We start from the raw sequence: 52815 nt of genomic DNA, 5'->3' as shown, positions 1-52815 counted from the left end.
CGGGACTGGTGACGATTCCGGCTAAATGGTTCGGCGGTTAGTCGCCGCGTCGGCAAAGGATACGAGGAGCGAAGATGGCCGCCAAAATCATGATCCTCAACGGACCCAACCTCAACTTTCTCGGCATCAGAGAGCCGCACATCTACGGCCGGACGACGCTGAAGGAGATCGAGGACAGCTGCCAGATGCTGGCCGCCCAACTCGGCGTCTCCATCTCTTTCCATCAGTCCAACATGGAGGGCGAGCTCGTCAACCTGATCCAGTCAGCCCATGGCAAGGCGGACGCGATCATCATCAACCCGGCGGCCTATTCGTTCACGTCGATCGCGCTGATCGATGCGCTCAAGATCTTCGAAGGCGTGAAGATCGAGCTGCACATATCGAATATCCACGCGCGAGATGAGCTTCATCGTCACTCCATCACCTCCAGCGCTTGCACGGCGGTCATTTGCGGCTTGGGTCCGCACGGCTATCTCGTCGCGATCCTCGCGGCTGTTCAGCGGCTCGGACAATTGCCCGAAACGATTCCGTCGGCGCTGCGCGGGCTTGCAGCTGCCGGCAAGGCTTGAGGAGAGTGGAATGCTCGGAGCAGGTTTTCTTGCGATTTGGAGCGACGTCGAGGCGCAGGATCTGACTGATTACCGACACTGGCTGACCCGCGAGCATACAACCGAACGCGTCACGACCAGAGGCTTTCTGGCGTCACGGGTCTTCCGCGCAGCACGCGACGATATCAACCGCTTCTTCATCCTGTATGAGCTTGAGGCACCCGAGGTCCTCGATGGGGAGGCCTATCTCGCGCGTCTCAACGCCCCGACGCCGTGGTCTCGGCGCATCATGCCAAAGCTCGGTAACTTCATGCGGGGCGGGGGCACCATGGTGGCGCGGGCCGGGCGCGGGGAGGGGGCCACGATCGCGGCGTTGCGGATCGAGAAGTTGCCCGCGAGCCCGCAAGAACTGGCCGAGGCGCTCGTCGCATGCGACGGGGTCGCCGCCGTACAGATCGGTGCAACCGACGAGGCCCGGACATCGGTACCGACGACTGAAAAGGGCATGCGCAAGACTGAGGGTTTCTTCTCAGGCCTGCTGTTGATCGAGGCACTCGACTTGACCTCGTTGCAAATCGCCCTGCAGCGGGCCCGCACGACCATCCCGGATGTCCTCGGCGGGGCGAGCGAACCGGAAGTCTATCAAACCGTGTTTACGCTCGATGTCCGCATCGCCGATTTCGGCTGACAATCATCTTCTCTCTGCGCCGAACGTGCTCGACCGAGTGGACGCTATGCCCTTGGAGGCGCTTCGGGCGCGGCGCGGGCAGCGTGCTGCAGCCAACGGATCAGACCGGAGGGAGCCAATTGCAGGGGGCCGGCATGTCTGGCGGTGAGAAATCCGTACCCCGCCGGGCTTCCCCTCAGCGCCGGCATGGCCTATGACGCTGCAACGCAAAAATCCCCCCAAAAAGACCCCATGATCCGCCTCGATAACGTCAGCAAGCAAGCCGGCCACCAGATCCTGTTCATCGAAGCCTCGGCCGCCCTCAACAAGGGCGAGAAGATCGGCCTCGTTGGCCCGAACGGCGCTGGAAAAACCACCCTGTTCCGGATGATCGCCGGTGAGGAACTGCCCGACGAGGGGCAGGTCTCCACCGATCGCGGCATCACCATCGGCTATTTCAGCCAGGATGTCGGCGAGATGTCCGGGCGCAGCGCCGTGGCCGAGGTGATGAATGGCGCCGGTCCCGTCAGCGAGGTCGCGGCCGAGCTCCGCGAGCTCGAGGCCGCGATGGCCGATCCCGACAAGGCCGATCAGATGGACGAGATCATCGCGCGCTATGGCGAGGTGCAGCACGCGTTCGAGGAGCTCGACGGCTACGCGCTCGACGGCCGCGCGCGCGAGGCGCTGTCGGGCCTCGGCTTCAGCCAGGAGATGATGGACGGCGACGTCGGCAAGCTCTCGGGCGGCTGGAAGATGCGCGTGGCGCTTGCGCGCATCCTGCTGATGCGTCCCGATGTCATGCTGCTCGACGAGCCGAGCAACCATCTCGATCTCGAAAGCCTGATCTGGCTTGAAAAATTCCTGCACGATTTCGAAGGCACGCTGCTGATGACCTCGCACGACCGCGAGTTCATCAACCGCGTGATCTCGAAAGTGATCGAGATCGATTCCGGCTCGCTGACGACCTACACCGGCGACTACGAGTTCTATGAGCAGCAGCGCGCGCAGAACGAGAAGCAGCAGCAGGCGCAGTTCGAGCGCCAGCAGGCCATGCTCGCCAAGGAGATCAAGTTCATCGAGCGCTTCAAGGCGCGCGCCTCGCACGCCGCGCAGGTGCAGAGCCGGGTGAAGAAGCTCGACAAGATCGAGCGGGTCGAGCCGCCGCGGCGCCGCCAGAGCATCGCGTTCGATTTTCCGCCGGCCCCGCGCTCGGGAGAAGACGTCGTCGCCCTGAAGAACGTTCACAAGGGCTATGGCAGCAAGCGGATCTATGACGGACTCGATTTCATGATCCGCCGCAGGGAGCGCTGGTGCGTGATGGGCGTCAACGGCGCCGGCAAGTCGACGCTGCTCAAGCTCATTGCCGGCGCGAGCGAGCCGGACGAGGGAACGGTATCGGTCGGCGGCAGCGTCAAGATGGGCTATTTCGCCCAGCATGCGATGGACCTGCTCGACGGCGAGCGCACCGTGTTCCAGTCGCTGGAGGACCAGTTTCCGACCGCGGGGCAGGGCTCATTGCGCGCGCTCGCCGGCTGCTTCGGCTTCTCCGGCGACGACGTCGAGAAGCGCTGCCGCGTGCTCTCGGGCGGGGAGAAGGCGCGCCTTGTGATGGCCAAGATGCTGTTCGATCCGCCGAACTTCCTGGTGCTGGACGAGCCGACCAACCATCTCGATCTCGCCACCAAGGAAATGCTGATCAATGCGCTGTCGGATTTCGAGGGCACCATGCTGTTCGTCTCGCATGACCGCCACTTCCTGGCGACGCTGTCGAACCGCGTGCTGGAGCTGACGCCGGAGGGCATCCACCAGTTCGGCGGCGGCTACACGGAATACGTCGCGCGTACCGGGCAGGAGGCGCCGGGGTTGCGGAGCTAGTTCTTGCTCTTGCCCGCGATCCTGGCGATGGTCTCGATCTCGTTGGTCCAGATGCCGCCGGAATAGCCTTGCGGGAGCCGGGCGAGCAATTCGGGCGTATCAATGCCGGTGGAGAATTCGCCGCCGCTATAAGGGCCGAGCACGAAGACCGCGCTGTTGGCGTCGGCCATTCGATTGAGGAAGCGATCGGGCCAGCCCCAGAGCCAGGGTGCGACATTGATGGGCACCAGCACCAGGGCGCTTCGACAGGCGGCCGGGATCAAGCCGGTCCAGCCATAGCCGAAATAGCGAAGCAGGCAGCGCCGTATGGTCGTGCGCGAAATGGTGCGAACATCAGGAGCCAGGCGACGGATCGTGTCGATCGGCTCGTCACCGCCATAGACCATGATCTTCCGCCGCCGCTCGGCCGACAGCGCGTTCAGCACGGCGGCGAGTTTCTCGCCTTCGCCGGCGTCGCGGCTTTTCACGTTAATGAGGAGTTGCTTGTCCGGGAAGGTGGCTAGCACCTCAGATAGCGTCGGCATCATCCCGATCGCCTTGCCGCGAAACGGAAAGGTCTCGCCGCCGTCGGCGGTGTAGCCGTGGCCGATGTCGAGCATTTTCAGTTTCGCCATGCTCTGCTCGCGCGTGACGCCCTGGCCGTCGGTGCGGCAGCCGAGCGTCCAGTCGTGGAAGACGGCGAACTCGCCTTCGGTGGTCGGATGCACGTCGAGCTCGACCACGTCGGCGCCGGCCTCGAAGCTGGCGCGCATCGAGCGCAAGGTGTTCTCCAGATAATCGTGCGACGGCGGCAACATCCTCGCGGCGGTGCAGGTGTCGTTCTTCACATCGCGCTCATCGAAGCGTTGCGCGATGCCGCGATGGGCCAGCAGCACCGGCTTGCCGCCCCGATGCTGCGCGAGCAGATTGGTGTTGTTGATGTAGATGCTAGCCGCGGCGGCCATCACGATGGCCGCGCTCGCCTTCAACTTCCTGCCCACCACACCTTCCTCATTCCGCGATCAACATCGCCAGTGTTTGAGGTCGATTTGCGGCGCGCCGCGCATGGGAGGCCCAACGCCCGGCGTCTTGAATGCTCCGATTCCGTTCGCTACGCTTTCGCAAAAAGGGAGCGAACGCCATGAAGCAGATCCGGATCGGCGACATCACCATCGATGCGGTGATCGAGCGGGAGGGGCCGTGGCGGCGGCCGCGGGATTTCTTCCCGGCCTATGACGAAGACGTTTTCAAGCGCCACCTGCCGACGATGGAGCCGGAGGTGTTCGACGCCGCGCGCGGCATGATGGTGATCACCTACCAGACGTTTGTCGTGCGCACGCCGCGTTTCACGATCCTCATAGATACTTGCACGGGCGAGGACAAGGGCCATCCGCCGCCGTTCGATTTCCCCGGCAAGGAGCGCTGGCGCAACGAATTGTTCGCGCTCGGCGTCTCTTTCGAAGCGATCGACTACGTGTTCTGCACCCATCTGCATATCGACCACACCGGCTGGAATACGACCCTGCGAGACGGTCGCTGGGTGCCAACGTTTCCCAACGCGAAATACGTCTTCCACAAGGGCGAGTACACCGCCTGGGAGGTCGAGAATGCCAAGGGCCACAATCCGCCGGGCACCGTGTTTCGCGACAATTGCCTGCCGATCGTCGAGGCTGGACAGGCGCTCTTGGTCGACGACGATTACGCGCTCGACGACACCGTCACGCTGACGCCGACGCCGGGGCATTCGCCCTGCCATTGCTGCGTGAACATCTTTTCGAAAGGCCAGCGCGCGGTGGTCGCGGGCGACCTCATGCATCACCAGATCCAGTGCCGGGAGCCCGACTGGTCGGCAAGGCCTGACTGGGATCCGAAGCAGTCGGCGGCGTCGCGGCGAAAATTCTTTGCGTCCGTCGCGGACACCGACACGCTGATCCTGCCGGTGCATTTTCCGGCGCCGACCGCAGGTGTAATCAAGCCGCTTGGTGCGGCGTTCGATTATCGGTTCAGGCGGGAGTGACGGCTACGAAACTCGTAAGCCCGCCATCGGTCTCGTGTCCCGGACGCGGTGCGGCGCGCAGTGCCGCCGCTGAGCCGGGACCCATCTCTCCGACGATGCGCGCGGAGGCATGGGCCCCGGCTCTGCAGCGCACCGCACCGGACGATGCTTCGCATCGCCGGGAGCGCTGCGCTGCGTCCGGGGCACGAGAGTTACCGAAGAGCGCCCTTACGCCCCGGTCTCGCACTTCTTCATGAAGCTGTTCTTGGCCGCACCGGCGAGCGGCTTGCCGTCGGCGCTGACGGCCTTGGGTGTGCAGGCCTCCTGCTTGCACTTCTTCATGAACGAGGTCTTGGCGGCGCCGGCCAGCGGCTTGCCGTCCTTGCCGACCGCCTTGCTCTCGCAGGTTTCTTGCGCGAAGGCCGAGCCCGCTGCAAAGGTGGCAACGATAGCAGCCAGGAAAATCCGCTTTATCATGGGTGTCTCCGTCAGCCAGAAATGGCGGCAGGATTGGAACCGGGAATCGTGGCGCAATCAAGCTGGATGATGGCGTGCAGCCGGGTCCGCCGCACGATTTTGCCGTGGACGTTCGCCCCGTCGCTTCCTGCTGCACTGCTCGCTGACCCCGGTGGGCGATCCTGCTAGGCTTGGCCAGCCGAGCCGGACGGAGCATCGTGATGGACGCAATGATCCCGAAACACCAGGACGCCGCCGATCAGCATTCTCACCTGGTTCGGCCGCAAGACATGGACTGGCAGAGAACCCGCTTTCCGGGGTGCGAGGCCAAGACGCTGCTGTTCGACCGGCGCACCGGCCTGATGACCGCCTTGATGCGGTTTGCGCCGGGGGCGGTGCTGCCGGACCACGAGCATGTCGGCATCGAGCAGAGCTGGGTGATCGAGGGCGCGCTCGTCGACAAGGAGGGGCCTGCTCAGGGCATCGCCTGCAAGGCCGGTGAGTTCATCTGGCGCGAAGCGGGCAGCCGGCACGCCGCCTGGTGTCCGGAGGGCGCCCTGATCCTCGCGATCTTCCAGGTGCCGAACAAGTTCTTCGAGGCCGACGGCCGCGTCGTCGACGCCGCCGGTCAGGATTGGGACGAGACGTGGGGGCACACTGGCGTGCAGCGGGCGCAGAGCACCTAGCGCATTCCTAGGCCCCTCGCGCGAGCAGCGCCTTGAAGTCGGCCCGGGCGCGCTGCGCCTCGGCGCGCGCGACGTCCGAGGCATCGCCCATGCCGAAATAGCCGTGGATCAGGCCGGGACCTTCATGGTGCTTGACCCGCACGCCGGCGGCTTCCAGCGCCTGCGCATAGGCCGCGCCCTCGTCGCGCAGGGGATCGAACCAGGCGGTGGTGACGACCGCCGGTGCGACGCCGGCGAGGGATGCCGCGCGCAGCGGCGAGACGCGCCAGTCCGAAGCATGGCCGGGATCGGCGAGATAATGGCCGCAAAACCATTCCATCGTGGCACGCGTCAGGAAGTAGCCGTCGGCATTTTCAGCGCGCGAGGGATAGCGCGCGTTCTCGCGCGCGTCGGCGTAGCCGCCGAGGACGTCGGTGACAGGGTAGACCAGCAATTGCGCGGCGAGCTTGAGGCCGGCATCGCGGCAGGCGATTGCGGTGGTTGCCGCGAGATTGCCGCCGGCACTGTCGCCGGCAACGCCGACGCGCTTCGCATCGCCGCCAAATTCCGCGACGCGGTCAAACACATCGCTCACGGCGGCGAAGGCGTCCTCAAAGGCGCCGGGAAAGCGCGTTTCCGGCGGGCGCCGATAGTCGACGGAGACAACGACGGCGCCGGTCTCGATCGCGATGTTGCGGGCCTGCCGGTCGTGGGTCTCGATGTCGCCCGCAACCCAGCCGCCGCCGTGAAAGAACACCACGGTCGGAGCGGGCGTAGTGCCGGCCCGGTAGACACGCGCAGGAAGCGGGCCGGCGCCGCCCTTCACCTTGATATCCTCGACGTGATCGACGGGCGGGGGCGGGATGGCGGCGCGGGAGGCAGCCAGTGCGCGCAAGGAATCGCGGGCGCTCTGTGGCGTCATGACAGCGAGGTCGCGCATCGGCATGAGCGGAATGATCTGGGCGATGACGGGGTCGAGCGGCGCAGCCATTTTCGAGTCCTCCAAGTCTCTTGCAGGGTTCTTGGTCTTGCTTGCGGGTTAGCATAGATTTCGCGCGCCGCATCGGCAACCGGTCTCATGTCGGGCCGGATGAACGGGCAGGGAGGTTCTTCGAGGTGGAATTCGAAACGCTGGTCCAGTCGCGCCGCAGCGTGCGCGGCTTCAAGAACGAGCCGGTACCGCGCGCGGTGATCGAGGCGATCATCGACAGCGCCAAGCGCGCGCCGTCGTCGATGAACACCCAGCCCTGGCATGTCCACGTGCTCACAGGCGGCCCGCTCGAAGAGGTCCGCCGCCGCAACATGGAGGAGATGCTCGGCGGGGCCAAGGTCAAGCGCGACATCATCAGTCACGGCGAGTACCAGGGCGTGCATCGCACGCGGCAGGTCGACATCGCCAAGAAGCTGTTCGGCGCGATGGGCATCGCGCGCGACGACAAGCCGATGCGGCAGGACTGGGTGCTGCGCGGTTTCCGGCAGTTCGACGCGCCGGTCTCGCTGGTCCTGACCTACGACCGCGTGCTCGATCCCGGCGCGGTCTGCCATTTCGACCTCGGCGCGCTCTGCTACGGCATCGTGCTCGCAGCGTGGGACCGCGGTCTCGGCTCTGTCATCAACGGGCAGGGCATCATGCGTTCCGATATCGTGCGCGAGGTCGCGGAGATTCCGGAGGACGAGGTCATCATGACATGCGTCGCGATGGGCTATCCGGATGACGGCTTTGCCGCGAACGCGGTGCGCTCGGATCGCGAGGCGAACGACGACTTCGTGCGCTTCGTCGGCTTCGCCGATTGATGCGCAAACACGCGCGCATCAATTGAAGTCGGCCTTAGAAGCGTGCTTCGGCATCGGTTTGATTATCTGCAGCCTGCGAATTTGATTCAGATCAAATGTGCTTGCGCGATCGGTATCATGAGCCCGCAATACCGCGTCGTGCCGTAGTCCTACGGTGGAAATCCGTTGCACAAACGCAGCCGTGCGGCGCGCCTCATAACCGAATGGCAATTTCGAATCCGTAATTGATTCCTTCGAGACGCTGCTCGCGTCGAACAAGGATATTGCCATGCTCTCGTTCTTTTCCCAGGCAAGTCATAAGCAAGCCGCGCCGTCGATCGTTCCGGACCCTCACGATGAGGCGCCGGCTTCCCCCGAGCCTTGCGCGATCCGGGTGCTGGAGAGTGACGACCGTCTGCAAAATATTTCCGAGAGCGACTTCGTCGTCGCCGGTGCGCGCGCGCCGCTCGCCATCGCGTTCATCTCGCCGCATTGCGACTTCGCCCGCGTGGTGCCGTCGTTGCAGAGGCTCGCGGGCTCGACGCCGGTGATCGCGATCTCGACTGCCGGCGAATTGTGCTCGGCAAGCCAATCGCTCTACAAGGCGACGGGGGCGAGTTGGTCCTCGGTCGTCGTGCAGGTCTTTCCTGCTGACCTCTTTCAGTCGATCAGCATCCACAGCGTTGGCCTCCACAACGAGGACATCCGCAAGGGAGCGCCGTCCAAGGCGCATGACGCGCGGATCGATGCGATCGCCCGAGAACTCGGAACGATCCGCACGCCCTTCGTGATCGACGTACGCGACACCATCGCCTTCGCGCTGGTCGACGGCGTCTCCGCGTCGGAGAACTATTTCATGGAGGCGGTGTACAGGAGCGGCAAGTTTCCGTGCGCCTTCGTCGGGGGCTCCGCCGGCGGCAAGCTCGACTTCCAGAACACCTATCTCTATGACGGCAGGCAGATCCTCGAGAACCATGCTCTCGTCGCCTTCATGAAGCTGGCGCCGGGCCGGGCCTACAGCATCTTCAAGACCCAGAACTTCAAGAAGACCGGCAGGTCCTTCGTCGTCATGGGGGCCGATCCGGACCGGCGCACTGCCTCGGGCGTCCTGGAGGGGAGCGAGATCAAGCCGTTCGCGTCTGCGGTGGCGAAGGCACTGAACACGGCACCGGCGAACGTGATGCCGATGATGACGAAACACTCCTTCGGCATCGAGGTCGGCGGTGACCTGTTCGTGCGCTCGGTCGCCGGCATCGATGCGGAGACTGGCGTCATCTCCTTCTTCTGCGACGTCAATTCGGGCGACAGGCTCGAACTCCTGGAGGCGACCGATTTCGTCGACCAGACGCGGCGCGACCTCGAAGCCTTCCTGCGCGACAAGCCGCCGGCGATCGGCGCGATTCTCAACGACTGCATCCTGCGTCGTCTCAACAACGAGAGCCAGCTCCGCAACATGAGCGGAATGTGGCCGATGCCGGTTGCGGGATTTTCGACTTTCGGCGAGCTGTTCGGAATCAACATCAACCAGACGCTGACGGCCATCGTGTTCTTCGACGTCACGAAGAAGTCGCTGAGCGATCCGTTCATCGACCTGTTCCCGATCCACTATGCGCATTTCGTCGAGTATTTCACGCGCACCCATCTGAACCGCATGGTGCTGCTGAACCGCATCAAGGACGGCATCGTCCAGCGTCTGACGGAGTATCTGAGCGCCAGTGCCACGCTGAGCGGCAAGGTGGAGGGCGCGCTGCAGCAGACGGCGTCGATCAACGCGATCGTGGAGGATATCCGTTCGGTCATCATGGCGAGCGCCCAATCGGCGGCGAAGGCGACCGACACCACGGCGCTGTCGCAGGAGTTTGCCGGCCTCACTCAGGCCATGAACGGATTGCGCGATATCTTGAAGATCATCGACACCATCGCGGGCCAGACCAACCTGCTCGCGCTCAACGCGACCATTGAATCGGCGCGCGCCGGCGAGGCGGGACGGGGCTTCTCGGTGGTTGCGACCGAAGTGAAGAAGCTCGCCAATGACACCAAGAGCAGCCTCACGCGCACCCATGCCTCGATCGAAGGCATGGAAAGCTCGATCGAGTCGCTTGGCGCCAACATCAATGAAACCCGGGGCCAGCTGATCCAGACCCAGGACGGCTACAACAGCATCGTGACCCAGATCGAGGACATGTTCAAGAATCTTCAGATGATCAACACGGTGCTGTCGGATCTCGAAAGCTTCGTGCGCGACCGCAACGGGGCATTGACGAGCGCGATGGACGACATCGAGACGTTGAAGAGGATCGGCTAGGACGTAGAGTCCGCTCGGGCGCAAATTTCGGTGACGACCATTCAGTTGGCTCTTGCAATCTCGCCGCGCTAGCAGGAACAATAAGCCTCGTGAGAGGTTTGTTGCTGGCGCGAGGGAATTGACATGCGGCGGCTGGCTAGCCTGGTTCGGCGGTTCTTTGGCCCGCGACTGCGGCGCCCGATCGATGAAGATCCAAGTCTTCCTTTCACTCCCGAAGAGTTCGGCCGGCTGATTCGCAGCGGTAGGCATGAGGACATGAAGCTGCTGGCCGACGGGCTGGCCTGCCGGTCCATCCCGCGCCGCGCCAGCTATCGCGCCACTCACTAGGCGGATTTGCTGCGCCGCGATTGCCAGGGCCCGGCGTCTCAACGCGTGAGCGCGACGGGCTTGAACGAGTTCACCAGGGCTTTCTCCAGTTTTCCGCTCATCCCGCGCAGGATGTCGTAGGCTTCCGCACGAGGCATGGTCGGCTTGTAGTGCCGGTGCTCGATCAGAGCTGCGAAGATGTCGGAGATCGTGAGAATCCTCACGATATCGCCGATACTCTCGGCGCAGAGCGCATCGGGATAGCCGCTGCCGTCGAGATATTCGTGATGATGGCGAACGGCATCGAGAATTTCCGGGGAAATCCCGTCGTGTCCCCTCAGAAACTCGTAGCCCGCAGCCGGATGGGTCTCGATCAGGGCGCGTTCCTCGTCGTCGAGGCGGCCCGGCTTGTCGAGAATGGCGGGCGGGATCTGCGCCTTGCCGATGTCGTGGAACATGGCCGCGGAGTAGAGGCGCTCCAGATCGGCTCTTCCGACGCCGAGGCTCAAGCCGAAGTCGATGGCGACGCCGGTCACGAGCAGGCAGTGCTGGTAGGTTCCCTCGTGGTGGCGCCGCACCGTCGTGAGCCATTCCGAAAGGCCCCGTTCGGTGATGCGATCGGCAATCTGGCGGCCGGCCTCCTTGGTGCCGTCGACGTCGAGGGACTGACCGAGGGTGACGGCTGTGAACATCGAGGCGATCGCGGTGGCCGCGGTCTCGACCGCGTTGTCCGACTGTGCGGTCTCGCTCGATGAGACAGAAGACAGGTCCGCCGGATTGGACAGGGCGGCCAGCAGTCTGGGACGATTGATCGTGCCGGGCAGGACGAGCGTCGCCCCGAGCGCGTAGGCTTGCGAAATGCCGACGTGAGAGCTGTGCTCGAGGAGAAATATCCGCTTCTTTGCCTTGGCGAGCTTGCCAGCGCGTTTCTTGATCGCGGCAATATTGCCGACGTCGCGGAGGTCGGCGCGGATGACGACGGCGGAGGGCACCTGCGACAGCTTGGCTTGGGCGTCCAGCCGCTCGCCCGCGACGGCGAACCGCTCCTCCAGGATCGAGCAGAGGCCGGTCAGCTTGTCGGAAGTGTCGGCCAGCACATGCACGAAGGTGCGGGCCCGTTCCTTTTCTCGCATACCGCCCGGGTCGGCGGAGCTGAGGATGGTTCGCGCGTTCTGCACGGCGTGACCTGCGATGTCTCTGATTGTCGTATGAACGATCGGCTAAATCATCCTGCGGCGGTTTTCGTCTTTGCCGGCGGTGCGCTCTCGGACTTCTTCTTGCCATCTGCTGTGACGAAGTGAACGCCGGCGGTGGTGCCGTCGATCCAGACCAACTCGCAGCGCCGATAGGCGAGTCCGGTCGAGGACAACACCAGGAAAAATTCCTTGGCCTGCAGCACGTCCAGCGTGCCCTCGACCTCGACCTTCGCGCCTGTCTGCGACACGTCGAGCAGAACGCAGCTGCGCCGCCATGTGCCGTCCGAGCCCATCAGGTTGACGGGCTGACGGTGGTCCATCTTCACGCGAGATGCCTTGCGGCCATCGAACTTCATCGGTTGCCCCCCGCTCTCGCGCCATATCTTCCGCGACCGTTCCCCTGGGCACCCGCGGCGATTTCCCCCCATCGGACCGTCCACTGACTGGTCGACAGGAGCAGTGTCTCGAAAACATCCTGCGCGCGCTCGCGCTCAGCAAAGGATAGCCTGGTCCCGCTACGGTTGCTCAGGATGGCAAGCGTGGTCTGCCAGCTCAGCCGCGAAGCCCGGCAGGCCATGACCAGGCCTTCGCAATCGCCGTCGGTCATGACGTGTTCAACAATCTCGATGGGAGCGCCCGAAAGCACCGACAAGGCCGTCACCAAATTGGCGGTCTCGCCGCGGATCGCGAAGCGGTTCACGGTGGAATCGTTGAGCTTGCCGATGCGATTGAGCGCGACGATCTCTGGCCGCGCGCTTGCATAAGCGGCCGGGCCAGGCAGCTTGGGCACTATCGGCATCGCCGCTTGAGCAGGCGAGACGGAGGGAGTCATTGGCTCTGCGCGAGCGCTGGGCTTCGTTGTGGGCGACAGCAACTTTCGCAAGACGGGGTCGGGCGTGCCGGGCCTGAGGGCCAGGGCCTTGGTTAGCTCTTCATCCCTCGTGCACTTCTCGACAAGCGCATCATGGGCGGTATCGGAGAACCGCGTCCCTATATTGTGAATCAGCGCAAGGTGAACGGCGCGGCCTCCGCGCCTGATGAGCGTCTCGGCCAACGCCGGCTCGATGCGCTCCCGGGCTGCGATCGCGAGTTGTTGCCGTTCGCTGCTCGAAATCGCGATGGTATCGAGATCGGACGTGGACAGCGCCTGTGACTTGAGCAGAACGGGGCAGGCCACGTCGGGATCGTCGTGCGCGGCGAGGTGCCGCAACGTCTTCGGCGGAGCCACATTGAGTTCGGCGAGCGCCACACCGAGTTGAACCAATGCGCTGGCCTCGACCCGCTCCGCCAATCGCAGCAGGACGCCATCGACCACGTCGGCGAGCAATTCCTGAGACCGGTCACCGCTGCCGGTGAGCAGTTGCACAATGCCGTCGAGGATGCGACCGCAACGGTCGAGCGGGCAGGTTGCGACCGCATCCTCCAACTCACCCAAAATATCGGCAGGCGAATTTGCCGTCATGGCAGGAGCCTGAATTTGAAAATGACTTGACGATATAACGAGCTTCATTGCGCCTTAAGCGCGTTAATGGCATTTTAAGCGAGGAGTATCCCGATACGGGCTAAATCGCCGAATCTCGAAAAACGCTATCGAAATTCGGCGAGATATGAAGTCCCGCGTTGTTCTTTTGGTCTTGCCGTCGCCAACTTGCCAAGACACGTTGAGATTGATTTTCTCGGTCCGACGCAAAAACCGAAGCGGGAATGGACCCGGCACTGCCGGACCCCGTGTCGGTGGCGCAGCATTTCCTGTTACCATGAACAGTATTGATGACGTGCCCAGGTTGGCACCCAAGATATTTCGTTTTTCAGACGTCGATGAATTTCGGAATTCCATCCGAGGCCTGAACTTCGAATTCACGCCGTTCGTACGGAGGATTTCGGCCGAGCAGATCATTCTCTCACTGCCAGGCTGCGACGTGAATTTGACGACGGCATTTCCCCGCGCGGTCGATGCGCAGCTCGTCGAGAATTGCACTGCGGTCGGGTTCACCATGGATGATCTTGATGAGCCCATACGCTTCAATGGCTCGCAGCGTGCCCGTCCGGCCGTTGTCATTGGCGGTGGCGGCGCGGCCTACACCATCATCGAGGAAGTGCAGCGGCAAATCGCCTCGGTGATTTTCAGGCCGGAGGTGACGGATCGTGGCTGGCCACGAGCAGCCAAGAGCTTCAAGATTTTCGAGACCAGCGCAGCTGGCCTGAACCGGTTGCGCGGCATGGTGCGCGAGGTGCTGACCGCGGCTTCAGAGCCGGTCGAGGCGTCGCACATTCCGCTCAAGGCAAGAGCAATGAAAGAATCCCTGCTCGGGGCGGTCGACCATGCGCTGGAAGACGTCGTTTCGGCCCGCTGGACCCAGCGTCCCAACGACGAGCGGAATTTCAGGATATTCCAGGATATCCGCGCGCTCCTGTCCGGTGATCTCTCCCAGCCGATCTACAGCGAGGAGATGGCGCACAAGCTCGGACTGTCCGTCCGCACCATGCACGACGTCGTCCGCCGCTATCGCGGCATGAGTCTGCACCGATACTTGCGGCTGCGCCGGTTGTGGCTGGTGCGCCAGCGCCTGCTCGCCGGCGCCGACAGCGTCAAGGCCGTGGCGCTCGCCTTCGGCTTCTGGCATCTCAGCGATTTCTCCCGGAGTTACCGCGACCAGTTTGGCGAGACACCGTCGCAAACGTTGGAGCACGGGCGCCGGCGATAGTTTGACAAATCGCGTAGGGCGGCCGCCGGTTTCGTGCTACCGTCCAACCATGAGCAATCGCATTCTCGTCCTCTACGGTTCCTATCGTTCCGACCGCATGGGCATCCGCCTTGCGAATTTCGTCATCAATCGTCTGCGTGGCCGCGGCGAGGACGTCGAATTCATCGACGCCAAGGCGGTCGGCCTGCCGATGCTCGACCGCATGTACAAGGAATACCCTGACGGCACGGCGCCCGAGGCGCTGGAAAAGCTGGCCGGACAGATCCGCGGCGCCGACGGCTTCGTCTTCGTCACCGGTGAGTACAATTGGGGCATCCAGCCCGGCTTGAAGAATCTCACCGACCATTTCCTCGAAGAGTGGTTCTGGCGTCCGGCCGCGATCGTGAGCTATTCGGCCGGCCGCCTGTCCGGCGCGCGCGCGGCGACCGCGTGGCACGGCACGCTGTCGGAGATGGGCATGGTGGTGGTGTCGAGCACCATCGGCGTCGGCCCGATCGCGCAGACCTTGTCGGCCGAGGGGGAGCCAATCGGCGAGGGTGGCAAGGCGCTGGAGCGCGCGTTCCCGCGCTTTGCCGACGATCTGACGTGGTGGATCGAGGCGGCCAAGGCGCAGCGGGCCAGGAAAGCGCCGCCTTATTAGGCCCTGCTGTGTAGCTCCGTTGGCTCCATCCGCGCTACGTAATCGGCTTACGCCGCCCTGACCTCGCCGAGGAAGCGGTCGAATTGTCCCGCGAGATCGCGCGACTGGGTCGAGAGCTGCTCGGCGGCGACCAAGACTTCCCGCGCGGCGGCGCCGGTATCGTCGGCGGCGCGCTGCACACCCGATATGTTGGTGTTGACCTCCTGGGTGCCGCGCGCAGCCTCCTGGACGCTGCGGGCGATCTCCTTGGTGGCCGAGCCCTGTTCCTCGATCGCCGCGGCAATCGCGGTGCCGATCTGGTCGATCTCGCCGATGACGTCGGCGACGTTGCGGATCGCGGCCACGGTCTCGTCGCTCGCGGTCTGGATCGCCGTGATCTGCTCGGAGATTTCGGTCGTCGCCTTGGCGGTCTGGCCCGCCAGCGACTTCACCTCGGAGGCAACCACGGCAAAGCCGCGGCCGGCATCGCCGGCGCGGGCGGCCTCGATCGTGGCGTTGAGCGCGAGAAGATTGGTCTGCTCGGCGATGCTCTGGATCAGCGTGACGACGTCGCCGATCTTCTGGGCGCCCTCGGCGAGCATGCGCGCGGTGTCGCCGGTGCGGCGGGCGTTGTCGACGGCGCGGGCCGCGATCTCGGTGCTCTGCGCGACCTGGCGGCCGATCTCGGAGATCGAGGAGGTCAGCTCTTCGGTGGCGCTCGCGACCGTCTGCACGTTGGTCGAGGTCTGCTCGGAGGCGGCGGCGACGACCGCGGCCTGGCTGTTGGTCTGGGCCGCCGTCGAGGTCATCGACTGCGCGGTGCTCTCCATGGTCGAGGAAGCCCGGGACAGGCCACCGACGAGCTCGGTGACCTTGGCTTCGAATGCGCGGGTGAGCTCGTCGAGCGCCTGCGCGCGGCGCATCTTGCCGTCGTTTTCGGCCTGCTTCTCGGCGGCGAGCCGGTCGGCCCGGATCATGTTGTCCTTGAAGACCTGAACGGCCGCGGCCATCGCCCCGATCTCGTCGGAGCGCTCGGCGCCGGGGATGGCGTCGGCAACCTCGCCCTCGGCAAGTCGCGACATCCGGCCCGTCAGGTTGACGATCGGCGCGCAGACGCGGCGGCGGACCATCACGATCAGGCCGACGCTTGCGATCAGGACGGCGGCAAGGCCTGCAAGGGCGATGGTGAAGCTGGTGCGCGCGGCGGAGGAAGCCCCGGCGAGGATCTGCTCGGAATTGTCATAGAACGCGTCGCGGACCTCGATGATGGTGCTGAGGCCGCGCTGCGTGGCGGCGTAATAGGTCTCCATGTCGTGTTCGTACTTGCCGCTGACGGCGCCGTCCTTGACGAGCTTGAGCTCGCGGCCGAATTCCTCGACATAGATCGAATTGAACTTCTCCAGCGCCGCGGCGACGTTCGCAGGCGTTGCCGGATTGCCGCGCAGTTCGAGCAGCGCCATCACGAGCTGGTCGTTGCGGCCCTGCGAGCGACCGATGTCGGCCTTCTCGGTGTCGGTCGCCGGTTTCTTGCCGCCGACGAGATTCTTGTGCAGGCTGGAGTTGAAGCCGCCGACGTCGCGCAACGTCATGGCCGTGTTGGCGTAGCTCGCCTGCCGGTAGGCGTCGCCGTTCAGGATCGCCATGCGGCGGACCTGCTCGTTGAGCAGCGCGGTCACGCCGCTGTTGAGCACGGCGTTGTCGGCGACGATCTTCTTGGCGGCGTCCTTGCGCGCCTCGGCCGGTCCGGTGAGCGCCTTGTCGATGGCCTCGCGCAGCGCGGTGAATTTTGCGTTGATGCCATCGATATTGCTGCCGATGGTCGCGCCGTCGTCGAACGCGCCGGGCAGCTCCTTGCGCAGCGCATTCATCTTGTCGCGGGCGCCGTCGGTCTGCTTGCGCAGCTTGTTCTGTTCCGCGAGCAGCGCCGGGTCGATGGTCGCAGGCCCGTAGAGGATGTTGGTCGAAAAGCCGCGCTCGGGGTTGAGATAGCGCGGGATGTCGCTGGCAGCGCGGGCGATCGCGAGCCTGCCCTGAGCCTCGCTGATCCGGTCCATCGTCTGGTACTTCGTCACGGCGACGTAGACGGCGAGGCCGCCGCCCACGGTCGAGAGCGAGACGATGGCGGTGGTCAGGAGCGTACCGATTTTCATGATCTGTCCGGCAAATAACGGAGAATTATTTTGCCCGGACGATAGTTTGCCCGTGTTAATCCCGGGTTTACGCTGTCCACCCTCAGCCTAGTCGGATGCGCGGTCGAGCTTGGCGAGGATCTTCAGCGTGGCGCTGTCGCGTTCGTCTGCGAAATACCGGGCGAGTGCGTCACCGAAAATGGGCTGATCGGACACCGCGCCGAACAGCGTCATCGACGAGCGGAATTTGGCATCATCCGGCGCGCCGAGGATCGCGTTGATGCTCCGGCCCTCGACGGCGAGGATGAGGCCGGTGCATTCGACCAGGCGCGCCCCGAGCACCGGATGGGCGAGGTAGGCCTCGGCCTCGGCACGGGAGCCGATGGCGTAGCGCTGCGACATGGCGCTGAAGCCGAGACCGGCGATTTGCGGGAAGACGAACCACATCCAGTGAGTCTGCTTCCGGCCCCTCGCCAGCTCCCCCTCGACGGCGCGAAAAACCGGGTCCTGGGCCCTGACGAAGCGCTCTAGATCGAAAGGATCGGTCATTGGATACCTTGGGGATGCCCTGTGGAGCCCTTGCCGGCCGCGATTATGCCTAACTTTTGGCTCCCAATGTGGTAGCTGGTATAGAGTCTCTGGGCGGGGGTTGGGCCCCCCGGGGGTCGATTTGGGGATCTGATGGTTTCCGACCGCGCAAGCGCCGACAGGCTGTTGTCGCGCCGCCGTATGGGGCGGGCGGAGCGCGTTTTGCTGTCTCTGGCTGCCGTGGCGCTGGCGCTGGGCGCGGCCGCCTGGGTCGCGGACATCGGCGATTCGCGCTCGCTGGTCACTGCGGCTCTGCCGCCGGCCACCAATGGCCCGTCTTTCGAAGACCGTTTTGCCTCGGCGTCGGGCAATCCGTCCGCTCGCGAGCTTGGCCTGCGAACGGTGGAGCGTTCCGCGTTGAACGCAGTCCAGCTCAAGCTGCGCGATGCCAAGGCGATGCTGGCCCAGAAGCTCCAGGGCGACGAGTGGCGCTCGACCCTGACCGAAGACGACCGGCAGACGGTTGACGAGACCAGGCCCGCCACGCAGCGCGCCGACGCGGTTCCCATGCCGCGCTCGCGCCCAGCTCAGGCGGATTTCTCCGCCCAGATCGCGTCCAGCCAGGCCTATGCCGAGACCAACCCCAGGGTCGACAACCGCAACTTCTTCGAGAAATTCACCGACAAGATCAGGCTGGCCTCGCTGACGCCGGGCGACGGCCTGTTCGGCAAGGCGCCCGATCTCCAGGCCCTCGGCTACGATTCGCGCACGGCGGTCTATGACATCAAGGCCAAGGCCCTTTACCTGCCGAGCGGCGTCGCGCTGGAAGCCCATTCCGGCATGGGCGCGCTGATGGACGACCCCGATCATGTCGACCAGCGCATGGTGGGGGCGACCCCGCCCGCGATCTACGATTTGAAGCCACGCGAAAAACTGTTCCACGGCATCCGCGCCCTGCGCTTGACGCCGACCGAAGGCACCAGTGCGCTCGGCCGCGTCGGCCTTCTCACCCACAGCTACATGCTCGGGCCGCGCGGCGATTCCAACGGCTGCGTTTCGATCAAGGACTATGATCGTTTCCTCAAGGCCTGGGACAATGGCGAGTTCAACCGCCTTGTGGTGGTGCCGAGCCTGAGTGGATCGGCGACTGCCTCGCAGCGCGCGAGCACCGACTCCTGATATTTGCCTGCTTGCTGTGGGGCTGCCGTTTCCCCTTCGTTAAGCCGTCATCGTCCAGAAGCAGCCCATGAGTGATCCATCAAATTCCGAGACCCCGCTGCGTACGACGTTCAAGATCAAGTTGAACGGTGACACGCTGGCGATCGCGACGGTCGGCCAGGCCTATCAATTCCTCACCAACTTCAAGTCGGTCGAGTGGATGGAATTCCGTTCCCTGCACGAGGATGCCGTCGCGGCCCTGGAAGGCGCTGCCGGTAATGCGATGCTGGCGGTGCAGGCGACCAACGCCGTGCGCGCGCTGTTCGTCAGCGCCAAGCTGCTCTGAGGGTCTTCAGCTCCCGGCTACCGGCCGTTCTGTCGCATCTTGAACTCTGCTTTGGGAACGGGCAAACGGTCCGCGAAGACCGTCGCCGCAAAACCCATATGTTTGAAAACTGAATTCAACGGAGATTGCCATGATGAAACGCCGTACGTTCCTCAAGGGCGGCGCGGTTGCCGGCGCGACGACGCTGGTTGCTGCCCCTGCGATCGCGCAGAGCGCGCCCGAGATCAAATGGCGCCTGACCTCGAGCTTCCCGAAGTCGCTCGACACCATCTACGGCACGGCGCAGATCTTCGCGAAATATGTTGCCGAGGCCACTGACAACAAATTCCAGATCCAGACCTTTGGCGCCGGCGAAATCGTGCCGGGCTTGCAGGCGCTCGACGCCGTCAGCACCGCCTCGGTGGAGATCGCGCAGACCCCGCTCTATTTCTACATCGGCAAGGAGCCGGCGCTGGCCTATGCCACCGGCGCGCCGTTCGGCATGAACCATCGCCACCAGGAATCGTGGTGGCATTTCGGCGGCGGCGCCGACCTCACCAATGAGGCGCTGAAACCGTTCAAGGCGCACGCGATCCTGTGCGGCAATTCCGGCACCCAAATGGGCGGCTGGTTCCGCAAGGAGATCAAGACCGTCGACGACCTCAAGGGCCTCAAATTCCGCATCGCCGGCATGGGCGGCCATGTGCTGGCCAAGCTCGGCGTCGTGCCGCAGCAGATCGCGGGCGGCGACATCTATCCGGCACTGGAGAAGGGCACGATCGACGCGGTCGAGTTCGTCGGTCCCTATGACGACGAGAAGCTCGGCTTCCACAAGGTCGCCAAGTACTATTACTTCCCCGGCTGGTGGGAAGGCGGCGCCATGCTGCACATGGTCGTCAACGACGAGAAATGGGCCTCGCTCCCCAAGCAGTACCAGGCGATCGTCAACCAGGCAGCCTCGGCGGCCGGCGCCTGGATGCTGGAAAAATACGATAGCGTGAATCCGGCGGCGCTGAAGCGGCTGATCGCCAATGGCGCGGAGCTGAAGGCGTTCCCGCAGCCGGTGATGGAAGCCTGCTACAGCGCGGCCCAGGACCATCTGAACGAGCTCGCCGCCAAGAGCGATCTGTTCAAGCGGACCAAGGAGAGCCACGATGCGTATATGAAGGAGCTGCTGTTCTATACGCAGATCGCGGAAAACTTTTACGACAACTATTTGCTCAGCAAGATGCGCAACAAGAGCTGATAGACGCCATCATTCCGGGGCGCGCCTCTTGGGCGCGAGCTGTGATGCGCAATTGCGCATCCGAGAATCCATGTCACCGCCTGTCCTGCTGCCCAATGGATTTCCGGGTTCGCGACTTCGTCGCGCCCCGGAATGACAGCGGAGAGGTGGCTTGTCAGGCCGCGCCCAGCCCCAGCTTCGCGTAGATCCTTCGCGCATAGGCGCCGAACGCGTCTGTCGTCTTCAACGGCAGATCGCGCGGGAAGGGCAGGTCGATCGGGAAATAGTCGGCCATCTTCGCAGGTCCCGCCGTCAGCACGGCGCAATGCGAGGACAGGAACACCGCCTCCTGGATCGAATGCGTGACGAAGATGATGGTCTTGCCGCTCTCGCGCCAGATCCGCTGCATCTCCAGATTCATCTGCTCGCGCGTCAGCGCATCGAGCGCGCCGAACGGCTCGTCCATCAGGATCAGCTTGGGATCGTGGATGAAGGCGCGCGCGATCGCGGTGCGCTGCTGCATGCCGCCGGAGAGCTCTCGCGGATATTTCTGCTCATAGCCGGCGAGCCCGACGAGGTTGAGCAGGTCGCGCGCCCGCTCGCGCGCGGCCTTCATCGGCAGGCCGACGATCTCGGCCGGCAGCAGCACGTTGTCCAGGATGTTGCGCCATTTCAGCAGCAGCGCTTGCTGGAACACCATGCCGATGTCGCGGCTCGGATCGAACGGGCTATCGGCATTGCCGATCCTGACGGTGCCGCCGTCGGCGCCGTGCAGGCCGGCCAGAATCTTCATCACCGTCGTCTTGCCGCAGCCGGACGGGCCGACCAGCGAGACGAGCTCGCCTTCCTGCACGTCCATCGTGACGTCGGACACCGCCAGGAATTCGGCGCCGCCGCTGCGATAGACCTTGCGGACGCCTTGCAGGCTGATGAAGGGGGTTGGACTCATGCCAGCCATTTGTTCAGGTTCGCGGCGACAAAAGTATCGTCGCTGAGGTCGGCGTGCTCGCGCGTGACGCGATCGATCTCCTCCTTTTGGCCGGGACTGAGGCGCTCGTTCGGATCGAGGCACCACAGGCCCTGCATCAGGCCCTGGCGGCGCAGGATTTCGTGGCAGCCGGCGATGCAGCCGTGAAAATTGTTGGCGACGTCGAAGAAGGCGCTGTTGCAATCGGTGACGCGGGCATCGAGGGCGAGCAGGTCGGCCGGGACGCTGTCCTTGTGCCGCGCCGCCTTGCAACGCTCGAACTGCTTGATGGCGCTCGCGGTCCACACCGACCAATGGCCGAGCAGGCCGCCCTTGAAATAGGTGCGCGTGGTAACGCCCTTGTCGCGCAGGTCGAACGGCAGCATCAGGTCGAGCAGGATGTGATCGTCATTGCCGGTGTAGAGCGCGACGCGGTCGAGCGCGCCGGCCGCTGCGACACCGCGCAGCACGTCGAGCGTCCGGTAACGGTTGAACGGCGCGATCTTGATGGCGATGACATTGTCGATCGAGGCAAAGCGCTGCCAGAACCGGCTCGACAGGATCACGCCGCCGACGGCGGGCTGCAGGTAGAAGCCGACCAGCGGGATTTCCGCGGCGACCGCCGTGCAATGCGCGATGATTTCGTCCTCGGAGGCGCTCTTCATCGCGGCAAGGCTGAGAAGGCCGGCGTGATAGCCGATGTCACGGGCGGTGCGGGCTTCGGTGACCGCCTGCGCGGTCGGACCTGCAAGCCCCGCGACCATCGCCAGCGGACGCTTGGTCCAGTTGGTCGCTGTCTCGGCGGCAAGCTCGAGCACGGGGCGGTAGAGGCCGACATCGCGGATCGCGAATTGCGTCGTGTGCACGCCGACCGCAAGGCCGCCTGAGCCTGCGTCGATGTAATAGCGCGTCAGCGCGCGCTGATGCGTCTTGTCGAGCTGGCGCTCGGCGGTGAGCGCGAGGGGGTGCGCCGGCAGCACGGTGCCGTCGGCGATCAGCTTGCGGATGTCGGCGTCGATCTGGCTGCGGTGCATGATGTCCTATCCGAATTCGGGGCCGGCGACGGCGAACGGGGTTTCGTCACCCATGACGGTGGCGGGGCCGAACCGCATGCGCTGGAACGGGCGCTCGACACTCCAGCCGGTGGCCGTCAAGCCTTCGAGGAACGGGGCTTGCGACGCGACGGCGTCGAGCAGCAGCGGGCCTGTCTCGGATCGCACGATCGCGTCAACCAGAGCCAGGGCTGCCGCGGCATTGTCGGCAAGCAAGGGACCGATATGGCGGGCGGTCCGGCCGTCTCGCACCAGCGCGATGGCGCCGTTCGCGGCGACGATACGCGAGCCGGAGCGCTGCACGAAGGCGGAGAGGAGTGCGGTCCGGTCGAAACCGGTGGCGCGCCAATCGCGCGCACGAAGCGCATCGAGCGTGGCGGATGATATTGGCGGTGCTTCGGCCCGCGCAGGCTTCACCAGCTTCAGGCGGCGCAATTGCAGGGTCGGCATGAACCCCAGCGGTCCGTAGACGGCCGCGCCGTCGGGCGTGGCATCGAGCCAGCTGGTCAGGCCGTTCTTTCGTGCCGTTTCCAGGCAGGCGTCGACGAGACGGGTGGCAAGGCCGCGGCGGCGATGCGTTGCTGAGACCAGCACCATGCTGATCCAGGCATTGTTGCCGGAATAGGGCAGCAAGGCAGCGGTTGCGACCAGCCGCATGCCGTCACGAATGCCGAAGACGATCCCGTCGCGCAGGAAGATGCGCCAGTCCTCCTCGGTCTGGTTCCACCGCGCTTCCGTCGACAACGCCAGGCCTGCGATCGCGTCGTCGACGCCGAGCTTGATGATGGGCGGGGCGTCAGTAACGGCCATCGCGCACCTCGTATTTGGTCGGCTTGCCGAGGCTCGGCATGGAGCGCGAGACCCAATCCGCGGTCCAGGCGATCAGCTGCTCGGTGTCGACGACGGGAAGGCCGAACCGCTCGACCGCCTTGGAGGTGTCGGTTAGCCATGCGGTCGGCTCCTCCTTGCCCGTCAGCACCGGGGCGCGGCCGAACCTCGCGCCGAATTTCTGCGCGAGATCGCGCACCGCCAGGATCTCGTGGCCGCTGACATTGATCGGCGAGGTCGGTGTGGTGCAGTGGGCAAGGCAGCGCAGCGCCTGCGCGGAGGCATCGCCCTGCCAGATGAAATTGACGTGGCCGAGGCTGACGTCGATCGGCGTGCCCGCGAGCACCTTCGTCGCGATGTCGTGCAGCACGCCGTAGCGCATGTCGATCGCGTAATTGAGGCGGAACAGGCGTCCGGGCGTTGCGAATTTGTGCGAGAAATATTCGAACATCCGCTCGCGGCCGACGCAGGATTGCGCGTATTCGCCGGGTGGGTTCGGCGCCATCTCCTCGGTCGAGCCTTTGCCGTCGACGGGCACGAACGGATAGACGCAGCCGGTCGAGAACGCCACGATGCGCGAGGAGGGGAAGGCCTGTGCGACCAGCGCCGGCACATGCGCGTTCATCGCCCAGGTCAGCGCCAGATCGCCCTCGGCCCCGAACTTGCGGCCGGCCATGAAGACGATGTTCGGCGCCTTCGGCAGCACCGCGATCGCTTTTTCGTCCATCAGGTCGCAGCTGATCGTTTCGACCCCGCGCGCGTGCAGCCAGTCCTTCACGCCGGCCTCGCTGAAGCGGGCGACGCCGATGACGCGGCGTTCGGGCGCGGCGGCTTTCGCGAGCCCCGCCAGCGTCGGCCCCATCTTGCCGCCGACACCCAGGATCATGATGTCGCCCTCGACCTTCTTGAGATCGTCGATCAGGGCCTGCGTCGGCCGGCACAAGAGATCGTCGAGGGCTGCGATATCGGGGATGGTCTTCGGCAGCGTCTGGCGAGTGAGCAGCATGGTTCTGTCCTTTAGGTCTGCCGTTGCTAAGTCTGCCTGGCGTCGCCGACCACGAACATGCGTTCGAGGGCGAGGACGAGGCCGTAAAGCGCGACGCCGAGCAGCGTCAGCAGCACGACGGCCATCACCATTGCGGGCGTGTCGAGCGAGGACTGCACCTGGATCATGAGGTAGCCGAGCCCGCGCTCGGAGGCGATGAACTCGCCGACGATGGCGCCGGCCACCGCCAGGATGGCGCCGACCTTCATGCCGGAGAAGATGTAAGGCAGCGATCCCGGCAGCTGGATCTTGCGGAATAGCGTCCAGCGCGAGCCGCGCAGCGATTTGACGAGATCGAGCAGATCCGGCTCGACCTCGCGCAGGCCGCGCGCGGTGGTGAGCAGGATCGGGAAGAAGCAGATGCTGAACGCGATCAGGATGTTCGGCACGATGCCGTAGGAGAACCAGACGATGAAGAGCGGGCCGAGCGCGACCTTCGGGATCATGTTCAGCGTCACGAACAGCGGCAGCAGCACGAGGCTGAGCAGCGGTGCCCAGCTGAAGATCACCGCGAGCGCGACGCCGACGAAGGCGCCGAGCGCGAAGCCGCCGAGGATCTCGACCGCCGTCACCAGCGTGTTGGCGCCCCAGGCATAGCCTGCGGTGCCCAGGGTCTGCACCGTCGCGAGCGGCGAGGGCAGGATGAATTTCGGCACGTGGAAAGCGTCGACCGCGACCTGCCAGAGCACGAGCACGGCGAGGTGCACGATCAGGATGATCGCAAAGCTGCGCGAGGTGCGTGCCCCGTCTGCTGTCACCACCGCTTGCTCCCTGTTGGCGCGGCGACGATGCCGCAAATCTTCAGCCTAAGCAGTCACGAGCCTAGCCGCCTTCGGGGAAAGTTTCAACCAATTGGTTGATTAGGGCCGGAGCGACTGCAGCACCAGATCAGCGACATGGCGGCGGCGGGCGCTGCGCTGGCTGCGGCTCGACAGGTCCTTGCCAAAGATCGCCGACAATGTTGGTGTGTTGGAGAAGAAGAAATAGCTAAGGCCCGCAATGGAGATATAGAGCTGGACCGGGTCGATCCCCTTGCGGAACACGCCCGCGCGCACCCCTTCGTTGAGGATATTCGAAACGCTCTTCACGAGCGGGGAGTGCATCGCTTCCAGCCGCGTCGAGCCGCGGACGTGGCGGGCGCCGCCGCGGTTCTCGTCGTTCAAAAGCACGATGAAATCGGGGTTTGCGGCCAGATGGTCGAACGAGGCTTCGATCAGGTTGCGGATTGCCTTTTCCGGCGGCAGGCCTTCGAGGTTGAGCTTGCGCTCCTGCTCGCGGATGTCTTCATAGACCCATTCCAGCACGGCGAGGTAGAGCGCGTCCTTGTCGCCGAAATAGTGGTAGACGAGCTGCTTGTTGACGCCGGCGCGCATCGCGATCTCGTCGACGCGGGCGCCCGCAAAGCCGTGCCGGGCGAATTCCAGGCGGGCCGCGGTGAGCAGCTTCTTGCGGGTGGCGACGGGGTCTCGGCGCTGCGGCACGGTGTCGCCAGATCGTTTTGCGGGCATTTCCAACCAAACAGTTGACAAGTGGAGGGCGGGCTTGTTGCATTGGTATCCTCACGAGGGGAGAGCGACAAGCCGGGTCGCTGGCATGAGGAGAGATGCGATGAAGCGTTTGCAGGCGGCTGTTGTGGCCCTGATGCTCGGTTTGCCGGCGCTGCCGGCGAGCGCGGGCGAGGCGGTCAACCTGATCCTCAACTGGACGCCGACGGCCGACCACTCGCCGTATTATTACGCCAAGGCGCAGGGCTGGTACGAGAAGGCGGGCATCGACCTCTCCATCGAGGTCGGCAAGGGCTCCGGCGTCTCCGCCGCCAAGGTGGGCTCGGGCGGCTCGCCCTTCGGCGTCGCCGATCTCGCCACCATGCTGGTGGCCAAGAGTAAGGGCGCCGACACCGTTGCCGTGATGAGCGTCTACGCCAATACCGGGCAGACCTTCTATTGGCTGAAGAGCTATGGCGTGAACGGGGTGAAGGATTTTGCAGGCCACAAGATCGGCAATCCGCCCGGCGATGCCTCGCGCGTGATGTGGCCGGCCTTCGCCAAAGCCGCAGGGCTCGCGCCGGACTCCGTCGGCTTCGTCAATGTCGGGCCGACCGCGAAGATCGCGGCCCTGAAGAGCCACACCGTCGACATCATCAGCGACTTCTACAACGAGCACGACCTGAAGGTGATCGAGTTCGGGCCCGACCTCGGCTACGTCAACTGGAAGGACATCGGGCTCAATCCCTACGGCAATTCGCTGATCGTCAATGGCGCGTATTTGCAGAAGAACCCGAAGGTCGTCGAAGACTTCGTGCGCGTCACGCAGAAGGCCTTTGCCGCCTGTGTTGCCGACGCCACGCCGTGCCTGAAGGCGCTGCTCGACCAGGTCTCCGGTCTCGACAAGGAGAACCAGGAGCGCCAGTGGGAGCGCATCAAATTCCTGATGACGGACGAGTTCACCACCACCAAGGGCCTCGGCTGGATCGACGGCGAGCGGATGAAGAAGGATTACGAGCTGGTCCAGACCTATCTCGGCATGGAGAAGCCGTTCGACGTGACCACGGTGTTCACGACCAAGATGCTGGATCCCAGTATCAAGATGGATGCGAGCAAGGTGAAGAAGTAGAGGGCAGCCGTTGCCCCGTTCCCCGCACGTGCCCCGGACGCAGCGCAGCGTCCCTTAGACGGTGCGCTGCAGGGCCGGGGCCCATTTTGCCGAGAGCATGATCCGGGAGGGGAGACGGCTCTGCGCAGCAGCGTTGCACGCTGCAGCGCGTCCGGGACAAGAAAGCGGCTCCAGCCTGCCCATCCCCCACGTATTCCCACGGAGAATTAACCGACCGTTAACCATATTCGCCGCATCGTTAACCATTCAATAATAGGGAACGAGTCGGCCGTGATGGAGGCTGCAGTCAAACCTCAACGCCAAATGGTGCGCCTGCGCGGGCGCTCCTACGTGGCTTTCGTGTTTACGCCAACGGTTCCGGTCCAGGACTGGCTGCAGGAGATCGACACCACCATCGCGCGCTCGCCGGGCTTCTTTGCGGGCCGGCCCGTGGTGATCGACCTGTCCTCGGTCGATCTCAGCCAGTCCGGCATCGGTCATCTGCTCACCAGCCTGCAGGATCGCAACATCCGCGTGCTCGGCATCGAGGGCGTTGAAGAGGCAAGGCTGACCCCGATGATGCCGCCGCTGCTGTCGGGCGGACGCAGTTGCGTGGTCGAGCCAAGCGCGCCGAAGAAACCCGAGACCAAGGCCGAGGCCAAGCCGACCTCGCTGCTGCTGGAAAACCCGGTGCGTTCGGGGCAGACCGTGATCTTCCCGGAAGGCGACGTCACCATCCTGGGTTCGGTGGGCTCCGGCGCGGAGGTGGTCGCCGGCGGCTCGATCCACGTCTACGGCGCGCTGCGCGGCCGCGCCATGGCGGGCGTGAACGGTCACACCAGCGCGCGCATCTATTGTCAGAAGATCGAAGCCGAACTGCTTGCGATCGATGGGTTTTATCAGACCGCCGACGATATCGACGCCGCGCTCCGCGGCCGGCCTGCCCAAGCCTTCCTGCAAGGCAACACAATGCGAATTACCGCGCTGAACTGACCAGAAGGAGATTTCAGAGATGGCCAAGGTACTGGTCGTGACATCAGGCAAGGGGGGCGTCGGCAAGACCACGACGACCGCCGCACTGGGAGCGGCGCTGGCGCAACGCGGCGACAAGGTTGTCGTCGTCGATTTCGACGTCGGCCTGCGCAACCTCGACCTCGTGATGGGGGCTGAACGCCGCGTCGTGTTCGACCTCATCAACGTGGTGCAGGGCGTTGCGAAACTCCCGCAGGCGCTGATCAAGGACAAGCGCCTGGAGAACCTCTGGCTGCTGCCGGCCTCGCAGACCCGCGACAAGGATGCGCTGACGGAAGAGGGCGTCGGCAAGGTCATCGACGATCTGCGTGCCCGTTTCGACTGGGTGATCTGCGACAGCCCGGCCGGCATCGAGCGCGGCGCCTCCATGGCGATGCGCTTCGCCGACGAGGCAGTAATCGTGACCAATCCGGAAGTCTCCTCGGTACGCGATTCCGACCGCATCATCGGCATGCTCGATTCCAAGACCGTGCGGGCCGAGAAGGGCGAGCGCGTCGAGAAGCATATTCTCATCACCCGCTATGATCCCTCCCGCGCCGCGCGCGGCGAGATGCTGACCATCGAGGACATCCTCGAGATCCTCGCAACACCCTTGCTCGGCATCATTCCCGAGAGCCAGGACGTGCTGCGCGCCTCCAACGTCGGCACGCCGGTGACGTTGTCGAATGCGGAAGGTGCTCCGGCGCGGGCCTATATCGACGCGGCGCGCCGGCTGTGCGGCGACACCGTGCCGATGCAGGTGCCGACCGAGCGCAAGGGCTTCATGGATCGCCTGCTGCGACGGAGGGCTGCATGAGCATGGGTCTGCTTCGGCTTCTCCGCGGCAACAAGGCCTCTGCACCCGTCGCTCGCGAACGGCTGCAGATCCTGCTTGCCCATGAACGCGGAATGCGTGGCCAGCCCGATCTGCTCGGCGTGCTGCGTGAGGAAATTCTCGCCGTCGTGTCCAAGCACGTGATGCTGGACCCGACCAAGGTCATCGTCCGGCTCGAGCGCGGCGACGAGGTCTCGACCCTCGAGGTCGATATCGAGGTGCCCAACGATTTCGAGCGCAAGAAAGTGGCGGTCGCGTAGGGGCACGCGGCCGACGACTCCCAGCTTTGGGGTGGGTGAAGGCGGTCCGCCGGGCATGGCGGGCCGCCTTTGTCGTTTGGGTACTCACATTCTCGGGGCCGCCGATGTGATCGACGGTAAGGGGAACGCCATCGGAGGCGAAATCGTTGTCGAAGACCGCGGGAGAGTCGAGCCAGACCCCGCGGCCTCATCAGACGGAGAGCGCCCATGATGTCCGAGGTCCAGGTCCACACCGTTGCGCGGCAGATGCTCGAACAGCACGGTTTTGCTGCGATCGCGAAGGCCGCCGAGCAGGCCCAGGCCTGCGAGGGCCGCGGCGAGGCCGACGAGGCCAAGGAATGGCGTCACATCGCCGACGCCATGAAGATCATGCGCGGGCCTCACCATAGCTGATCGCCGGACAGGAAGCGGTTCAGCGTTCCTCGCGGTCCGATCCCGGTGCGCGGGATCGATGCTGCGTTTGCGGCTGGCCGCGCTCGCCTGTCTCCTTGCACGGGAGCTGTTCCCACGATCCGTCCGGCGCCTGCTGATAGGCGCTGCACGATGACGACGAGGCCGTTTTGTCTTCGGCCTTTTGGGCGTCTGAATTCCTTGCCTGTGCCGGGCCGGCCAGCGCTGCGCTCACCGCGAGCACGCCGGCGACAATGAGATGCGTCAACCGCATGAGGGTTCTCCTGTATGAAGAAGCCCGCATGCTGGCCGGGAATGTGACGATTGTTGGCCGAAACGCAGGTTCCGTCGCGGTGTGCTTAACGCTGCGGCGGTTGGCTTGCTAGCCGCCCTTGGCGCGGATCAGGCCGGCGAGGTTGGTCTTCTGGGCCTCGCACCAGGTGGGCATGCCGAGGCGGCGCTGGTTGAGATCGGTCGCCTGGGTCGCCACCGCCACCTCAGCCATCAAATCGTCATCCTGCTTCTCGCCCATCTTGCCGCCGGTGTGCATCCAGGCGATCGCCTTGCGCACTTTCTCGGTGGTGCCATCGGGCAGGTGCATCTGCTCCGCCTTCTGGACTAGGTCCTGGTAGACCACGTCCGTGCCCGGGCATTCGACCTTGGCGGCGAAGGCCTGCAGCACCAGGGTCACATAGGTCGAGCGTGGATGGTCCTCGGCTTGGGCCGGAGCGGCGATCAGCAACAGGCCGGCCATCAGGAAACCGTAGCGCATCCTTGGTATCTCCTCCATTTTTTGGGGAGGCTAGCGTCCGGCGGGCTGCTCCGCAATGGCGCCGAGTGCGAATTTGTCGCTTCCCGCTGCGGTGCGCTATCGTGGCCCGTATCCCGGCCTCGGAGAGCGACATGAGCCTGTTCAGCACGCCGTTCGACCCCATCCGTGACACGGCGCTCGTGACCGGCGCGGGCAATGGCATCGGCCGCGCGATCGCGCAGGCCTTGGTCGGCGAGGGCGTCCGGACCGTGTTCGCCGATGTGAACGCCGAGCGGGTGAGGACCGCGATCAGCGCCAGCGAGAAGCCTGAACTGGCGGTACCCTGGGTCGGCGATCTCGCCGAGCTGGAGACGTGCGACGCACTGCTTGCCGTCGCGCATGCCGCCTTGGGCGAGATCACGCATTTCGTCCACAGTGCATCGCCGCCGCGGCGGGAGGCCGATCACGCGCTCGCGGTCGATCGCAGGACCTGGCAGCAGATGCATGCCGTCAATCTCGATGCCGGCTTTCACCTCGCCCGCGAGCTCGCAAAGCGGCTGATCGCGGCGAAGCGGCCGGGCTCGTTTTTGTTTCTCACCTCGCTGCATGCGGGCACGCCGCGCAACCTTCCGCATTATTCGACGGCGAAGGCGGGGATGGCGATGCTGGTGAAGGAACTGGCCAAGACGTTTGGCCGCTACGGCATCCGCGTCAACGCGCTGGTGCCCGGTGCGATCGCGGCCGGCGGGTTCGTTGCGGATCCCGCGCTGGCGCGGCACATTCCGCTCGGGCGTCTCGGCGAGGCCGGCGACCTCGCACCGATGGCGCTCGCGGTGCTGTCGAACAAGCTTTCCGGTTACGTCACCGGCGCTGCCTTTGTCGTCGACGGCGGCTTGTCGCTCACCAACTGGTTCGAGCCGCCGGCATTCGACGAATAGTCAGCGCTGCCAGGCCGGCACCGGATCGAGCGGCGTGCGATAGAGCTCGTTGTCGTCACGATCGGTGACGCGCACCGCGCAACCCTTCTGCTGCAGCTCCGGCTTCACTTGCGACAGCTCGCATGCGAGTTGATCGGCGCGATCGGAGGCAACCTCGATGTCTTCGAGAATGATTCCGCCCTGGTTCCTGAACTCTTCACCAACCACGAGATCGAAGGAGTAGTAAGGCATCCGAATTCCCCGATGTGACGACCCAGCTTCAAAAACAAGTCTTCAATGGAAATCTCGACACATCCGGGATGGTATCACTGAGTCGATATCTATCGAATGAACAGGTCGCGCAATCTCTGTGCTTATGGCGCAGAAATGATGTGCAGCATGCGGGGTCGTTAAGAGTTTATTAAATACGCGGCGCAATCATAAGGCATGGAATTGCAGCAGAACCGGGCTCCGGGAACCGGCAGCTGCAAGAGAAGGCCGCCGGCATAGCTCCCGACGGCCTTTTCTCTTGAGCGAAAAATAGCGCTTTCCGTAATCGCCCGGACTCAACGCATCACATCGACTCGGACAGCATACGCGACGTCGTTGCTGTGCACCGTGCTGTTGCGCGCGTCTAGCGCAGCGGCATCGGCGGACGCACGACCGGTCCGTCGTCATCGGCAACGGCTTGCGTCGTGGTGACAGGTGCAGCCGGCGGCGGCATTGCGGCGGCTTGCGAAGGCGGCGGGGGAGGCGCGAGCGGCGCGGGCGAATAGGCGGGCATGTAGGTCCGCGACACCACTGGTTTCGGTTTATGAACTGCCGGCGGCGCCGGAGGCTTCGGCGGCAGCGCAGCAGCGCGTGCGCGCGGATCGACCGGCTTGGCCTCAGCGACCGGTTTTGGCGCGGGCGGCTTCGCCATCTCGCGCGCCATCTGCTCCTGTCCGGCCTTCAACTCGGCGATGTTGGCCTTGAGCTGCTCGATCTGCTGCGCCATTGCAGCAAGGTCGCGCGTCATCGATTGCACCGACTGCACTGCATCGGGCGGCGTTGCCGCAGGCATGGCTGTCGCGACCTGTGCCACGGGCGCCGTCGCGGTCGATTGATCGGTGGTGGTTTGATCGGTCGCCGCTTGGCTTGCGGGCGGCACGGCTTGCTCCGCAGGCGCTGCGGCCTGCGCGGGCGCGACCTGCGCGGTCTGCGACGTGGAAGGCAGCAGCGACCTCAACGACGCCAGGGCAGGCGTCCATTCCGCGAGCATCTGTTTGGCCGTATCGCCGTGCTTCTCCCAGGCGATCGTGGCGGCCGCACTGCCTCCCGCAAACAGAAACGTGACGAACGCGCCGCGCAACCACTTGCGCACCGCGGATCGCTTCGGCCGAACATGGTCATCGCTCGCTGCGACGCGTACGGCCGTGTCGACCGACGGCGGTGCCGCCGTCTGCGGCTCCGAGACGGGCGCGAACCTCGGCTCCAGCGAGAGCCTGGGCTCCAGAGAGATTTTGGGCGGCGGCGCGAATTTCGGCTCCGGACGGGGCGTGACGTCAGGCGCCAGCGTGGGTGCAACGCTGACGGGGCGCGAGGCCAGTACAATGTCGGGCGAAATCTGAATCGCGTCGTGCGGATCGTTGTCCTTGACCGTGTCCTTCACGATCTCATCGACGATTTGCTTGGGGTTCAGCGTCGCGAGCATCGCCGCTCCTTTAAAGCACAGGCGTTGAAGCCCGGGTGTTAAGTCCTGGTCGTCCGCATTGGCGCGAGCCGATGTTGTTGAGGTGAGCCCATCAATCCGATGCGCCCGGCCCGATGACCCCCACGAGTCCAGCCGGATTTGACCAAAGCAAGGCGAGGGGATGGAGATGATGCGACGCTCTTCCGCCGTTTGTGGTGATGGAACCCAGTTTTTCGAACACGCGCACGTGTTTCCCGTTGCCTTGTTTTCAGCACGATTTTGGCAACATCTGGCGATGCTGGGGGTGCTGCTATCCGCTACAGGGGCCGGCGGTGCCAAGATCTCTCATCGCTTTATTCGCTATCGCCATGCTGCCGCTGGGCGGCTGCATGCAGACGACGCTATCACCGTCGACCGACGCGAGCATGACGCCGCGCGACCGGCAGTTGCTCGCGCATACGCCGTACGCGCAGGCGAACGTGCCCGAGCAATATCTCCGTCACATCGTCGACTATCACCGCAAGGAGCAGCCCGGTACCATCCTGGTCGATACCGATGCGCGCTATCTCTATTATGTGCTGCCGGACGGCAAGGCGATCCGGTACGGCGTTGCGGTCGGCGAGGAAGCCATGGCGTTCTCGGGCGTGGCGCGGGTCGGCCGGCTGGCGGAATGGCCGGACTGGGTTCCCACGGCGGATATCCAGGCGCGGCTCGGACCGTATCCGGCACGTGTTCCCGGTGGACCCGCCAATCCGCTGGGTGCGCGCGGCATCTATCTCTATGCCGGCAACAAGGACACGCTCTATCGCATCCACGGCACCAACCAGCCCGAATATATCGGGCAGGCGATCTCGTCGGGCTGCATCCGGATGCGCAACGAGGACGTGATCGATCTGTACGACCGGGTGAAGCTCAATTCGACGGTCGTGGTGCTGCCGCCCGGACAGAGCGCGCGGGCCGAGACGGGTGGAAGCTGGCGCGGATAAAGAAACTTACGCGAGTGCTCCGGCGTCCACGTGACCGCGCTAGTTTTCAGGCCGCGCGATCCGCCATTGCAGCGTCGTGGCGTTGCCATTGGCGTCGCCCGGCGCCTTGTCGGCGGGCGAGGTGTAGAGCGGACGGTAGCGGTACGCCCACATCCTGCTGCCGTCGTTGCGGCTGATCACGGTGAAATCGCCGATGGCCTTGGCGTCGGCCGTTGCCGGTAGCGGCACCCAGCTCTCGGTGCACTTGCCGTTGCAGTTCGAGGTCTTTCCGGTGGTGTCGCGCTCGTAATAATAGAGCGTCATGCCCTTGAGATCGACGAGCTTGGGACCCTGCTTGGTGATGACCACCTTCGCGGGCGCAGTCGTCGCCTCCGGCTTCGGCGGAGGAGGTTCGCCGCCGCCATGGCCGTTCGCGAGCGCATGGCCGGTCGAGAGCGCGATGGCCGCGGCCGCAATGAGACACCTGAACATCCGAACCCCCGCCCTGCAAAGTTAATCGCGCGTTAATCGCAGAATGTTGCGGACCCTAGCAGGCGAAGGTTAGTTCCAGGTTTCGCGGACCTCAGACAATTGCAAATAGGGGTCCGTATCATACCGGACTATCGCGCAGCGGTGCGCGGCTCAAATCGTTGCCGGCGGCGATCGCCTTGCGCAGCAGCCGCATCAACTCTTCGCCCTCTTTCGCGCTGAGGCCACGCAGCATGATGCGCTGGGCCGATTCCACGGCCGGTGTGATCTTGCGCAGCGTGCGCCGGCCCTCGTCGGTGATCTCGAGCTCGCGGGCGCGGCGGTCGCGGCTGGAGGCGCGACGCTCGGCAAGACCCTTCTGCACGAGGCGGTCGATCACGCCAGTGATGGTGGTGCGGTCATAGGCGATCAATCCTGCGAGCGTCACCTGGTCGAGCCCCGGATTGGCCTTGATGGTCGCGAGCGCGGCGTATTGCACCGGCGTCAGGTCGAAGCCCGCATCCTCGACCTCGGCCAGGAACACGGCGACCGCAATCTGCTGGAACCGGCGCGCCAGATGCCCGGGCATCTCGTTGTTGTCTTTCACCGAATTCTCCTCCTCGGACTGGGACGGTCGGATCGTTGACAAGTATACTGATAGTCAGCATACTGAGCAATATCCAAACAGAACGTTCGCGGGGAGAGGTGCTCATGCAATTCCATCTCAATGGATTCCGGCCGGGCGACCCTGAAATCGCCGATCCCGCCGAGCGTGTTCAGGCGTCGGGTGCTGCGGGCGCCGTGCCTGACGAGGTCGATGTCCTCATCGTCGGCTGCGGGCCGGCCGGCCTCACGCTCGCCGCCCAGCTCGCGCAATTCCCCGACATCAAGACCTGCATCGTCGAGCAGAAGCCGGGCCGGCTGCTGGTCGGGCAGGCCGACGGCATCGCCTGCCGCACCATGGAGATGTTTCATGCCTACGGCTTCAGCGAGCGGGTGCTGAAGGAGGCCTATTGGGTCAACGAGACGACGTTCTGGAAGCCGGACGAACGGCTGCCCGAGACCATCATCCGCAGCGGCCGGGTGCAGGACGTCGAGGACGGGCTGTCTGAATTCCCGCACGTCATCCTCAACCAGGCGCGCATCCATGACGGCTTTCTCGACGTCATGCGCAAATCACCGGCGAAGCTCGAACCCCATTACAGCCGCCGTCTTCTCGACCTCCAGGTCGATCCGGCCGCGGGGCCTGGCGATCATGCCGTGACCGTGCGCCTCGAACGCGTCGACGCCGGGAACAAGGGCAAGGTCGAGACGGTCAAGGCGCGATATGTCGTCGGCTGCGACGGCGCGCGCAGCACGGTGCGCAAGTCGATCGGGCGGGAACTGCACGGCGATTCCGCCAACCACGCCTGGGGCGTGATGGACGTGCTGGCGGTGACGGATTTTCCGGACATCCGCTTCAAGTCGCTGATCCAGTCGGCGAAGGACGGCAGCCTGCTGATCATTCCGCGCGAGGGCGGTTACATGGTCCGCATCTATGTCGAGATCGCCAAGCTCGAGGTCGGCGAGCGCGTCGCGAACCGCAACATCACTGCCGACGACGTGATCGCCAAGGCGCAGCGGATCCTGAAGCCGCACACGCTCGAGGTGAAGGAGATCGCCTGGTGGTCGGTGTACGAGATCGGTCAGCGTCTGACCGACAAGTTCGACGACGTGTCGGACGCGGAGATCGCAACGCACCTGCCGCGCATCTTCATCGCCGGCGATGCATGCCACACCCACAGCCCGAAGGCGGGGCAGGGCATGAACGTCTCGATGCAGGATGCCTTCAATCTCGGCTGGAAGCTCGCCGCCGTGCTGCGGAAGCAGTGTGCCCCTCAGCTGTTGCATTCCTATTCGGCGGAGCGCCAGGCGGTCGCGAAAGAGCTGATCGATTTCGACCGCGAATGGGCGGGCATTCTTGCCTCCGCCGCCAAGGCCGGCGGCGCCGATGCCGCCAGGACCCAAGACTATTTCGTGCGGCACGGCCGCTACACCGCGGGCACGGCGACGCACTACAGGCCGTCGCTTCTCACCGGCGCGGCGTCGCATCAGCACCTCGCGCAAGGCCTCGTCATCGGCAAGCGCTTCCATTCCGCCCCGGTGATCCGGCTGGCTGACGCAAAGCCGGTGCATCTCGGCCATGCCGGGCAGGCCGATGGCCGATTCCGGATCTACGCGTTTTCCCCCGCGGAAGATCCTGCCGCCGCAGGCTCGGCCATTCGCGCGCTCTGCAATTTCCTCACCGAGGCCAGGGATTCGCCGGTCAAGCGCTATACGCAAGGTGGCGCCGACATCGACAGCGTGATCGATCTGCGTGCGGTGTTTCAGCAGGATCATCGCGAACTCGCCGTCGAAGCGATGCCCCCGCTGCTGCTCCCGCGTAAAGGGCGCTACGGCTTGATCGACTACGAGAAGATGTTCTGCCCGGACCTCAAGAGTGGCCACGATATCTTCGCCATGCGCGGCATCGATCGCAAAGCCGGCTGCATGGTCGTGGTGCGGCCTGACCAGTATGTCGCGAACGTGCTTCCGCTCGACGACTTTGCCCGGCTTGCATCGTATTTCGACGCGTTCATGCTGCAGGTCGACTGACGGTCCGGCAGCGCAGATGACGCGTTGCGCCGATGAACAACGGATGAATATTGAACCGCGAGCCGCCCGCGCTTCAATCTTTCTATGCGGGCGGCCCTCGCTGACGGAACGCCCGTTCCGTCAGCGCGTTCCGACTCGAAAGAGGAGGAATACGCCATGAAGTTCAGGAGCGTTTTTATTGCCGCATTGCTGCTCGCGCCAACAGCCGCACTGGCCGCGCCGGGCATCGTCACCGTCTCGACCGGCTTGCGCGCCGGACCGGGGCCGGGTTTTCCACTCGTCGACCGTGTCCCCGAGGGCGCCCGCGTCAACATCCATGGCTGCCTGCGCGGCAATGCCTGGTGCGACGTCAGCTTCTCCGACGATCGCGGCTGGGTGTCGTCGCAATATCTCGAATATCTCTATCGCAACCACTACGTCTATCTGCCCGACTATGTCGAGGAGATCGACGTGCCCGTCGTCCCATTCGTGCTGACATCGTACTGGTCGAGCTACTATGCGGGGCGTCCCTGGTACCACCGCCACGCCTACTGGAATAATTACTGGAGCTCGCACCAGAGTGTCGCGACGCGAATGACGCTTGATCCGCGTGCGGCCCGGATCGGCCGCGCGGCGACGCGCGATGCGGCGGTTGCTTTGGAACGGGAAGGCGTGCGGGGCAAGGGCGGAGCCGCGATCTCCGGACGTAACGCCGCGAATGCGCGGCCTGACGCTGCGATCGCGACGCGCGACGCTGCGAAACGCGATGCCGCTGTTGCCGCCGACCGGACGCGTGCCGGACGGAGCGAGCGCATCGCGCATGAGCGGACCCGAGAGCAGACGCAGACGCGCAATCCGCGCGATGTCCAGGCGCGCGTGATGCATGAACGGGCCGCGAGCCGCGCTGCGGTGCGCGCCCAGCCGATGACACGCGCGCATGAAGCACCTCGTGTGTCCGCCGCACCGGCTGCGCGAGCCGCGATGCCGCATGTCGCGCAGCCGAATGTGAGCCACGGCTCGCCCATGAATGCCCGTGCGCAAATGCCGGCGCCCCGTGCCGCTGCGCCTGCAATGCCGCACGGCGGTGGCGGCGCTCCGCACGTCAACGCCGCACCTCGCGGCGGCGGTGCCCCGGCCGGCGGCCCGGGCGGCGGTCACCAGAAGCACTGACAAGCTCCAACGAAAGCGTCAAGTAAACCTCCAAGGAAAGCCCGGCTCTCGCGCCGGGCTTTCTGCTGGATTGATCCGGGTTCCGTGCGCGTACAATTTAAGAAAGTTCTTCGCGGGCAGATTTCATCGATCGTAAGATGTGTACCCAAAGATGTAAGCATCCACTCGGGGCAGCGGGGCACGGGAGGATGAAGATGAGACAGAGCCAGGCGGAGACGCGCCGCCAGAATGTCGCGAAGCGGTCGATGACCAAAGAGGCCAAGCAGCTGGCCGGTCTGATTGCGGGGTTGCGTGAATCCCTCGAAGGGATCCACAAGGAGCGGACGAGCGCGAAGCTCACCGGCGCCGAGATGGGCATGCTTGACGAGCGCCGTAACAATCTGCTGCTCACCATTGCAGCCCTCGATGACCGCCTCTCGGCGGTGCAGGGACTGATCGATCTCGGTCGCCCCCACATCATCCGCGTGCATTAGCGGAGCTCGGACATGGGACGATCGGTTCCGTCGCTGATGCGACGGACCGGCTTCCGGCCGCCGATTCAGCACGACATAGCACGACATGAAGACGGCGCCGTGCCGTCGCAGGCGGCCAGCCTGCGACGGGTGGAATCGCGTTCCCGTGGGCACGCGCGATGCCGAACGCCGGCGCCATGCCTGCGGATGGCACCAAATTGCCACGCTCCCGGCGAATTGCCGCCGCAGCCCGCTGCCACGAGGAGGTCGGGTGCAGGGCGACGCAAGGGGATGCGAATTGGCCTACAAGATGATCGCAGAACGCGACAACGAGAAATACAGTTTCGCCCGCGAGAGCCGGTTGCTCATCGTGGCGAAGGCAAAGGTGTGGGCGAGCGAAGGGTGGCGGGTCGTCGTCACCGACCAGGACGGCAAGGCCTATGCGCCGCCCGAATTCGATCAGCTGTCGGCGGCGTGACCGACGGGCTTCGCTCGAAAACGCTCTGGGGCCGACATTTGACATCGCTGTTTGGACTGGGGCGCGAGCGGATCGTGCCCGTGATGGGTCTTGCAGCCGCCGCCGTTGTGACGGCGACGGTTGCGGCCGCGCAAAATCTCGATGCCGGCAAGCCGCCTGCCAAGCTCTTCGCTGACGGCTGTGCGACGTGCCATCGCAGTCCGCGCGGCCTCGCCAAGGGGCGCTTCAGCCTGACGCTGTCCTGGTTCCTGAAGGACCATTACGCGACCAGCTCGGACTCCGCCAAGGTGCTCGCTGCCTATCTGGAATCGGTCGACGAGCCGCCGCCACGCGCCGCGGCCAAGCCCGCGAAGAAGCCCGCACGATCCACCCCGCGTCAGCCCAAGCCGATGCAGAGCCAGTAGGGCGAGCGGCTATCCGCGCCGGTAGGTCTGCGCGAGCAGACGTGCGTGCACGGCGCGTAGCTCGGCGTTCATGCGCGTCTGTCCCGTCGTGACATAGGAAAGCCAGGCGCCGTCGGCGGCCAGGCGCACCATTTGCAGATCGGGCGAGCCGTCGGTGGTGCGATGCCGCTTCAGGCGGGCCTTGATCCAGTCGTTCCAGAGCCGGCGCAGCGGCGGATCGGTGACGACGACCATGCTCAGCGCCGCCCATGGGGTCGTAAAGCCGAAGGTTCTGCCGGTGAATACCGCATTCACATAGGCGCGTGTAAAACTGCCGCGCGGCTTGGGATCGTTCTCGATCGCAGCGTCGATCTCGGCGTCGACGCGGGCAAGCAGCTCGGCGAAAAGGCCCTCGATCAACGCCTGCTTGCTGCCGAAGTGGTGGAACAGCCCGCCCTTGGTGACGCCGGCCGCCGCGGCGACTGCCTGCACCGTGATGCCGGCGACGCCATGGTCCATGGCGATCGCAGCGGCATGGTCGAGCAGGGCGCGCCGAACCTGCTCCGGCTGCTTGGCGCGGGCGTAGCGGTTTTCCGGCATCAATGCGCCGTGGTCTGCGAGAACAGGTTGATGACCACGACCCCTGAGACTATCAGTGCGATGCCGACGAAGGCCGCGGCGTCCAGCATCTGACGAAACAGCACGAAGGAGACAGCGGCGGTCAGGATGATGCCGACCCCGCCCCAGATCGCATAGGCGATGCTCAAGGGGATGACGCGGATCGCGACCGACAGCGCGTAGAACGAGGCGACATAGCACAGCACCATGGCCAGCGTTGGCCACGGGCGGGTGAACTGCGCGGATTGCTGCAGGAAGGCCGATGCCGTGACCTCGAGAATGATGGCGAGGGCGAGCATTGCGTAGGCGTTGAAGGCGGGGGTCATGGTCAGCTCGGAAAAGAGATACCGCGCGGTAGGTATGTTTAGCACGCGGCGCTTGGCTTTTCCCGGCAGCAAGTATCACGTCTGAGTGACGAGCCTGCGACGGTGCCGGAACGCGGCATGAAGCCGCCGCGCGATGGTTGCGCAGCGGCTCCAGGATTTCGTGGCGGTCAGAGCGGCGTCAGTTGATCCGCACGGTGAGCTCGACGTCTTCGGCGAAGGGCGTCGACATGTAGCCGCTGCCGGGCCTGCGCACGCGCGCCAGATAGTCCGGGCTGTCGTCGGCATTGTCGGCGACGATGATCGCACCAGGTCCGAGATGGTTTTCGAGCAGGTCGAGGATATCCGGGTAGAGCGCCTTGGCCCCATCGAGCAGCACGAGATCGATCGTAACAGGCAGATCGGCCTGAAGCGTCTTCAGCGCGTCGCCTTCACGGATTTCGACGAGATCGATCAGGCCGCCGGCGATGAGGTTTTCTCGCGCCCGCGCCGCCTTGGACGGCTCGAACTCGCTGGTGATGAGGCGGCCGCCGCCATTGTCGCGCAAGCCTGCGGCAAGGTGCAGCGTCGAGATGCCGAACGACGTGCCAAACTCCACGATCGTCCTCGCGCGGGAGCTGCGTGCCAGCATGTAGAGCAGTGATCCGGTCTCGCGCGAGACCGCGAGCGGTATCTCCTTCAGGCGTCCGTAGAGGTCGCGATAATCGGTCTTGCTCCGCATCATCCGCGCCCGGTCCGCATCGGACAAATCGGCGACGGCGGCTCGCATTGCACCGTTTGCCGCCTCGGCCTCGTCGAACAGGCGATCCAGCAGCGGCGCAAGCGATGTGATGGTTGGGGTGGTCATTTGAGGTCTCCAGATGTGGCGATGAGTTGGGTGCTTGCGTGCGGAGTGAAATACGACTAATTCGTCGCATTTCCTATTCGCATTCACCGGGCGCGCCATGGCCGATCGTCGAAGCCGTTCAGTTTCCTCACGAAAACAGCCGCAACAGGTCCGCTCCAACGAGCTGGTGGCGGCGATCCTGGATGCCGCTGTTCAGGTTCTGGCGAAGGAAGGCGCGCAGCGTTTCACCACGGCACGGGTGGCGGAGCGGGCCGGCGTGAGCGTCGGCTCGCTCTATCAATATTTTCCCAACAAGGCCGCGATCCTGTTCCGTCTCCAGAGCGACGAGTGGCGGCGCACCAGCGATCTGCTGCGCGGCATCCTTGCGGACCGGACGAAGCCGCCATTGGTGCGGCTGCGCGCGCTGGTCCATGCCTTCATCCGCTCCGAGTGCGAGGAGGCTGCAATCCGCATCGCGCTCAGCGATGCCGCGCCGCTCTATCGCGACGCGCCCGAGGCCCACGACGCGCGGGCCGCCGGCGAGGGGATCATCGCGGCGTTCATGCGGGAGGCGCTGCCCAAAGCCTCCGCTGCGCCACGCGCGCTTGCCGGCGAACTCATCAAGACGACGCTGAGTGAGGTCGGCAAGCGATTTTCGGAAGTGCCGCGCAGCGAGGCCGACGTCGCGCGTCATGCCGACGGGCTGGCCGACATGTTTTGTGCTTATCTCGGTGAGCTGGCGAGGCGCTGACGCGTGGCAGGCCTGCAGCCCGGATGGAGCGTAGCGTAATCCGGGACTCTTGCCGCGACATCAGGCCCCGGATTTCGCTACGCTCCACCCGGGCTACGCTTGCCACATCCGGCGTTTGACTCTACGGACCTCTCTCATGCTCGTCATCTCCATTCAAAGCCAGGTGGTCCATGGCCATGTCGGCAACAGCGCGGCGGCCTACGCTATGCAGGCGGAGGGCGTGAACGTTGCGGCGGTGCCGACGACGCTGCTGTCCAATCATCCGCGCTATCCGAGCCTGCATGGGCGGGTGCTGGAGACCGAGCTGGTCGCCGATCTTCTGAAGGGTGTTGAGGAGCGCGGGCTCGTCGACGAGGCGGCCGTGCTCGTGACCGGCTATCTCGGCTCGCCGGGCAATGCCGCCGTGATCGCCGATTTCGCCGAGCGGGCGCTGACGCGGAATACTGAGCTCGTCTATCTCTGCGATCCCGTGATCGGCGATGACGGCCGCGTCTATGTCGCCGACGGCATTTTGGACGTGGTCCGGCACCGGCTGCTGCCGGCGGCCAGGTTGACGACGCCGAACCAGTTCGAGCTCGAGCTGCTCTCAGGTCTCGCGATCGCGGATACGCAGGGCCTGCGCGCGGCGTGCGCTGCGCTGGCGGGGACCGGCCGCATCGACGTCGTCGCGACCGGCTGCACGCTCAGCGATACGGCAGAAGGGCACGTGGAGACGATCCTGTGCGCCGACGGGCAGGTGTCGCGCTTTGCAACGCCGCGTTTGCCGATCCGCCCTTACGGCACCGGCGATCTTCTTACCGGTCTTATCGCAGCCCATCTGGCCAAGGGCGAAGCGATTGAGGCCGCGGTGCGCCTTGCGGTCGACACCATCTTTGCCGTGCTGGTGCGAACGCAGGACGCCGGCACGGCCGAGATGCGGCTGGTGCCGTTGCCGATCCCGACGCGTAAGGCGTAACGGGCGTCAGGTCGCGCGCTTGCCGGTCGATTGCGCTGATTTTTGCGGCTTGGCCGGGCTCTTCTGCTCGCGCGCGGCCTGGGCCTTCGGCGGCTTGGCATGGGCCGCGGCGCGCACCACCTTCTTGGACTTCACGCTGGCGACTTGCTTTCCGTCTCCCGTGCCGCGGCGCGAGATGTATTCCGCGCCATCGACGGGGCCGACATGCGGCGGGTCACGGCCGAGATAGGGCCGGCCGATGCCGTAGGCCTTGCCGTTGGCGTCGACCCACTTCCACAGGATTTCGGTGGAGACCCAGCGCTGCGCGCGGTTATTGCCTTGCGTGCTGACGATGTCCGCCGCCATGCCGTGGCCGTAGCCGCCGCGCGTGCTGCCGCCGTGATAGGAACGGTCGGAGGCGGCCTTCAGGCCGCTCGCGATTGACTGTCTATAATCGTCTCGGAACGCGCTGGTGATGCCGGGCGAAAGGCCGGCGGCTTCCGCCGCGAGCAGCGTACGGAACAGCTTCCGCTTGAAGCTCTTGTCCATGCCGCCGATGACATAATCCATCATCGACATGCCGGCGTGCTCGGCGGCCTTCGGATCCTTCCAGCCGAAATCCTCATCGACCAGCTTGGTGAAGCTGCGCATCACCGTGACCGTCTTGCCCTTGCGCTTGATGGTGACGGCGCGGCGCTCCTGGACCTTGATCGAGTCTTCCTTTGCGGTGCGCTGATAGAGCGTCCAGAGATAGCGGTCGATGCAGGCATCCATGACGAAGCATTCGTCGAGCACGGCGACGGTATCGGCCGGCGGCGATGCCTTGCTCGCAGGGTTGACCGGGCCGCTGGCGATCGCCGCGGGAGACAGCGCGTCCGTCGTCACGATGTCGGTGGGATCGGCAGATGCGAGCTTGATCGGCTCCGGCGGCGCGACCGGGGCCGCCTCGCTGACGACGGATTCTGGTTCGGGTGTTATCTGCGGCGCGGGCGGTGCGTCCACCGGCAGGATCAGCGCCGGATCGGCCGAGGCGAGCTTGATTGCGGGAGCGGGCGTCTCGGGTGCCGCTTCAACGATTGTCAGGGCCGGTGCCGCAGCCAGGGCAGCGGCGATATCGGCGGTCAAGGCGATGCCGTCCTCGATCGTCGCAGCGCGCGGTACGTCGGCGAGGTCGAGCCGGCTGAGATCCTTAGCTTGGTCGTTGGCGTGATCCTTAGCGTGGTCCTTGGCGCGTGAGACGGCGGCCGCGTTGGCACCGCTGTTCTCGATGAGGGCAGGGGCATAGGCGGAGAGGGAGAGCGCCAGCCAGCCGGCGAGCACAGCCGAGGGGCACGTGACCGCCACTAGAAGAGACCGCCGATCGTCCATGATCCCTGCCTCCAAACGGTTCTGCCCGAACCCGTCTTGCCCGGACAGTGATGATGCAAACAGTCTGACGCAAACAGTCTTGCACGGAAAGGCACGCAGTGCGTCGATTGTTCGGAGGACCATGTGGCAGCGCAATGGCGCAAATCGGCGAAAACGGCTTTTCGCGGCACTGTTGCCGAGGTGCAACGCGGGTTCCACAAAAGTGTCTTGATCGCCGTGTCGTCGCAACCTTGTTGCGGGTAGCGCGTTCGGTCGCTCATGACGCATGCCACGCTTCGTCCCATGGACGCTTTCGATCCCACCGAGCCCGCCATCCTGCACGATCGCCTCACGGACACGATCATCACCTGGACCGCCGACCAGGCGGACGATTATCGACGGGCCAGCCGACCGGGCGGCGACGGAACCGTGGCCTGGAAGGCCTATGTCTTCGACGGCTGGGGCAACGTGCTCGGTGGCTGAGCACCGCCCATAAAGGCGCCATGTCGGACCCGGCGTGATTCGGCCAAGGCCTTGGACATGTTAAACATATCGCTATGCGCCGGACGCGCTGTTGCATTGCAACAAGGCGTGTCGCAATGCAGCAAAGCGAACCTAAATATGCTCCGACTCTTCCACTTCCGGAGCACCACCAATGAACAAGAAGACTTTGTCGATCGCCGCCGCCATCCTGACGATCGCGGGCAGCACCGCGGCTTTCGCCGCTGAACTGCCGACTTACGAGACCAATGGATTTCCGGTCTCGCCCTTGCAGGTTCGCGTCCTGGGTGCCGCACATGTCGAGCAGCAGGCTGCTGCGCCAACCACCGTCGCCTCGGCCCACCAGACGAAAGTGCTCAGCCCCCGCAAGCTGAAGACCGCTGACGTCACCACGGGCTCGGCCCGCTAAGCTCCATCGCTGAGAGATTGGCGGGTTCCGCGGAGAGGCGGAACCCGCCGTTTCATTTGACGTCCTCGACGCCGATGCTGCTTGCGTATCGCGCGCGCAGCCATCGTTGAAACTGTCCCGTGCGCAATCTCGCGCCAGCGCGCGTTGCGCAATGTCTCGGCGCGATCAATTGACATCGATGCGCTGATTGAGACGCCGGCCGCGAACAAGTTCGCGTGACTATGCCGGTTATGTATCCCCGTTCATAACGAGCGTGATCCTCTTAACATTTGTTTTGCAGACCGCATTGCCTGATGCGGCGGCCGCATCGTCGCGGCCAGTTTTTGAAATCATAATGGAGGCCATCATGCCGGTTGCGCAGAAAGTCGTTGCTGCTCCCACCTCGCCGCGTGCGTTCATTGTCAGGCACGCCGCTTTGTTCGCCGCCGCCGTGTTGTTCGTGTTCGTGCTGAGCCTGACATACGGCCTCGATCTCAGCCCGGGATTTTTCTGAGAGGTCTTCAAGCTGCGCGCTAAGCCCGCCGCACGCGCGCCGTGCGCAAACTCGACGGCGAGCGGCCGTAGAGCTCTGCGAAGGCGGCGTTGAACCTGCGTAGGCTGCCGAAGCCGGACTGGAACGCGATATCTGTCATGCTGTTCTCCCCGGCATCGAGCAGGCGCTTGGCGCGCTGGACGCGCAGCGTCTTGGCGAGCTGCTGCGGCGTGGCGCCGACGTGGCGCTCGAACAGACGCGCCAGATGACGCGACGAGATGCCGAGCCGCATCGCCAGGTCGACCACCGAGCCTTCGTCGAGCGCGCCGCCATCGATCAGCTTCATGGCGCGCGCCACCGTGGAGCGCGTGCCGTTCCAGGCCGGGCAGAACGGCGCAGTCTCGGGGCGGCAGCGCAGGCATGGCCGGAAGCCGGCGGCCTCGGCCGCCGCCGCCGTCGGATGATAGGTTACGTTGCGCGTCAGCGGCTGCTTGGCCGGACAGACCGGGCGGCAGTAGATGCCGGTGGTTCTCACCGCGGTGAAGAAGCGGCCGTCGTAACGGGGATCGCGGCGCAGGCGGGCGGCGTTGCAGGTCTCGAAGCTCAGCATGGCCGGATCATAGCGCATGGCGATGGGGCCGGAAGGGCTGCGGGATGACCGAGTCCGATTGTGGCGAGCTGCAACGCCCACCGCGGCCTAGAAGGTGGCCGCAATGCAAGCCAGGGAGCGCACCATGTCCAGCCCGAGAGAGATTGTCCTGAACGCCTGGAAAACCTTTTCGTCGCGGGATGCGCTGCGTATCGCCGCATTGTTCACCGACGACGCCGAATGGATCGCGCCGAAGGGCAACGCCACCGCGGTCGCGCTCGATCACACCGACCACATGGTCGGCGCGGGCCAGATCGCGCGCTTCATCGCCCAGGAGATGCACAAGATGTTCTCGAACATCGATATCGCGTTTCGCGGCGTGTACGCCGACGGCGACGTCGTGATCGTGGAGGAGCGGATGCGCGCCACGCTGACCGGCGGCAAGCCTTACGAGAACGACTATTGCTTCGTGTTCACGGTGGCGGGCGACAGGATCCGCGAAGTGCGCGAATACATGGATACGCGCAAGGGATGGCGGATGGTGTTCGAAGAGCGGGCGTGACGGGCCATTCGGGCCACGAATCCCGCCGCGTGTCAGCCCTGCACCTGCGTGGGTTGAGCCGATGGAGGCGCTGACATAAGGCTTGATCCATGGATCAGCGGACGAGCGGCGCCGACGCTCTTTCTCAGAAGCACGATGCGGCGCCGGCATTGCTCGGCGTCACCTGCGGCCTGGCCGCGGCGCTGTTCTGGGCGCTCGGCTTCGCCGGGACACGGCACGGGCTCAAGGTCGGCTTCACGCCGGTCGATCTGCTGGTGCATCGCTATGTCTGGTCGGGGATCGCATTCCTGCCGCTGGTCCTGCGCGCCGGCATTGGGGATCTCTGCGGCATCGGCTGGGGCAGGGGTCTCGTGCTGATGGTGCTCGGCGGCCCCGTGATGTCGCTGATCTCCTACACCGGCTTCCTGTTCGTGCCGCTCGGCCACGGCAGCGTGATCCAGCCCTCCTGTGCCACGCTCGGCGGCCTCTTGCTGGCTGCACTGTTCCTGAAAGAGCACGTCTCCGCCTCGCGCCTCGTCGGTGCGCTCGTCATCGTCGGCGGTCTCGGCGTGATCGGCGCGGAATCGATCGGCCATATCGGGGCCGACGGCGTGCTCGGGGATTTGATCTTCGTGCTCACCGGACTGATGTTCGCCGGCTTCGGCACGGCGCTGCGGCACTGGCGCGTCTCCGCCGTGTCGGCCGCGCTGGTCATCAACGTGCTTTCGCTGCTCTTGTTGCCAATCTATGTCGCGACCGTCGGGCTTGCTCACGTCGCGGCGATCGGCGTCGCCGAAAATGCCATCCAGGCGCTGGCGCAGGGCGTGCTGGCCGGCCCCGCCGCGCTCTATCTGTTCGCCGTCTCGGTGCAGCGCCTCGGCGTTGCCCGCGCCGCGGTGTTTCCGGCCTGCGTGCCGGCGCTGACGCTGCTCACCGGCTGGTTGCTGCTCGGCGAGCCGCCGACGATGTTGCAGACCGCGGGCCTCGTGACGGTGCTGTGCGGGTTTTACCTGGCGCAGCGGCAGCGGTAGCCAGCTCGCGGCTACGCCTTCCTCACGAACTCCGACTTCAGGTTCATCGCGCCGATGCCGTCGATCTTGCAGGCGATGTTGTGACCATCGGTTGCGTCCTGCAGGCGGATGTTGCGCACCTTGGTGCCGCCCTTCACCACCGAGGAGGAGCCCTTGATCTTGAGATCCTTGATCACGATGACGCTGTCGCCGTCAGCGAGCGCATTGCCGTTGGCATCGCGCACGCCGGCATCCTGCGCTGTCTCCGCGGCCGCCTCCGCCGCACCGCTCCATTCGTGGCCGCATTCCGGGCAGACCCAGAGATCGCGGTCCTGATAGGCGTGTTCGGAGCTGCAGGCGGGGCATTTCATCGTGTCGGTCATACTTCTCGTCTCGCTTCTGTGCTGCCGGCGTCGCTTTTTCGAAGCGGCGGACACGTCGCTCCAGCTCTGGCTACGGGCCTCGCGTCAGGCCCTTGACGCAGATCAATTTCATCGGCCTGCGCCGACTTACGCTTCGTGTGCCGGCGAAGCAACAGCGAGGGAAGCGCCATGTCGCACAGTACCCGAATCTATCTCGGTCTCGCTCTTCTGGTCGTATTGTCGGTGCTGTTTCTGTTCAGCGTCGTCCACACTGCTGCCGGGGCTCCGCGGTCGGGCCCGCGCGCGGTTGCCGAAGGCCATCGCCTGGCGCAAGCGTGGTGCCAGAGTTGTCACGCGGTCGAGCCGGGTATGGCCGGCTTCTTCGACGAGGCGCCGAGCTTTCAGTCCATCGCCGACCGCAGCGGCACCACCGCGTTGTCGCTCAAGGTGTTCTGGCAGACCAGCCACCAGAACATGCCGAACCTCGTGATCGCGCAGGGGCAGGCGGATGTGCTGTCGGCCTATATCCTGAGCTTGCGAGGCAAATGAGGGCGGCCAACTCGATTTTTCGAAAACAACCCCATGCACAGTAGGAATGGCCTTGAAACTCCTCATGTTTTCGGTAATGCCGAAGAGGTGTTTGCGGCGTCGGGCAAAACAGGGGCAGAATGACATGGTGCCACCCGTCGGGTGAGACGGTCGCTGCGTAGCCCGGATGGAGCGCGAGCGGAATCCGGGGGCCAGCGTGCGGCAACATCCCGGATTGCGCTGCGCCCCATCCGGGCTACGCTCGCCGCGCAACTGCGCAGCGAGTCCGAGATGAGCTTCCTCCTCAACATCGATGTCCCCGATATCGAGCAAGCCACGACGTTCTACACCGAAGCCTTCGGCCTCACGGTCGGCCGCCGCTTCGGCACCGGCTTCGTCGAGCTGCTCGGCTGGCCGGCGCCGGTCTATCTCTTGACCAAGCAGGCCGGCACGGTCGGGGCCGGCGGCGACCGCCGCCGCTACGAACGGCACTGGACGCCGGTGCATGTCGACGTCGTCGTCGACGATGTCGATGCCGCGGTCGAACGCGCGCTGCGCGCCGGCGCGATCCTGGAGGTGCCGGCGAGCGATGCGCCCTATGGCCGGATTGCTATGCTGGCCGATCCGTTCGGGCACGGGTTCTGCCTGCTGGCCTTCAGCGAGAAGGGATACGATGCGCTTTTGGAAGCGGACTAATCCGTAGCCCGGATCGAGCGCAAGCGTAATCCGGCACGCTTGCCCCGCGGACACAAGACCCCGGATTGCGCTACGCTCCATCCGGGCTGCGAATCCAATATCGGGGCGACATGCCGAAACGCGCGAAAAGCAAACCGACACGGAAACTGAAGACCTACCAGACCTCGCTCGGCTTCTACGACCAGGCCATCGCCGCGCCCTCGATGAAGGCGGCGCTCGAGGCCTGGGGCGCCAGCTCCAATCTGTTCCATCAGGGCGCCGCGAAGGAGACTGACGATCCTGATATCGTCGCGGCGACCTTGGCGAAGCCGGGGGTCGTGCTCAGGCGCCCGGTCGGATCGGACGGGGCGTTCAGGGAGAGCGCCGAGCTGCCCACCGATCTCGCCGAGGAGCATTCCAGCCCCAAACGCAAACCCAAGCGTCCGGCCAAGAAACCCAGGACCACCAAGAAGCCTCCGCGCAAGCTCGACGACCAGGCGGCCCGCAAGGCCGCCGCGGCGTTCGAGAAGGAGGAGCGGCGGCGCGAGGCCGAGCGGCGCAAGGAGGAGGCCGCCCGCGCCAAAGAGCGCGTGCGGCGCGACAAGGCGGTCGCCGCAGCCGAAGCGGCGCTGGACAGAGCGAGGCGGGAGCACGAGGCGAAGACGGAGGAGATCGAGGCCGCGCGCGCCGCGCTCGACGACCGCGCCGAGGCCGAACAGACCCGCTGGGACAAGCAGCGGATGAAGCTGCAGGAGGCGTTGCGCCGCGCGCGGGAGTAGCGCGGCGCCCCCGTTCACGCATCCATGAAACGTGCCGTCCCCGAGACCCGGATTGAGCTGCCGCGGGCCTCGCCGATCTCCGCGCGGATCAGCGACCGCGCGCCCATGTCCTCGCCCTGGACGATGTCGATGGCGCCGCCATGGGGCCAGCCGAGATCGCGCAAATAGCCTGCAAACGCGGCGGCCGCCGCGCCCGTGGCGGGATCTTCGACGACGCCACCGGCGGCGAACGCGTTGCGCACGTGAAAGAGTTGCGCGCTCTCCACATTGACGAGCGCGATGGTGACGAGCCCGGCCTGCTCCATCAGGGCGCGGCCGCGCGCGAAATCATAGGTCATGCGGGCGAGCGCCTCGCGGGATTTGAGGCCGAGGACGGCATGATCGGCCCCGGCATGAATTTTCGCCGGCGGGAGTCCGGGATCGAGATCGGAGGCCGCATAGCCGAACAGATCCAGCAGCTGATCCCGCAGCGATGGATCGAGCGGCGCGCTGCGGGTCGGCGGCGATTGCAGCGCCGCCGCGATGGTGTTGCCGTCGCGGCGTCCCGAAACCGAGATGGCAGCCTCGTTCAAATGCAGCTGGAAACGCCGGTCGCCGTGCTGGTGCGCGAGCGCCGCGCCCAGGGCAATCGTCGCATGGCCGCAGAACGGCACTTCCATGGCGGGCGAGAAATAGCGGACGCGCCAGGCCTCGCCCTCGGGCGCGGCAAAGGCGGTTTCCGAGAAGCCGACGTCCGCTGCGATCACCTGCATCCTGGCTGCATCCGGCAGGGCGTCGCCGATCCAGATGCCGGCGGGATTGCCGCCCATGTTGCCGTCGGAAAACGCCGCGATACGAAGGACTGTTGTCATGGGGGATCCTGTATGTTGCCTTCAGTAAGGCCAACGGGTCGGCGCGACGCACCGGGAGCGGTTGCCCGGCAGCAATTCCTTACCATGGCGTCCGCTCCCCGTCGCAGCGGCGAAGGCGCGGTTCCATGCCTATATGAGCTGCGGTCTCATACAGGTTCTTCATGCCCGAAAACAAACAAAAGTCCGCAAGCCCGATGGTCGTGCGGCCGCGCCGCGCGGCGCCGGTGCTGGTCTGCCGCAAATGCCTCAAGCGCAGCGATGACGGCCGCGACGTCAGGCGTGCGCTGAAATCCGAGCTGAAGGCGCGCAAGCATGACGGCAGCAAGCCGGCCAAGCTGATCATGACCGGATGTTTCGGCCTGTGCCCGAAGAAGGCGGTCGTGCTCGCCAGCGGCACGAGCCTGGCGCGGCAAGAATATGTGCTGGTCGCGGACGGCGACCAGGTGCCGTGGGCGCTCAAGCTGCTGAACGGCGAACGCGGTGGCTGATCTTTTCCGTCGTCGCCGCGCGGGCCGCCGCGACAGCCTCCGCGACACTTGGGCAGCTCGTTGATCTGGATCAACGGCCCCGCGCGCGATCATCGGACCTTGGCCGCATCGTTCGGAGGAAATTTCATGGTCCGTTTGAAGGCGGCAGCTGCCGCACTGTTTGCTGCCATGCTGACGGTCTCGCAGGCCGAGGCCCAGGTGACGGTCGACGTGTCGAAGATCACGTGCGACCAATACATTACCCAGCGCATCACCCACACTCGCAGCGTTAACATCTGGATAAGCGGCTTCTACGCCGGGCGGCGCAACGACCCGGTTCTCGATACCCAACAATTGGAGCGGAATTCGAGCAAGCTGTCCCGCTTCTGCGAGCAGAATCGCGACATGCTGCTGCTCGATGCCGTGGGCGCCTTGAAGAAGTAGGTGACGTATCCTTTACCATAGAAGCTTGTCCCGGCCGAACTGCGACAAGATTAGGGCTCGCGGAAAAATTCTGCGCTAGCGTGCTCCGATCACGGCGGCCTCGATCCGTTTCGACGCCGCCGCAGGATTTTTCGGAGCTGTCATGAGCGATCTTCGCGCCGCCCTCAGGCATCACACCTTGCGGACCGGCCTTGTCGAATTCGACAATGGCAGCGGCAGCATCGTCAGCGTGCCCTGCACGATCCGCGATGTCTCCGCCACCGGCGCGCGGCTGCAGCTCAACAGCTCGGCATGGATCGCAGAGCAATTCTCGCTGATCTTCAGGGGCGGCCTGCGCAAGGACTGCCGGCTCGCCTGGCGCAGGGAACGCCTGATCGGCGGCGCGTTCACCGCGGCTTATGCGAGCGCGACCGAGCAGGCGGCGATGATGACCGCGGACGAGCAGGCCCGGCACCGGCTCGGCATCGGCGCGCGCGTCAAAGCCGCGCGCGAGGCCCGCGGCTACACGGAAAGCCAGCTCGCCGAGCACCTGGGTGTCGCGCCGGCGTTCGTGGCCGAGGCCGAGCGGGGCGACGTTGATATTCCGTTGTACCAGCTGATGCACATCGCCGATCTGCTGATGGTCGGGTTCGACGGGCTGGTTGCGGGGCCGGTGCCTGAGGAGGTCGAGGCGTAGGGCCAGGCTCGCGGAAACGCCTGAGCGCGCCGCTCGAAGGAGGGTCGCGAAAAAATCTCGCGCGAAATTTGCTTGCCTTGCCCCACATCCTTTTGCACTCTTCGCGCGAAGGAGACCCGTGCATGACAAGAACAACCGCCGCCTGCGCGCTCGGAACCGCCCTGGTGCTGTGCAGCCTTGCAACGTCAGGCGCCGAGGCCCGTACGCGCAAGGCCGTCGTCGTCCGCGCGCCGCAAGAGCGCCTCATCGTCACCGCGCCCGTGCTGCGGCCGACGCCGTGGGATTACAACGTCGTTCCGCGTTATCGCTACCGCCCCGAGGACGACAAGGTCGATCCCTACGGCCCGCCGATCGTGCCGTCCTATGTGCGCTATCAGGGATGGCGCTGGCCGTATTGGTGGTAGGGGC

The 52815-nt window shown here is 65.1% G+C and carries 66 protein-coding genes (1 of these 66 only partly in view); 39 read left to right on the top strand and 27 right to left on the bottom strand.

Annotated elements, in window-relative coordinates; all coding sequences use genetic code 11:
- From XH83_RS19215 to XH83_RS19200, 4 genes are all read left to right on the top strand, one after another.
- Window positions 1-41, top strand: the 3' end of a protein-coding gene (locus XH83_RS19215; RefSeq protein ID WP_194402372.1) for a TRAP transporter large permease. The gene continues 1240 nt to the left of window position 1, outside the view; 41 of the gene's 1281 nt are visible here — the last part of the coding sequence; its start codon lies beyond the left edge, outside the window; its stop codon occupies window positions 39-41.
- Window positions 42-74: 33 nt separating this feature from the next.
- Entirely contained in the window at window positions 75-569 is a 495-nt protein-coding gene (locus XH83_RS19210) for a type II 3-dehydroquinate dehydratase (protein ID WP_194402371.1), read from the top strand.
- 10 nt (window positions 570-579) lie between these two features.
- Complete coding sequence (locus XH83_RS19205; RefSeq protein ID WP_194402370.1) at window positions 580-1236, top strand: hypothetical protein; 657 nt, start codon at window positions 580-582, stop codon at window positions 1234-1236.
- Between the two features lie 231 nt (window positions 1237-1467).
- Window positions 1468-3090, top strand: a complete 1623-nt coding sequence (locus tag XH83_RS19200) for an ABC-F family ATP-binding cassette domain-containing protein (RefSeq protein WP_194402369.1) — start codon at window positions 1468-1470, stop codon at window positions 3088-3090.
- On the opposite strand, the gene XH83_RS19195 is transcribed toward XH83_RS19200, so the two are convergent.
- Window positions 3087-4070 (bottom strand): glycerophosphodiester phosphodiesterase family protein, encoded by a 984-nt coding sequence (locus tag XH83_RS19195; RefSeq protein WP_371746094.1) that lies wholly within the window; start codon window positions 4068-4070, stop codon window positions 3087-3089. The two genes, XH83_RS19200 and XH83_RS19195, sit on opposite strands and share 4 nt — an antisense overlap.
- A gap of 140 nt (window positions 4071-4210) precedes the next feature.
- On the opposite strand from XH83_RS19195, the gene XH83_RS19190 reads away from it, so the two are divergent.
- Window positions 4211-5086, top strand: a complete 876-nt coding sequence (locus XH83_RS19190; protein ID WP_194402368.1) for an MBL fold metallo-hydrolase — start codon at window positions 4211-4213, stop codon at window positions 5084-5086.
- A 207-nt stretch (window positions 5087-5293) separates the two neighbouring features.
- Here the strand turns inward: XH83_RS19190 and XH83_RS19185 are convergent, their stop codons facing one another.
- Window positions 5294-5542, bottom strand: coding sequence for a hypothetical protein (locus XH83_RS19185; protein ID WP_194402367.1), 249 nt, complete (start codon window positions 5540-5542; stop codon window positions 5294-5296).
- Between the two features lie 200 nt (window positions 5543-5742).
- Here XH83_RS19185 and XH83_RS19180 point away from each other — a divergent pair, with 200 nt between their 5' ends.
- Window positions 5743-6207, top strand: coding sequence for a cupin domain-containing protein (locus XH83_RS19180; RefSeq protein WP_194402366.1), 465 nt, complete (start codon window positions 5743-5745; stop codon window positions 6205-6207).
- A gap of 7 nt (window positions 6208-6214) precedes the next feature.
- On the opposite strand, the gene XH83_RS19175 is transcribed toward XH83_RS19180, so the two are convergent.
- Window positions 6215-7177 (bottom strand): alpha/beta hydrolase, encoded by a 963-nt coding sequence (locus XH83_RS19175; RefSeq protein WP_194402365.1) that lies wholly within the window; start codon window positions 7175-7177, stop codon window positions 6215-6217.
- 125 nt (window positions 7178-7302) lie between these two features.
- Between XH83_RS19175 and XH83_RS19170 the strand changes: the two genes are divergently transcribed.
- Complete coding sequence (locus tag XH83_RS19170; RefSeq protein WP_194402364.1) at window positions 7303-7980, top strand: nitroreductase; 678 nt, start codon at window positions 7303-7305, stop codon at window positions 7978-7980.
- A gap of 268 nt (window positions 7981-8248) precedes the next feature.
- Window positions 8249-10264 (top strand): FIST N-terminal domain-containing protein, encoded by a 2016-nt coding sequence (locus XH83_RS19165; protein WP_194402363.1) that lies wholly within the window; start codon window positions 8249-8251, stop codon window positions 10262-10264.
- Between the two features lie 365 nt (window positions 10265-10629).
- On the opposite strand, the gene XH83_RS19160 is transcribed toward XH83_RS19165, so the two are convergent.
- From XH83_RS19160 to XH83_RS19150, 3 genes are read right to left on the bottom strand one after another with little or no spacing between them, the layout of a single operon-like run.
- Window positions 10630-11748, bottom strand: coding sequence for an HD-GYP domain-containing protein (locus XH83_RS19160; RefSeq protein WP_246776269.1), 1119 nt, complete (start codon window positions 11746-11748; stop codon window positions 10630-10632).
- A 47-nt stretch (window positions 11749-11795) separates the two neighbouring features.
- The gene (locus XH83_RS19155; protein ID WP_194402362.1) at window positions 11796-12122 is read right to left on the bottom strand and encodes a PilZ domain-containing protein; all 327 of its coding nucleotides are present in this window, start codon (window positions 12120-12122) and stop codon (window positions 11796-11798) included.
- The gene (locus tag XH83_RS19150) at window positions 12119-13228 is read right to left on the bottom strand and encodes a DUF2336 domain-containing protein (RefSeq protein ID WP_194402361.1); all 1110 of its coding nucleotides are present in this window, start codon (window positions 13226-13228) and stop codon (window positions 12119-12121) included. The genes XH83_RS19155 and XH83_RS19150 overlap by 4 nt, the downstream gene beginning before the upstream one ends.
- Before the next feature lie 295 nt (window positions 13229-13523).
- On the opposite strand from XH83_RS19150, the gene XH83_RS19145 reads away from it, so the two are divergent.
- Window positions 13524-14471 carry an AraC family transcriptional regulator gene (locus tag XH83_RS19145; RefSeq protein WP_194408319.1) on the top strand — a complete coding sequence of 316 codons (948 nt, stop codon included), beginning with the start codon at window positions 13524-13526 and terminating at the stop codon, window positions 14469-14471.
- Between the two features lie 49 nt (window positions 14472-14520).
- On the top strand, window positions 14521-15111 hold the full coding sequence (locus XH83_RS19140) for an NADPH-dependent FMN reductase (protein WP_194402360.1): 591 nt from the start codon (window positions 14521-14523) through the stop codon (window positions 15109-15111).
- Window positions 15112-15158: 47 nt separating this feature from the next.
- Here XH83_RS19140 and XH83_RS19135 read toward each other — a convergent pair whose 3' ends face one another.
- Window positions 15159-17240: a methyl-accepting chemotaxis protein gene (locus XH83_RS19135; protein WP_194402359.1), complete on the bottom strand. Its 2082-nt coding sequence runs from the start codon at window positions 17238-17240 to the stop codon at window positions 15159-15161.
- A gap of 87 nt (window positions 17241-17327) precedes the next feature.
- Entirely contained in the window at window positions 17328-17768 is a 441-nt protein-coding gene (locus tag XH83_RS19130; RefSeq protein WP_194402358.1) for a DUF1810 domain-containing protein, read from the bottom strand.
- Between the two features lie 180 nt (window positions 17769-17948).
- Here XH83_RS19130 and XH83_RS19125 point away from each other — a divergent pair, with 180 nt between their 5' ends.
- From XH83_RS19125 to XH83_RS19115, 3 genes are all read left to right on the top strand, one after another.
- On the top strand, window positions 17949-18926 hold the full coding sequence (locus XH83_RS19125) for a DUF2778 domain-containing protein (protein WP_194408318.1): 978 nt from the start codon (window positions 17949-17951) through the stop codon (window positions 18924-18926).
- A gap of 67 nt (window positions 18927-18993) precedes the next feature.
- The gene (locus XH83_RS19120) at window positions 18994-19251 is read left to right on the top strand and encodes a hypothetical protein (RefSeq protein ID WP_036000273.1); all 258 of its coding nucleotides are present in this window, start codon (window positions 18994-18996) and stop codon (window positions 19249-19251) included.
- A 133-nt stretch (window positions 19252-19384) separates the two neighbouring features.
- Entirely contained in the window at window positions 19385-20476 is a 1092-nt protein-coding gene (locus XH83_RS19115; protein WP_194408317.1) for a TRAP transporter substrate-binding protein, read from the top strand.
- A gap of 154 nt (window positions 20477-20630) precedes the next feature.
- Here the strand turns inward: XH83_RS19115 and XH83_RS19110 are convergent, their stop codons facing one another.
- The 6 genes from XH83_RS19110 to XH83_RS19085 form a co-directional block, all read right to left on the bottom strand.
- Window positions 20631-21413, bottom strand: a complete 783-nt coding sequence (locus XH83_RS19110; protein ID WP_194402357.1) for an ABC transporter ATP-binding protein — start codon at window positions 21411-21413, stop codon at window positions 20631-20633.
- Window positions 21401-22456 carry a dihydrodipicolinate synthase family protein gene (locus tag XH83_RS19105; RefSeq protein ID WP_194402356.1) on the bottom strand — a complete coding sequence of 352 codons (1056 nt, stop codon included), beginning with the start codon at window positions 22454-22456 and terminating at the stop codon, window positions 21401-21403. Before XH83_RS19105 ends, XH83_RS19110 begins: the two co-directional genes overlap by 13 nt.
- A gap of 6 nt (window positions 22457-22462) precedes the next feature.
- Window positions 22463-23284 (bottom strand): GNAT family N-acetyltransferase, encoded by an 822-nt coding sequence (locus tag XH83_RS19100; protein WP_194402355.1) that lies wholly within the window; start codon window positions 23282-23284, stop codon window positions 22463-22465.
- Window positions 23271-24308, bottom strand: a complete 1038-nt coding sequence (locus XH83_RS19095) for an NAD(P)-dependent oxidoreductase (RefSeq protein ID WP_194402354.1) — start codon at window positions 24306-24308, stop codon at window positions 23271-23273. Before XH83_RS19095 ends, XH83_RS19100 begins: the two co-directional genes overlap by 14 nt.
- 26 nt (window positions 24309-24334) lie before the next feature.
- On the bottom strand, window positions 24335-25105 hold the full coding sequence (locus XH83_RS19090) for an ABC transporter permease (RefSeq protein WP_194408316.1): 771 nt from the start codon (window positions 25103-25105) through the stop codon (window positions 24335-24337).
- Between the two features lie 102 nt (window positions 25106-25207).
- Entirely contained in the window at window positions 25208-25855 is a 648-nt protein-coding gene (locus XH83_RS19085) for a TetR/AcrR family transcriptional regulator (RefSeq protein ID WP_194402353.1), read from the bottom strand.
- A gap of 100 nt (window positions 25856-25955) precedes the next feature.
- On the opposite strand from XH83_RS19085, the gene XH83_RS19080 reads away from it, so the two are divergent.
- From XH83_RS19080 to XH83_RS19060, 5 genes are all read left to right on the top strand, one after another.
- Window positions 25956-26960 carry an ABC transporter substrate-binding protein gene (locus XH83_RS19080; protein ID WP_194402352.1) on the top strand — a complete coding sequence of 335 codons (1005 nt, stop codon included), beginning with the start codon at window positions 25956-25958 and terminating at the stop codon, window positions 26958-26960.
- A gap of 273 nt (window positions 26961-27233) precedes the next feature.
- Window positions 27234-27932, top strand: coding sequence for a septum site-determining protein MinC (minC, locus tag XH83_RS19075; protein ID WP_194408315.1), 699 nt, complete (start codon window positions 27234-27236; stop codon window positions 27930-27932).
- 19 nt (window positions 27933-27951) lie between these two features.
- Complete coding sequence (gene minD, locus XH83_RS19070) at window positions 27952-28767, top strand: septum site-determining protein MinD (protein ID WP_194402351.1); 816 nt, start codon at window positions 27952-27954, stop codon at window positions 28765-28767.
- A complete protein-coding gene (minE, locus tag XH83_RS19065) occupies window positions 28764-29045 on the top strand; it encodes a cell division topological specificity factor MinE (RefSeq protein WP_097660833.1) in 282 nt (93 codons plus the stop codon). The genes minD and minE overlap by 4 nt, the downstream gene beginning before the upstream one ends.
- A 207-nt stretch (window positions 29046-29252) precedes the next feature.
- Window positions 29253-29438: a hypothetical protein gene (locus XH83_RS19060; protein WP_194402350.1), complete on the top strand. Its 186-nt coding sequence runs from the start codon at window positions 29253-29255 to the stop codon at window positions 29436-29438.
- A gap of 19 nt (window positions 29439-29457) precedes the next feature.
- On the opposite strand, the gene XH83_RS19055 is transcribed toward XH83_RS19060, so the two are convergent.
- Window positions 29458-29709 (bottom strand): hypothetical protein, encoded by a 252-nt coding sequence (locus tag XH83_RS19055; RefSeq protein WP_194402349.1) that lies wholly within the window; start codon window positions 29707-29709, stop codon window positions 29458-29460.
- A gap of 108 nt (window positions 29710-29817) precedes the next feature.
- Window positions 29818-30207: a hypothetical protein gene (locus tag XH83_RS19050; protein WP_194402348.1), complete on the bottom strand. Its 390-nt coding sequence runs from the start codon at window positions 30205-30207 to the stop codon at window positions 29818-29820.
- Window positions 30208-30338: 131 nt separating this feature from the next.
- On the opposite strand from XH83_RS19050, the gene XH83_RS19045 reads away from it, so the two are divergent.
- Window positions 30339-31124 (top strand): SDR family NAD(P)-dependent oxidoreductase, encoded by a 786-nt coding sequence (locus XH83_RS19045; protein WP_194402347.1) that lies wholly within the window; start codon window positions 30339-30341, stop codon window positions 31122-31124.
- Here the strand turns inward: XH83_RS19045 and XH83_RS19040 are convergent, their stop codons facing one another.
- Together XH83_RS19040 and XH83_RS19035 are read right to left on the bottom strand one after the other, a co-directional pair.
- Window positions 31125-31355, bottom strand: coding sequence for a hypothetical protein (locus XH83_RS19040; RefSeq protein ID WP_194402346.1), 231 nt, complete (start codon window positions 31353-31355; stop codon window positions 31125-31127).
- A 382-nt stretch (window positions 31356-31737) separates the two neighbouring features.
- Window positions 31738-32796, bottom strand: a complete 1059-nt coding sequence (locus XH83_RS19035; RefSeq protein ID WP_194408314.1) for a hypothetical protein — start codon at window positions 32794-32796, stop codon at window positions 31738-31740.
- A gap of 347 nt (window positions 32797-33143) precedes the next feature.
- On the opposite strand from XH83_RS19035, the gene XH83_RS19030 reads away from it, so the two are divergent.
- Window positions 33144-33761 carry a L,D-transpeptidase gene (locus XH83_RS19030; RefSeq protein ID WP_194402345.1) on the top strand — a complete coding sequence of 206 codons (618 nt, stop codon included), beginning with the start codon at window positions 33144-33146 and terminating at the stop codon, window positions 33759-33761.
- Window positions 33762-33800: 39 nt separating this feature from the next.
- On the opposite strand, the gene XH83_RS19025 is transcribed toward XH83_RS19030, so the two are convergent.
- Window positions 33801-34232: a hypothetical protein gene (locus XH83_RS19025; RefSeq protein ID WP_194402344.1), complete on the bottom strand. Its 432-nt coding sequence runs from the start codon at window positions 34230-34232 to the stop codon at window positions 33801-33803.
- Window positions 34233-34350: 118 nt separating this feature from the next.
- Entirely contained in the window at window positions 34351-34815 is a 465-nt protein-coding gene (locus XH83_RS19020; RefSeq protein WP_194402343.1) for a MarR family winged helix-turn-helix transcriptional regulator, read from the bottom strand.
- A gap of 104 nt (window positions 34816-34919) precedes the next feature.
- On the opposite strand from XH83_RS19020, the gene XH83_RS19015 reads away from it, so the two are divergent.
- The 5 genes from XH83_RS19015 (at window position 34920) to XH83_RS18995 (ending at window position 39325) form a co-directional block, all read left to right on the top strand.
- Window positions 34920-36842, top strand: a complete 1923-nt coding sequence (locus tag XH83_RS19015) for an FAD-binding monooxygenase (RefSeq protein WP_194402342.1) — start codon at window positions 34920-34922, stop codon at window positions 36840-36842.
- Window positions 36843-36998: 156 nt separating this feature from the next.
- A complete protein-coding gene (locus XH83_RS19010) occupies window positions 36999-37991 on the top strand; it encodes an SH3 domain-containing protein (RefSeq protein WP_194402341.1) in 993 nt (330 codons plus the stop codon).
- Between the two features lie 194 nt (window positions 37992-38185).
- Window positions 38186-38464 (top strand): hypothetical protein, encoded by a 279-nt coding sequence (locus XH83_RS19005; RefSeq protein WP_194402340.1) that lies wholly within the window; start codon window positions 38186-38188, stop codon window positions 38462-38464.
- Between the two features lie 250 nt (window positions 38465-38714).
- Window positions 38715-38921, top strand: a complete 207-nt coding sequence (locus XH83_RS19000) for a hypothetical protein (RefSeq protein ID WP_194402339.1) — start codon at window positions 38715-38717, stop codon at window positions 38919-38921.
- Between the two features lie 83 nt (window positions 38922-39004).
- Entirely contained in the window at window positions 39005-39325 is a 321-nt protein-coding gene (locus XH83_RS18995; protein ID WP_194408313.1) for a hypothetical protein, read from the top strand.
- 9 nt (window positions 39326-39334) lie between these two features.
- Here the strand turns inward: XH83_RS18995 and XH83_RS18990 are convergent, their stop codons facing one another.
- The 3 genes from XH83_RS18990 to XH83_RS18980 form a co-directional block, all read right to left on the bottom strand.
- Window positions 39335-39904 carry a TetR/AcrR family transcriptional regulator gene (locus XH83_RS18990; RefSeq protein WP_194402338.1) on the bottom strand — a complete coding sequence of 190 codons (570 nt, stop codon included), beginning with the start codon at window positions 39902-39904 and terminating at the stop codon, window positions 39335-39337.
- On the bottom strand, window positions 39904-40248 hold the full coding sequence (locus tag XH83_RS18985) for a multidrug efflux SMR transporter (RefSeq protein WP_194402337.1): 345 nt from the start codon (window positions 40246-40248) through the stop codon (window positions 39904-39906). Before XH83_RS18985 ends, XH83_RS18990 begins: the two co-directional genes overlap by 1 nt.
- Before the next feature lie 178 nt (window positions 40249-40426).
- Window positions 40427-41092, bottom strand: a complete 666-nt coding sequence (locus XH83_RS18980; protein ID WP_194402336.1) for an O-methyltransferase — start codon at window positions 41090-41092, stop codon at window positions 40427-40429.
- A gap of 97 nt (window positions 41093-41189) precedes the next feature.
- Here XH83_RS18980 and XH83_RS18975 point away from each other — a divergent pair, with 97 nt between their 5' ends.
- Both XH83_RS18975 and pdxY read left to right on the top strand, forming a co-directional pair.
- A complete protein-coding gene (locus XH83_RS18975; RefSeq protein ID WP_194402335.1) occupies window positions 41190-41822 on the top strand; it encodes a TetR family transcriptional regulator in 633 nt (210 codons plus the stop codon).
- A 136-nt stretch (window positions 41823-41958) separates the two neighbouring features.
- The gene (pdxY, locus tag XH83_RS18970; RefSeq protein ID WP_194402334.1) at window positions 41959-42777 is read left to right on the top strand and encodes a pyridoxal kinase; all 819 of its coding nucleotides are present in this window, start codon (window positions 41959-41961) and stop codon (window positions 42775-42777) included.
- Between the two features lie 6 nt (window positions 42778-42783).
- On the opposite strand, the gene XH83_RS18965 is transcribed toward pdxY, so the two are convergent.
- Window positions 42784-44124, bottom strand: coding sequence for a hypothetical protein (locus tag XH83_RS18965; RefSeq protein WP_194402333.1), 1341 nt, complete (start codon window positions 44122-44124; stop codon window positions 42784-42786).
- Window positions 44125-44406: 282 nt separating this feature from the next.
- On the opposite strand from XH83_RS18965, the gene XH83_RS18960 reads away from it, so the two are divergent.
- The 3 genes from XH83_RS18960 to XH83_RS18950 all read left to right on the top strand — a co-directional run bounded on the left by XH83_RS18960 (window position 44407) and on the right by XH83_RS18950 (window position 45506).
- Window positions 44407-44586, top strand: coding sequence for a hypothetical protein (locus XH83_RS18960; protein ID WP_246776266.1), 180 nt, complete (start codon window positions 44407-44409; stop codon window positions 44584-44586).
- A 172-nt stretch (window positions 44587-44758) separates the two neighbouring features.
- Window positions 44759-45013: a hypothetical protein gene (locus XH83_RS18955; protein WP_194402331.1), complete on the top strand. Its 255-nt coding sequence runs from the start codon at window positions 44759-44761 to the stop codon at window positions 45011-45013.
- Between the two features lie 334 nt (window positions 45014-45347).
- Window positions 45348-45506 (top strand): hypothetical protein, encoded by a 159-nt coding sequence (locus tag XH83_RS18950; protein WP_194408503.1) that lies wholly within the window; start codon window positions 45348-45350, stop codon window positions 45504-45506.
- Window positions 45507-45525: 19 nt separating this feature from the next.
- Here the strand turns inward: XH83_RS18950 and XH83_RS18945 are convergent, their stop codons facing one another.
- Entirely contained in the window at window positions 45526-46095 is a 570-nt protein-coding gene (locus XH83_RS18945; protein ID WP_194402330.1) for a bifunctional transcriptional activator/DNA repair enzyme AdaA, read from the bottom strand.
- A gap of 124 nt (window positions 46096-46219) precedes the next feature.
- On the opposite strand from XH83_RS18945, the gene XH83_RS18940 reads away from it, so the two are divergent.
- Together XH83_RS18940 and XH83_RS18935 are read left to right on the top strand one after the other, a co-directional pair.
- Complete coding sequence (locus XH83_RS18940; protein ID WP_194402329.1) at window positions 46220-46636, top strand: nuclear transport factor 2 family protein; 417 nt, start codon at window positions 46220-46222, stop codon at window positions 46634-46636.
- Window positions 46637-46725: 89 nt separating this feature from the next.
- Window positions 46726-47646, top strand: a complete 921-nt coding sequence (locus XH83_RS18935; RefSeq protein WP_194402328.1) for a DMT family transporter — start codon at window positions 46726-46728, stop codon at window positions 47644-47646.
- An 11-nt stretch (window positions 47647-47657) separates the two neighbouring features.
- On the opposite strand, the gene XH83_RS18930 is transcribed toward XH83_RS18935, so the two are convergent.
- Entirely contained in the window at window positions 47658-48008 is a 351-nt protein-coding gene (locus XH83_RS18930; RefSeq protein WP_194402327.1) for a zinc ribbon domain-containing protein YjdM, read from the bottom strand.
- Window positions 48009-48176: 168 nt separating this feature from the next.
- On the opposite strand from XH83_RS18930, the gene XH83_RS18925 reads away from it, so the two are divergent.
- The 3 genes from XH83_RS18925 (at window position 48177) to XH83_RS18915 (ending at window position 49969) form a co-directional block, all read left to right on the top strand.
- Window positions 48177-48536, top strand: a complete 360-nt coding sequence (locus XH83_RS18925) for a cytochrome c (RefSeq protein WP_194402326.1) — start codon at window positions 48177-48179, stop codon at window positions 48534-48536.
- A gap of 270 nt (window positions 48537-48806) precedes the next feature.
- Window positions 48807-49211, top strand: a complete 405-nt coding sequence (locus XH83_RS18920; protein WP_194402325.1) for a VOC family protein — start codon at window positions 48807-48809, stop codon at window positions 49209-49211.
- 110 nt (window positions 49212-49321) lie between these two features.
- Window positions 49322-49969: a cell envelope biogenesis protein TolA gene (locus tag XH83_RS18915; RefSeq protein ID WP_194402324.1), complete on the top strand. Its 648-nt coding sequence runs from the start codon at window positions 49322-49324 to the stop codon at window positions 49967-49969.
- 14 nt (window positions 49970-49983) lie between these two features.
- Here the strand turns inward: XH83_RS18915 and XH83_RS18910 are convergent, their stop codons facing one another.
- Window positions 49984-50820: a PhzF family phenazine biosynthesis protein gene (locus tag XH83_RS18910; RefSeq protein WP_194402323.1), complete on the bottom strand. Its 837-nt coding sequence runs from the start codon at window positions 50818-50820 to the stop codon at window positions 49984-49986.
- A 161-nt stretch (window positions 50821-50981) separates the two neighbouring features.
- Between XH83_RS18910 and XH83_RS18905 the strand changes: the two genes are divergently transcribed.
- From XH83_RS18905 to XH83_RS18890, 4 genes are all read left to right on the top strand, one after another.
- A complete protein-coding gene (locus XH83_RS18905) occupies window positions 50982-51308 on the top strand; it encodes a (2Fe-2S) ferredoxin domain-containing protein (protein ID WP_194402322.1) in 327 nt (108 codons plus the stop codon).
- Between the two features lie 60 nt (window positions 51309-51368).
- Complete coding sequence (locus XH83_RS18900) at window positions 51369-51731, top strand: HdeA/HdeB family chaperone (RefSeq protein WP_246776265.1); 363 nt, start codon at window positions 51369-51371, stop codon at window positions 51729-51731.
- Window positions 51732-51873: 142 nt separating this feature from the next.
- Entirely contained in the window at window positions 51874-52407 is a 534-nt protein-coding gene (locus tag XH83_RS18895; RefSeq protein WP_194402321.1) for a helix-turn-helix domain-containing protein, read from the top strand.
- A gap of 122 nt (window positions 52408-52529) precedes the next feature.
- Window positions 52530-52811: a hypothetical protein gene (locus XH83_RS18890; protein ID WP_194402320.1), complete on the top strand. Its 282-nt coding sequence runs from the start codon at window positions 52530-52532 to the stop codon at window positions 52809-52811.
- Window positions 52812-52815 lie beyond the last annotated feature (4 nt).

Source organism: Bradyrhizobium sp. CCBAU 53351 (genome assembly GCF_015291745.1).
In the GTDB taxonomy this organism is placed as follows: domain Bacteria; phylum Pseudomonadota; class Alphaproteobacteria; order Rhizobiales; family Xanthobacteraceae; genus Bradyrhizobium.
The sequence above is the reverse complement of the archived record's forward strand: the minus strand, read 5'-3'. Positions and strand labels throughout refer to the sequence as shown.

Bases quoted from the DNA above. Each gene is read 5' to 3' on its own strand.
- XH83_RS19210 (WP_194402371.1), top strand. From the start codon at position 75: ATGGCCGCCAAAATCATGATCCTCAACGGACCCAACCTCAACTTTCTC.
- XH83_RS19205 (WP_194402370.1), top strand. From the start codon at position 580: ATGCTCGGAGCAGGTTTTCTTGCGATTTGGAGCGACGTCGAGGCGCAG.
- XH83_RS19200 (WP_194402369.1), top strand. From the start codon at position 1,468: ATGATCCGCCTCGATAACGTCAGCAAGCAAGCCGGCCACCAGATCCTG.
- XH83_RS19190 (WP_194402368.1), top strand. From the start codon at position 4,211: ATGAAGCAGATCCGGATCGGCGACATCACCATCGATGCGGTGATCGAG.
- XH83_RS19185 (WP_194402367.1), bottom strand. From the start codon at position 5,542: ATGATAAAGCGGATTTTCCTGGCTGCTATCGTTGCCACCTTTGCAGCG.
- XH83_RS19180 (WP_194402366.1), top strand. From the start codon at position 5,743: ATGGACGCAATGATCCCGAAACACCAGGACGCCGCCGATCAGCATTCT.
- XH83_RS19175 (WP_194402365.1), bottom strand. From the start codon at position 7,177: ATGGCTGCGCCGCTCGACCCCGTCATCGCCCAGATCATTCCGCTCATG.
- XH83_RS19165 (WP_194402363.1), top strand. From the start codon at position 8,249: ATGCTCTCGTTCTTTTCCCAGGCAAGTCATAAGCAAGCCGCGCCGTCG.
- XH83_RS19155 (WP_194402362.1), bottom strand. From the start codon at position 12,122: ATGAAGTTCGATGGCCGCAAGGCATCTCGCGTGAAGATGGACCACCGT.
- XH83_RS19150 (WP_194402361.1), bottom strand. From the start codon at position 13,228: ATGACGGCAAATTCGCCTGCCGATATTTTGGGTGAGTTGGAGGATGCG.
- XH83_RS19145 (WP_194408319.1), top strand. From the start codon at position 13,524: ATGAACAGTATTGATGACGTGCCCAGGTTGGCACCCAAGATATTTCGT.
- XH83_RS19140 (WP_194402360.1), top strand. From the start codon at position 14,521: ATGAGCAATCGCATTCTCGTCCTCTACGGTTCCTATCGTTCCGACCGC.
- XH83_RS19135 (WP_194402359.1), bottom strand. From the start codon at position 17,240: ATGAAAATCGGTACGCTCCTGACCACCGCCATCGTCTCGCTCTCGACC.
- XH83_RS19130 (WP_194402358.1), bottom strand. From the start codon at position 17,768: ATGACCGATCCTTTCGATCTAGAGCGCTTCGTCAGGGCCCAGGACCCG.
- XH83_RS19125 (WP_194408318.1), top strand. From the start codon at position 17,949: ATGGGGCGGGCGGAGCGCGTTTTGCTGTCTCTGGCTGCCGTGGCGCTG.
- XH83_RS19120 (WP_036000273.1), top strand. From the start codon at position 18,994: ATGAGTGATCCATCAAATTCCGAGACCCCGCTGCGTACGACGTTCAAG.
- XH83_RS19115 (WP_194408317.1), top strand. From the start codon at position 19,385: ATGAAACGCCGTACGTTCCTCAAGGGCGGCGCGGTTGCCGGCGCGACG.
- XH83_RS19110 (WP_194402357.1), bottom strand. From the start codon at position 21,413: ATGGCTGGCATGAGTCCAACCCCCTTCATCAGCCTGCAAGGCGTCCGC.
- XH83_RS19105 (WP_194402356.1), bottom strand. From the start codon at position 22,456: ATGCACCGCAGCCAGATCGACGCCGACATCCGCAAGCTGATCGCCGAC.
- XH83_RS19100 (WP_194402355.1), bottom strand. From the start codon at position 23,284: ATGGCCGTTACTGACGCCCCGCCCATCATCAAGCTCGGCGTCGACGAC.
- XH83_RS19095 (WP_194402354.1), bottom strand. From the start codon at position 24,308: ATGCTGCTCACTCGCCAGACGCTGCCGAAGACCATCCCCGATATCGCA.
- XH83_RS19085 (WP_194402353.1), bottom strand. From the start codon at position 25,855: ATGCCCGCAAAACGATCTGGCGACACCGTGCCGCAGCGCCGAGACCCC.
- XH83_RS19080 (WP_194402352.1), top strand. From the start codon at position 25,956: ATGAAGCGTTTGCAGGCGGCTGTTGTGGCCCTGATGCTCGGTTTGCCG.
- minC (WP_194408315.1), top strand. From the start codon at position 27,234: ATGGAGGCTGCAGTCAAACCTCAACGCCAAATGGTGCGCCTGCGCGGG.
- minD (WP_194402351.1), top strand. From the start codon at position 27,952: ATGGCCAAGGTACTGGTCGTGACATCAGGCAAGGGGGGCGTCGGCAAG.
- minE (WP_097660833.1), top strand. From the start codon at position 28,764: ATGAGCATGGGTCTGCTTCGGCTTCTCCGCGGCAACAAGGCCTCTGCA.
- XH83_RS19060 (WP_194402350.1), top strand. From the start codon at position 29,253: ATGATGTCCGAGGTCCAGGTCCACACCGTTGCGCGGCAGATGCTCGAA.
- XH83_RS19055 (WP_194402349.1), bottom strand. From the start codon at position 29,709: ATGCGGTTGACGCATCTCATTGTCGCCGGCGTGCTCGCGGTGAGCGCA.
- XH83_RS19050 (WP_194402348.1), bottom strand. From the start codon at position 30,207: ATGCGCTACGGTTTCCTGATGGCCGGCCTGTTGCTGATCGCCGCTCCG.
- XH83_RS19045 (WP_194402347.1), top strand. From the start codon at position 30,339: ATGAGCCTGTTCAGCACGCCGTTCGACCCCATCCGTGACACGGCGCTC.
- XH83_RS19040 (WP_194402346.1), bottom strand. From the start codon at position 31,355: ATGCCTTACTACTCCTTCGATCTCGTGGTTGGTGAAGAGTTCAGGAAC.
- XH83_RS19035 (WP_194408314.1), bottom strand. From the start codon at position 32,796: ATGCTCGCGACGCTGAACCCCAAGCAAATCGTCGATGAGATCGTGAAG.
- XH83_RS19030 (WP_194402345.1), top strand. From the start codon at position 33,144: ATGCTGCCGCTGGGCGGCTGCATGCAGACGACGCTATCACCGTCGACC.
- XH83_RS19025 (WP_194402344.1), bottom strand. From the start codon at position 34,232: ATGTTCAGGTGTCTCATTGCGGCCGCGGCCATCGCGCTCTCGACCGGC.
- XH83_RS19015 (WP_194402342.1), top strand. From the start codon at position 34,920: ATGCAATTCCATCTCAATGGATTCCGGCCGGGCGACCCTGAAATCGCC.
- XH83_RS19010 (WP_194402341.1), top strand. From the start codon at position 36,999: ATGAAGTTCAGGAGCGTTTTTATTGCCGCATTGCTGCTCGCGCCAACA.
- XH83_RS19005 (WP_194402340.1), top strand. From the start codon at position 38,186: ATGAGACAGAGCCAGGCGGAGACGCGCCGCCAGAATGTCGCGAAGCGG.
- XH83_RS18995 (WP_194408313.1), top strand. From the start codon at position 39,005: ATGGGTCTTGCAGCCGCCGCCGTTGTGACGGCGACGGTTGCGGCCGCG.
- XH83_RS18990 (WP_194402338.1), bottom strand. From the start codon at position 39,904: ATGCCGGAAAACCGCTACGCCCGCGCCAAGCAGCCGGAGCAGGTTCGG.
- XH83_RS18985 (WP_194402337.1), bottom strand. From the start codon at position 40,248: ATGACCCCCGCCTTCAACGCCTACGCAATGCTCGCCCTCGCCATCATT.
- XH83_RS18980 (WP_194402336.1), bottom strand. From the start codon at position 41,092: ATGACCACCCCAACCATCACATCGCTTGCGCCGCTGCTGGATCGCCTG.
- XH83_RS18975 (WP_194402335.1), top strand. From the start codon at position 41,190: ATGGCCGATCGTCGAAGCCGTTCAGTTTCCTCACGAAAACAGCCGCAA.
- pdxY (WP_194402334.1), top strand. From the start codon at position 41,959: ATGCTCGTCATCTCCATTCAAAGCCAGGTGGTCCATGGCCATGTCGGC.
- XH83_RS18965 (WP_194402333.1), bottom strand. From the start codon at position 44,124: ATGGACGATCGGCGGTCTCTTCTAGTGGCGGTCACGTGCCCCTCGGCT.
- XH83_RS18960 (WP_246776266.1), top strand. From the start codon at position 44,407: ATGGACGCTTTCGATCCCACCGAGCCCGCCATCCTGCACGATCGCCTC.
- XH83_RS18955 (WP_194402331.1), top strand. From the start codon at position 44,759: ATGAACAAGAAGACTTTGTCGATCGCCGCCGCCATCCTGACGATCGCG.
- XH83_RS18950 (WP_194408503.1), top strand. From the start codon at position 45,348: ATGGAGGCCATCATGCCGGTTGCGCAGAAAGTCGTTGCTGCTCCCACC.
- XH83_RS18945 (WP_194402330.1), bottom strand. From the start codon at position 46,095: ATGCTGAGCTTCGAGACCTGCAACGCCGCCCGCCTGCGCCGCGATCCC.
- XH83_RS18940 (WP_194402329.1), top strand. From the start codon at position 46,220: ATGTCCAGCCCGAGAGAGATTGTCCTGAACGCCTGGAAAACCTTTTCG.
- XH83_RS18935 (WP_194402328.1), top strand. From the start codon at position 46,726: ATGGATCAGCGGACGAGCGGCGCCGACGCTCTTTCTCAGAAGCACGAT.
- XH83_RS18930 (WP_194402327.1), bottom strand. From the start codon at position 48,008: ATGACCGACACGATGAAATGCCCCGCCTGCAGCTCCGAACACGCCTAT.
- XH83_RS18925 (WP_194402326.1), top strand. From the start codon at position 48,177: ATGTCGCACAGTACCCGAATCTATCTCGGTCTCGCTCTTCTGGTCGTA.
- XH83_RS18920 (WP_194402325.1), top strand. From the start codon at position 48,807: ATGAGCTTCCTCCTCAACATCGATGTCCCCGATATCGAGCAAGCCACG.
- XH83_RS18915 (WP_194402324.1), top strand. From the start codon at position 49,322: ATGCCGAAACGCGCGAAAAGCAAACCGACACGGAAACTGAAGACCTAC.
- XH83_RS18910 (WP_194402323.1), bottom strand. From the start codon at position 50,820: ATGACAACAGTCCTTCGTATCGCGGCGTTTTCCGACGGCAACATGGGC.
- XH83_RS18905 (WP_194402322.1), top strand. From the start codon at position 50,982: ATGCCCGAAAACAAACAAAAGTCCGCAAGCCCGATGGTCGTGCGGCCG.
- XH83_RS18895 (WP_194402321.1), top strand. From the start codon at position 51,874: ATGAGCGATCTTCGCGCCGCCCTCAGGCATCACACCTTGCGGACCGGC.
- XH83_RS18890 (WP_194402320.1), top strand. From the start codon at position 52,530: ATGACAAGAACAACCGCCGCCTGCGCGCTCGGAACCGCCCTGGTGCTG.